Below are 46,694 nucleotides of genomic sequence, written 5' to 3' on the forward strand. Positions count from 1 at the left end.
AAAACGGCTCAAACATGAAGAAATGAAATGACTGAGTCAGCCGAGAAGAATTTCCCCGCTTATTCGCACCTTCCCTAGTAGACTCACGTCGAACACTCCTGCGATGATGGTATCATATATCATATCTGACATTCGTGGCCGACATCATATCGATGTTGTGAATGCGTATTTAAGTACGTTTGTTAAGCCCGGATTGGGAATCGGATGGCCACAGTCCTTTACCTTTCCGGGTTTTGCAATTTAAGGCTTACATGATGAACTCAGAAAATAAATGGTTTCGGAGTCGTGGCTACTTACATTTTGATTCTCCAGTAAAATTACGGAAAGCATGTAAAATAGTCAGATCTCCCCTTAATGTCGCCCAGCATGCTTTCTTCCCACTAATCAAGTACGATATACAAAGTCTTAAAATATCAATAGACAAAGATGGCAATGTTCTAAAAAAAATTAAAACAAGACCAATCTCATACGCATCACATATCGACTCTCACATTTATTCTTACTATGCAGAGTTATTATCTGATTTATATGAAAAAGCTCTCGATAAATCGCAACTGCAAGACTCCGTGCTTGCTTTTAGAGCTCTTGGAAAAAGTAATATTGATTTTGCTAACATAGCCTTTGAAAAAATAAAGGCTCATAGCGATTGCACTGCAATCGCTATGGATATCTCTGGTTTTTTTGATAATTTAGATCATGAGATACTCAAATCAATGTGGTGCAAACTACTCCAAAAAAATTCATTACCCAATGACCATTTTAATATATATAGGTCTCTAACTAAATCTTCTGTGGTCAATAGAGACCTATTGTATACAGCACTTAAAATATCGAAAAACAACCCCAAAGCTGCAGGATTAAGGCTTTGCGATATAAAAACATTCAGAGAGAAAGTACGAGGCCTTGGGTTAATAAAAACCAACTCGACTGGGAGAGGCATACCACAAGGAACATCTATAAGCGCCCTTCTTTCTAATATATATATGCTGGATTTTGACAAGAAAATAAAAGACATAGTTAAATCTATTTCAGGAGAATACTATCGCTACTGTGACGATATGCTTTTTATCATCGACAGTGATAATACTAGCGAGTTAATGTCTCTAGTGACACAAAGTATCTCCGAACTAAAAATAGAAATAAATGATAAAAAAACAGAAATTAGAACTTTCCATACATACCGTGGAGTTCAAAAATGCGACAAGCCACTACAGTACTTAGGCTTTATTTATGATGGCGAAAGAAAATTAATTAGATCAGCAGCCCTAGCTAGGTTTTCAGGCAGAATGAAAGCTGGGGTAAGGTTAGCTAAAAAGACACACCAAAAAGCCAACCTCAATGAAGAAAAAGATGGCGTGGCTAAAACACCACTATTTAAAAAGAAAATTTATGAGCGTTACTCGCATTTAAGCAAGAGAAATTTCATCACCTATGGCCATAAGGCAGCGAATATAATGGGTTCTAATGCAATCAGAAAACAATTAAAGCCTCTTTGGGGACGCCTTATTAATGAAATAAATGAAAAATAATATTTCATTCCTAAAAAATTATACGTTGACGGCAGCGAATCCCTTTACCGCCGTCCCATCGTTCACTCCCCCAACCTCTCCGCCAATCCGGAATAACGCTCGGTCTTTTTACGCACCGCTTGTGCCAGCAGGGCGCGATCGCCGTAGAGATCGAGGCGGGCCTTGGCGCGGGTGATGCCGGTATAGACCAGTTCGCGGGTCAGCAGCGGACTTGGGCTGTCGGGCAGCACCAGCACGGTATGGGCAAACTCCGAGCCCTGGGATTTGTGGATGGTCATGGCGTAGACGGTCTCGTGGGGGGGCAGCCGGCTCGGCAGAAGTGCGCGCAGGGAGCCGTCCGGCTGCTCGAACCAGACCTTCAAGCGGCCAGTTTCATCCGGCAGGCAGAGCCCCATGTCGCCGTTGTAGAGGCCGATGCCGTGATCGTTGCGCACCACCATCACAGGGCGACCCGCATACCAGTCACCGTCGCGGGCAATCAGCCCGGCCCGAGACAGGGCCAGTTCGAGGCGCTCGTTGAGCCCCTCGACGCCGAACGGGCCGTCCCGCAGGGCGCAGAGGATCTGGAAGCCGTTGAACGCCTTGAACACGGCGGACGCCTCTTCCCCCGCGCGGGCCGCCTTCAGATAGTTGCCGTAACCGGCGACCCCCTCTGCAATCAGCTCGTCATAGGCCTCCCCCGCCCAGGGGTGCAGGCTGATGTCCTTGAATCCCGCACTCCAGACAGCTTCCACCGCCGCGGCATCGCCGCCGTTGCAGGCCCGTGCCAGCTGACCGATGCCGGAGTGCTGATCGAAGCGCCAGCTCTTGGCCAGCAGACAGAGGCTGTCGCGCACCGGGGCGCCTGCGGGCGAGCCCTGCAAGCGGTAGCCGGTCTGGCGGGAGAGCCACTGCGCCTGCGCCGGGCTGATGCCCTGTTCGATAAAGCTGCAGATATCGCCGAGCACGGCCCCCGCCTCCACAGAAGCGAGCTGATCCTTGTCGCCGAGCAGGATGAGGCGGGCGTGGCTTGGCAGCGCATCGAGCAGGCGCGCCATCATGGGCAGGTCCACCATGGAGGCCTCGTCCACCACCAGCAAGTCGAGGTGCAGCGGGTTGCCTGCGTGGTGGCGGAACTGGCTGCGCCCGGGGATCACCCCGAGCAGCCGGTGCAATGTACCCGCCTCGGTGGGGATGGCCTGGGCCCACTCGGGGGGCAGATCGAGGGCCTGCAGGGCAGAGCCGATACTCTCGGTGAGGCGCGCCGCCGCCTTGCCGGTGGGGGCCACCAGCCGGATCGCCGGGGCCTTGCCCCCTTGCAGGCCGGTCTCCACCAGGATGGCCAGGAGCTTGGCGACCGTGGTGGTCTTGCCGGTGCCGGGGCCGCCTGAGATGACCGCGAAGGGGCGCGCCGCCGCCGTGGCCGCCGCCAGTTTCTGGCCGTTGCAGCAGAGCGCCTCGGGCACCAACGCATCCAGCTTGCTCAGCTCGCTTGCCGCCTGGGCGCTGGCCAGCAGGGCCTCGATGGCGGGCCAATCCACCTCACTCGGGAACACCAGATCGAGATACTTCTCGACGAAGTGGCGGGCGGAGAAGTCGGGAGCGAGGCGGGCCTTGAGCAGCGCCGAGAACACCAGGCCGTAGTCGCGGGCAAATAGCCGCGACAGGGCCGGGGCAATCTCCGGCCATTCGGCTCTTTCACTCAAGGCGCGCAGATGGCGGGCCACCCCCAGCTCAAAGTCGTGGTAGCGGGTGAGGTAGAGGCGATCGCGCCAGAGCCGCAACGGCCAGCGCGGGGCAAGCCCCTCATCCTGTTCCGTACCCACGAGCGGATTTGCCGCAAACAGGGCGGGCCAGCGGGCAGGATCAGCCAGATCCCCCAGCAGATCCCGGCTCTGATCCGGATCCAGCCCGAAGGGGCGCAGGGAACCGGCCGTTAGCATTTCAAGGGGCAGGCAGACGTGGCCGCGCCCCAGCTCGAAGCAGGCGAGCGCGGCCCCCAGCACCAGCTCGGGGCCGCCGCCCAGATCGGCCACCAGCTTGGCAAATTGCAGATCCAGCTGGCGGATACGCCCCGCCAGCGCCAGGGCTTTCAGCCGTTCGATCATCCCGTCGCTCTTCATCTCGCCCCTCATGCCTCTGCCTTGTTTGATTTTTCTAAACGATGATCGTCAGGCTCCACACCTTCACTAAACAACTTGTCGAGCCCCAGCACCAGTTCACGGCTCGGGCGAGTATGGAATACCCCCCCCTGCGGCATGCCGCGCAGGAACAGATAGAAGATCCCGCCAAAGTGCCGGTCGAAGTCGTAGCCCGGCAGCCGCAAGCCGAGCAGCCGGTGCAGCGCCAGGGAGTAGAGCTGGTATTGCAGGTCGTAGCGGTGTTCCGCCATCGCCCGCTCCAGCGCCGGACGGCTGTAGTCGGCGGGGCTCATGCCGAGGTGGTTGGATTTGTAGTCGAGCAGATACCAGCGCCCCTGCCACTCGAACACCAGGTCGATAAAGCCCTTGAGCATCCCCTGCACTGTGGCGAAGCCGAGCGGCTTGTTGCCCCGCGACAGGGGGTCGTGCTGCTGGCAGAGGGCTGTCAGCGCCGGGGCCGTCACCCGCCCCATGGGCAGGAAGAATTCCAGCTCCACCTGCTTGCGCCCGGGCGCCAGATCCCGCAGCCGCACCGGATCGCCAAGGCCCGTTTCCAGCGGGGTATCCAGCACAGCCTCCACCTGCTGTTGCAGCACGGGGGCCCAGTTTTCGTCGAAGCCATCTTGCGCCAGCAGGCCAGCGATATGCTGCGCCAGCGGCTCGCCCGCCGCGCTCTCGAAGTCTATGGTCTCGAACAGGCTGTGCAGCAAGGTGCCGGGGCGCGCCCCTTTCGGGAAGGTGAAGATGGAGGGCTGGGGCGCCTCCTCCGGTTGCTCGGAAGCCAGCGCGGCCGCCTCGGTGACCACCTCGTCATCGAAGCCGGGATTGGCCAGGACCCCCTTGCCGTGGCCGTTCCCCTGAGCCGCCAGCCCGGAGTAGGAGCTGATCCACCAGTCCCGCTCCAGCCGACCGCTAAAGTGGCGCACCTGGGGCTCCCCCAGCAGCTCCTCTTCTTGCGGCAGCGGGGCTGGACGGGTGAGCGAGGGCTCACCGACCGCCACCCCGGGCAGCGCCTGGGCAAGCTCGGTGAGGGCGGTCGCCAGGGTAGTGGCGTCCCCCTCTTCCCCCTTTTGCAGCAGGTAGCCGATGGCGGTCTGGTGCAGCTCTGTCTTCTCCGACTTGCCGTTGCCCGAGCGCACCGGGGCCAGCCCCAGCCAGGTGGCGTAGACACCCCGGGTCAGGGCCACATAGAGCAGCCGCAAGTCTTCGGCGAGGCGCTCCCTGTCCGCTTCCGCCAAGGAATCCTCGGCGCCGGTGAGATCGAGAATGGTGCGATTGCCCGCCTCATCCGTCTCGTGATAGAGCGGGGTCTCGGCGGTTCTGTGGCTGCAGATGAAGGGCAGGAACACCAGGGGGTACTCCAGCCCCTTGGATTTGTGGATGGTGACGATCTGCACCAGCTTGCGCTCGGATTCGAGGCGCAGTACCTGCTCCGCATCCTGGCCATTGGGGCGGCTCACCGCCTCCCCCAGCCAGCGCAGCAGGGCATATTCCCCGTCCAGCTCGCTGCTCACCTGTTGCAGCAACTCGCCGAGATGGAGGAAATTGGTCAGCCGCCGCTCGCCGTAGGGGCTCGCCAGCAGGGAGGAGGCGAGATTGCGCCTGTGCAGCAGTGCCCGCAACATGGCCAGCACGCCGCGGCGATGCCAGATCGATCGGTACTCCATAAACTCCTGCACCGCGCTCTCCCAGGCCCGCTCATCTGAAGCCAGCGCATCGAGCGCCCTGGCATCCAGATCAAACAGGCCGGTGGCGAGCGCCGCCCTAAGGCTGCGCTCCTCGCTCGGGTTCTGGCAGGCGTGCAGGATCAGCAAGATCTCCCGCGCCTCCACCTGCTCCAGCACGCTCTCGCGGTTCGACAGATAGACGGAGGCGATGGCGAGGCGCGCCAGCTCCTGCTGCACCAGCTTGCCCTCGGCGCCGGTACGCACCAGCACGGCGATATCCCCGGCCTTCACCGCCTTGTCGCCGATCTGCGCCTTGCCCTCGTGGGCCAGGGTCAGCAGGCGGTGGATCTCGGCGGCGGTGGCGCGGGCCATCTTGCTCTGGTAATCCCCCCGGTTGAAGGTGGGCTGGCCGGTCAGCTGCCAGCAGTGGAGCACGGGGGCGGTGACGCCATCGATCTGCAGCGCCTTGCTCTTGCCCTGGGCCTCCACCGGCAGGAAGGGGATATCCGCCTCGTAGATAAAGGGATCCTTGGCTCGCTCGAACAGGCCGTTGACCGCCCCCACCAGGGCGCCGCTGGAGCGCCAGTTGCGCCCCAGGGTGTAGTGGGCGCTCACATTTCGCCTGGCCTGGATGTAGGTGAAGATGTCGGCGCCGCGAAAGCCGTAGATGGCCTGCTTGGGGTCACCGATCATCAAGAGCGCCGTGTCCTGGTGGCCGCCGTAAAGCCGGTGGAAGATGCGGTACTGCTGGGGGTCGGTATCCTGAAATTCGTCGATCATCGCGACCCTATAGGTGGCGCGAATGCGCTCGCACAGCCGCTCGCCCAGGCTGGAGCCGAGCGCCCCGTCGAGGTCTTTGAGCAGGTCATCGAACGAGAGCTGATGGGCCTGCCGCTTGCTGGCCTGCATCCGGCTGCGCACCACCTTGGCCGCCCGTTGCAGGATCAGATCCCGGATACCGGGGCGGCTCGCCAGCAGCTGGTCGATCTGGCTGAACAGCGGCAGGGTCGGTAACGCCTTCCCCTTGCTCAGCTTGGCCTCCAGGGTTTCCTGGCCGAAGCGCTCGAGATCCTTGGGCAGGGTATAACCGCTGGTCGGATCCTGTGCCCAGTCGCCTATCTTGGCGAGCCAGCCTTCGTAGTTCTTGCCGGTATAGAGCTTGATTTGCCCCTCGGTCTGGCGGCGGATCTCGTCCGTCTGCGCCAGCCAGGCATCTTTCACCGCCCCGATGCGGGCCATGGCGGCCTGATGGCGGGCGGCCAGGGTTTCGTCACCCAGCGCGGGGTGGATCTCCAGCTCGCTGTTGTCGAGCCAGCCGTTCATCTCCCGCAGCAGGGCGGCGGGGCTCGGCCAGAGCGCGCGCACCGAGCTGGCCAGGGTCTTGTCCACCGGATAGAACTCGGCGCGCCAGTAGTCGCTCACCGCCTGCAGCCTGAGCTGGCTGTCGTCGGTAAGAAATTCGGTTTCAAAGAGGGCGCCCGACTCGAAGGCGTTCTGCTTGAGCATCCGCTGGCAGAAGCCGTGGATGGTGAAGACAGCCGCCTCGTCCATCTGCCGCTCGGCAGCCAGCAGGCGGCGGGCCGCCAGTTCGTGATCCCCCACCTCTGCCAGCAACTGGGCCAGCAGGGTGTCACTGCTGTGGCCGCGCATAAAGGCGAGCCGCGCCTCGTGGATGCGACCGCGGATCCGCCCCCGCAGCTCGGCGGTGGCCGCTTCGGTAAAGGTCACCACCAGGATCTCGGTCACCGAGAGCGGCCGCTCGTGGGCGCTGGGCTGACCGGCGTCTTCCCCCTCTTCGATGAGCGGGCCGTGCCCCAGCAGCAGGCGCAGGTAGAGACCGGCGATGGTGTAGGTCTTGCCGGTACCGGCGGAGGCTTCGATCAGTCGTTCACCATGGAGGGGAAAACGCAATGTATTGAGCGGGTTAGCCATTATTTCAGCTCCTCCAGGGTCTTGAGCAGCGGGGTCAGGTGTTCGCGGGCCAGGGCCTGCAACTGGTCCAGCACGGCGTCATCCAGCTCGGGGAAGCAGCGGGCGACATAAGGGTCTTGCCCCTCCCCCGTCACCATGTAGCCGCCGTTGAAGCGGGTGAGGGCAGCCTTGTCGGCCGCCTCCGGCTTGTCCGGATCCTTCTCGATCGCCTTGAGCCACTCCCAGGCGGTGCTCGGGAAAAACGGCAGCGGTCGCTTCATCCCCTGGGCCCAGAGCGCCACCAGGGCCGCCAGCCTGGGGCGCGCCTCGTCGGCAGAGAGCCTGGGCAACCGCAGACTCTGTTTGGCATCGAACAGCAGGGTGTCGCCGGGGGCGCAGCTCAATGAGAGACAGAGGTGCTGAACCCAGCCCAGCAGCAGATCCTTGCCGTTGAAGCTGCCGGGTTTGACCACCAGCGCTCGCCCCTTCTGGGTGTCGATCCACCCTTGCAGCTGGCCCTGGGTCAGGGAGATATCGATCTCCACCGCCTGTTTTTCAGCCTCATCAGCCGCAACCCAGGGGCGCAGCCGATCCGCCAGCTTGCCCATCTCGGCATCCAGATCGTCCAGCAGCAGGCTGCCGAACCACCCTTGGGGCAGCAGGCCGGTCAGCTGCAACCGCGCGCGACGCACTGTACTGTCCCCTTCCGCCAGATGGGCATCGAGCAGCAGATCTTTCAGCTGATAATGTTGCAGGCCGTCCAGCTCGAACGGCTCGCTATCCTCGATGTTGGCCTCGTTCAGTTCAAACCACACCTTGAGGCGGCGGTTGAGGAAATATTTGGTGGGCTGCCGATAGAAGCGCAGCAGCTCCGCCAGCTCCAGCCCCTGCTCCTTGCCCCATTCGGGGGGTAAAGGCAGCTCGCCGCTCTGGAAGTTGGCGGCGCCGCGCACCGGATTGAGGGCGGGCAGCCAGTCGGCGGCATAGGTGAAGAGCCGCGACCCCGCCTCCGGGTAGAAGTAGTTGCGGCTGTAGGGGGTGAGCGGGTGCGCCACCATCAGGTGCTGAAGCAGCCGCTTGCCTGAGGTCTCGTCATCGAGGCTCTCATCCCCCGCCAGCACGAAGCCCTGCCGCACATAGTCGATCAGCTCCGCCAGCAGCACCGAGGGCACCTTGTCGCTGTTGTCCTGGGCGCTGAAGCCCTGATAGCTGATATAGAGCCCCTGCTGGGCGCTCAAGAGCGCCTCGAGGAAGAGGTAGCGGTCATCGTCCCGGCGGGAGCGATCCCCGCGCCGCCCGGCCACCGCCATCAGATCGAACCCCATGGGGGCCAGGGTGCGCGGGTAGACGCCGTCGTTCATGCCGAGCAGGCAGACCTGCTTGAAGGGGATGGAGCGCATCGGCATCAGGGTGCAGAAGTTGACCTGACCGGCGAGGAAGCGCTGGCTGGAGCGGGACTCCCCCAGCACGCTGCCGAGGTAGTCCTGCAGCAGGGAGGCCGAGATGGGCTGCTCGAAGCGGGCCTCGCCGAGCCGGGTCTGCCAGTCGGCCAGCTGGCTGCGAATGAGCTGGAGCTGACGCTCTTCCTCCTCGTCGGCCAGATAGAAGCGCTCCAGCAGCGCCAGCAGGCAGGCGTGCCACTCCGTCAGCGGCTGCGCCTGTTGCAGCCGGGGCAGGAATTCGGCCAGGGAGTCGACAAACCAGGCGAGCTTGCCGAGCGCCAACCCCTGTTGGCCTTCGATATCGGCGTAAGGCAGGATGCCCGCCACCGGCTCCCCATCCCCCATGGCAAAGCCGAGCAGCATGCGGCGCAGGCCGAACAGCCAGCTGTTGCCGGACATGGGAGGCAGATCGAAGCGCTCAGGGTAGCCGTCGTCCAGCCCCCAGCGGATGCCGGTCTCCTGCACCCAGACCCGCAGCTGGTTGAACTCGTCGTCATCCAGCTCGAAGCGGCGCAGCACGGCGGGCACCTCGAGGATGGCGAGCAGCTCCCCCGCCCCGAAGCGGGCGTTGGGCAACCTGAGCAGGGCGAGGAAGCTTTGCAGCAGCGGGCTCTCCTGACTCGCCGCCCGATCCGAGACCGCAAACGGGATCTGGCCACGGGCGCCAAACACCGCCTGAATGTAGGGGCCGTAGCTGTTCACGTCCGGCATCATCACCACCACGTCTTTCGGGGTGAGGGACGGGTCCTGCTCGAACAGCGCCAGCAGCCGGTCGTGCAGCACTTCCAGCTCCCGCATCGGGCCGTGACAGGCGTGGATCTGCAGGGATCCATCCGCCGGGCTGATGGGGCTCTTGTGGTGGCTGCTGTCGAGATCAAATTGGCCCTCGCCCCGTGAACCTAGCTCCAGCACATCCTTCTGGATGGCGCGCAGCAGGCTGACATTGCCCTGCTCGTCCACCTCGTCGATGTCGACGAAGGCCTCGATTTGCGGCACCTCCAGCTCCATCAGCTGATGCAGGTAGTCGCGCCCCAGCTTGCCCATGGAGGCGAGCAGCGGGTTGGCGGGGCCTTGCAGGGTCTCGATATCGGTGCCGGGTTTGAGCCTGGTTTCGAGGCGTGCCAGGGTCTTTCTGTCCAGCAGATCCCCCCAGTAGTAGCGGCATGGGTTGGTGACAAACAGGTGCACCTCCACCTCGTCCCGGCTGCCGAGGGCCAGCAGGGCCTCCACATAGCGCGGCGGCAGCGCCGAGATGCCGAACACGAAGACCCGCTGCGGCAGCTTGCCCGGCAGCTCCCGGGTGCGCGCCAGCTCGTGGATAAACTCCTCGTAGAGGTTGGCTCTGTGGTAACCGCTGGGGGAGAGCGCCAGCGTGCGGGCCACCAGCTCGCGCCACAGCTCCGGCTGCCAATCCTGACCGCTCACCCCGGCCAGTTCGAGCCCCAACCCCTCCCCCTCTTCCCAGCGGGCGATCCAGTCAGGCCGGTAGACCAGATACTGGTCAAACAGATCCGCCACCTTCTGGCAGAGCTGCCAGAGCCGCACCTGCTCGGGATCCTGGGCAGGATCCTCCTCATCCCCACCGCCCAGATAGGCGGCGAGTGGCGCGAAGGCGGGCCTGCCGAGCAAGGCAGGCAAGATGGTCATCAGCTGCCAGCTCATGGAGCCCTTGTTGTAGGGGCTCTGGCGGGGCACGTCCGCCAGCACTTGGGTGAACATCTCCCAGATAAAGCTGGCGGGCAGCGGGAAGTCGATATTGGCGGCGATGCCGAAGGCCTTGGCCAGCTCCAGCTTGAGCCACTGGGCCATGCCGGGACTCTGCACCAGGATCTGCTCGTGCTCGAAGGGGTGAGAGAGGGGCGCCTGCCGGATGCGGCTCACCAGCAGCTCCTTGAGCAGATCCAGCTGATTGGAGTGGTAGAGGGTAAACATGGACGACTCCCGCCAATTTCATGAAGAGGGGTGCGCGCCGGAAAAGGCGAGCCATTTCCGTCACTTCACACGAAATGGGATTGTCGGGGATCGGGGGATAAGATGCAAAAGGCGCTTGCCGCCGCCAGGGGCCTCGTCACAGTACCGGCATTCGCCCCCTGGCGGGCATAAAAAAGCCGGTGCAGCTGCACCGGCCAAAAGGCGTTGGAAAACTTGAACTATCAGGGTATTACCAGCACTTGCCGAGGCGGGCATCCAGGCTGAAGGCCCCAGGACCGGCTGCCGCCAGGGCCAGGAAACCACCGGCCACCGAGAGGTTCTTCATGAACATCAGCATCTGCATCTGTTCGGCAGGCTGATAGTGGAAGATGAAGGCGGCCATCAGGGTGAAGCCGGCCAGCAGCACCGAGAGGCTGCGGGTAAAGAGGCCCAGCACTATGGCGAGACCGCCACCCAGCTCCAGCAGGATCACCAGGGGCAGCATGAACCCGGGTACGCCCATGGCTTCCATGTAACCCTGGGTACCGGCGTAACCGCCGATCTTGCCCCAGCCTGCCATCACGAACATCAGCGCCAGCAAAATACGACCCGCCAGCAGTGCCACATCTTTCATCTTGTCCATCGTCAGATTCCTTTGATTACCCATCTTGGTAATAAACAGTGTAAGAGCTAATTGTTAACTCATTCATTTCGCCGTGATTTATCTATCAGGGCAGATCAAACAGCAGGGCTTCACTCCCCTCGGAGGCGGTGAGCGTCCAGGACGCCTCATCGCGACTGAGCAGGCCGTCGCCGGGTCGGGCAGCCAGACCGTTGCCAGTCAGCTCCCCTGAAATCATATGCAGGTAACCATGACGCCCTTGCAATGCCCATTCGAGGGTTTCCCCTTCGGCAAGTTGCAGCCGCCAGATGCGGGCCTGCTGGCGGATCCTGAAGGATCCATCCTCCCCATCCGGTGACGCGACCAGCGTCAGCCCGGGCTGGGTGGCTATCTTCTTCTGCTGATAACCCGGGGTAGTGCCGACTTCGTTCGGCTCTATCCAGATCTGCAACAGGGAGAGGGGCTCGGTCTGCGAGGGGTTGTACTCGCTGTGCCGGATACCGGACCCTGCGCTCATCAGCTGGAAATCCCCCGCCGGGATCTGCTCGGCATGGCCGAGGCTGTCCCTGTGCTCTATGGTGCCGCTCAGCACGCAGGTGAGGATCTCCATGTTGGCATGAGGGTGGGTAGCGAAACCGCCACCCGGCGACACCAGATCCTGGTTGATGACCCGCAGGACGGAGTGCCCCATCCAGTCCGGGTCATAGTAGTGACCGAACGAGAAGCTGTGGCGTGCATCCAGCCAGCCGAAGTTGGCATGACCCCGTTCTGCTGCGGCTCTCAATTTCATCATGGTGTGCTCCTCCAATACCTTGAAACGGTTGATTAGCGCTGGCGACCGTCACCCAGACCGAACGGGATGCGGTAGCTGCTGCTCTCGCTGCCCAGGCTGACCGTCAGGTTGCCCTGGGTGCGGCTCGGGATCTTGACCTGCTGGGTGCCCATCAGGCTGGCGTGAACCGATGCCAGCAGATCGCCAGACTCATCGCGCACCTCCAGCATGGGGTTGGCCTTGCCAGCCATGGCGGCGGTCGCGTTCCAGTTCACGAACAGCACGCCAGGGGCGGCATTGATGTCGGCCGGTACGGCAGCCTGGGCGAAACCTGCGGTCATCAGGCCTGCAACGGCCAGCATCTTGATTACGTTTTTCATGTTCATTCACTCTCTTGGTTTTTATGTCATTGCCAAGGCCGGTCTGGCCCGAATCAATGCATCCATGCAAGAGGTTATTCAAATAGTGTGTTGTTCTTTCACCTACAGCAGACATCGTTCTGTGTGATGTCTCAGCCTGGAACTACCTTTTATTTGGCCGCTTGGCCTTCCTGCCTAAGCGTTGATTGAATATTAAAGTCACTTGCCCTAAGTTGTTAGCGAGATAATCTGGCAAACATGTTCAAAAAAATTGAAGGTTAGATATGGCCAAGGAATCGAACAAGGAGCGGGCGCTGACCCTGGAGGCGATCCGGGTGCTGGACGCCATAGACCGCCGTGGCAGCTTCGCGGCGGCCGCCGACGAGCTGGGCAAGGTGCCCTCGGCGCTGAGCTACACGGTGCAGAAGCTGGAAGACGAGCTGGACGCCATGCTGTTTGATCGCAGCGGCCACAGAACCAAATTCACCCCCGCCGGACGCATGCTGCTGGAGCAGGGTCGCCTGCTGCTGGAGGCGGCCGAGCATCTGGTGGGAGAGACCCGGGCCCTGGCCCGAGGCTGGGAGACCGACATCACCATAGCCGTCGATGCCCTGGTGCCGCTGCAGGCGCTCTACCCCCTGGTGGAGCGGCTGGCCGAGCTGACGGATACCCGGCTGCGGCTGCGGGCCGAGGTGCTGGCGGGCAGTTGGGAGTGTCTGGAGGATGGCCGCGCCGACCTGCTCATCTCCTCCCTCAACCCCGACATCACCCTGACCGGCATCAAGCACCAGCCCTTGCAGGAGGAGGTGATGCTCTATGTCGCCCACCCGGATCACCCCCTGCACCTGGAGCCCGAGCCCCTGGCGGACGAGACCCTGCGCCGCTACCGCGCCATCGCCATTGCCGACACGGCGCGGCGCAAGCCCGCCCTCACCTATCGCCTGCTGGACAAGCAGCCGCGCCTGACCGTCAGCACCATGGGGGAGAAGCGCGATGCCCTGCTGGCGGGCATTGGTGTCGGCACCATGCCCCTGAGCTGGATAGAAGAGGACATCAAGGCGGGCCGCCTCAAGGTGATCGGCCCCGAATATCGCCATCAGGTGCAGGTCGTGCTGGCGTGGCGGCGCGATACCATGGGCAAGGCCAAGAGCTGGCTGGTGCGGGAGATCCCCAAGCTGTTCCCCTGCAAGGGGGAATAGCCCTCGGGAGGACGGCGCAGGAGGTGCCAAAAGATGCGCCCCTTCCTTGACGGCGGGCTCAAATTCGGAGAAAAGAAAAAAAGCGGACCTCTTGCGAGTTCCGCTCAATGCCAGGAAAGAATAAAACCTTGCGGTTAAAAAAACCCTTAAATTGGAAGCAAACAATCGTTTTCTCAACCAGGAAGGTATTGAATCCGATTCGTGTTGGATTATGTGCGATGTAATATGCATCACCAGCAAAATGTTGGAAGGTTGAAGGATATGCACCACCGAGTGTCATTATCTGCCACCTTGCACCACAACTGGTCAGGCCATTTCAGCCGTTATCACCGGATTACTCTCCTCTGGTTTTTCTAGGTGTCAAAAATTGAGCCCGATACAGATAAATGACTCACTTTCTGGCACGACTAAGAATGCAGATAAAGGAATAGTTGCATGACCTACAGCCAGACCCTGGCCAACCACATTCTCGACACCCTGAAGAAGACCCTGACCGACAAGGGGATCCGCTATCAGACCCTGGCGGAAGCCATGGGGGTCTCCATCGCCACCGTGAAGCGGATGATGAACAAGCCCTCTCTACCGTTCGACACCCTGCTGGAGATCTGCCATCTGGTGGGACTCTCGTTCGAGGAGCTGCTGGATCGCACCCAGGACGCCCAGAGCCGCCGCGCCGTCTTCACCCAGGAGCAGGACGAGGCGTTTCACAAGGAGCCGGGGCTCTACGCCTTCCTCGCCAACATCTTCTGGCGCGACAAGACCCTGATCGATCTCAAGCGGGAATACGGCCTGACCGATGCCTCCTGCTACCTCTATCTGCGCAAGCTGGAGAAGCTCGGCATCTTGCAGCTCGGCATCGACAACAGCTACCACTTCCTCATCAGCGAGCGGATCAGCTTCGAGCAGCACAGCCGCTTCGCCCGCCAGCAGGCACGCCAGGCCATGTCGGTGCTGGGGGACTATCTGGTGGAGAACATGCACAAGTCGAACAACTACATGGCGCTGTGCCAGCTCCACCTGGACGAGAGCGAGGCCATGGCCCTGATCGATCGCATGAAGGAGTACTGGCATCAGGAGCTCAAGCTAAACCGCCCCGCCATAGGCCAGCGGGAGGGCAGCAAGACCTACACAATGTCGCTGCAACTGGCGGACTGCGGCTACCAGAGCTTCGACGACCTTATCCCCAATATCGACAACTGATCCCGGCGGATCCTGCGGGATCCGTCCGTTTTCGCTGGCGCGGCCGTTAGCCTGACATCGGCCATTCAGACCCTCTTGCCGCCTTCGGATGCAGCGCCCCTTAATCCGCGGGCTGCTGAACCTTCTGCGATCTGCCTGTGGCCGGTTGCAGCGCCCGGGTATCCAGACAGATACGGATCGCCACTGTGCCCGACAGTGCTCTGGATAGTCCCTAATCGGCGAGCCGGGTTTGTTGCAGCTTGCCTGCAGCTGATTGCAACGCCCGGGTATCCAGACAGATACGGATCGCATCCGGCCGCCAGTGCTCGATATCGCAATCCACCAGCGCCCCCCGCTCGTCATAGTTGACCCGCACCAGCCGCAGCACGGCGCTCCCCTGGGCCAGATTGAGGGCGCGGGCTATCTCTCCCCGGGCCGCCGAGGGAGTGATCTCGAGACTCGCCCCGCCCTGGCCTATGCCATAACGCTGCTGATAGAGCTCGGTGAGGGAGCTGGCCAGCGGCGCGCTGGCAATATCGGGAAAGCGGCTCGCCAGCAGGTGGTGGCTGACGTGGAGCACAGGTCGTCCGTCGATCAGCCGCAGGCGGCGGATTTCATAAAGTGGAGTGAAGGGTGCCAGCCCCATCCGGCTGCACAACTCGCTGCTGGCAAGCTCGCTGCCGTGGGCCAGCACCCGGGTTTCGGCGGTGCGCTGCTGCTCGCCGATCCACTGGTGAAAGTGGGTGTGGATGGCGGGATCGTAGGTGAGTCTTGGCGGCGCCACGAACCAGCCGCGCCGCTCGGCCCGGTAGATAAGGCCGTCTGCCTCGAGGTTGGAGAGCGCCTCCTTGATGGTGATGCGGGTGGTGGTGAAGCGCTCGCTCAGGGCCCGTTCGGCGGGCAACTGCTGCCCGGCCCCCAGCTGGCCGCTGCCGATATAGCGGCGCAGGGTCCGGCAAATCTGTTCGCACTTGGAGGGGTTGCGGCCATCGGTCAGCCCCTGTTCACTCAATCGCTCTGTCACTGTCACATCCCTGTCGGTCATTCCGGTGTGCGCCCCCTGGAGTAGACCAGCGGCTGTCGGTCCCGAGTTGTAACCGCTATGGATGACAGCGCCATGACAGGGCGATTGTCACGAAAACGCCATCAAAGCGCCCCGCCACCGTCATATTTCCCCTCTAGCATCCCTCTCGAACCTTAACTGACCTAGTCCAGAGGGATGGGATGATGAAAAGCGTGATCGCAAGTGCACTGGCCCTGGTGGCCATCAGTCAGCCACTGTTTGCCGCCGAGAATATCGCGGATCTCGAAAAGGCCGCTCGCGGCGAAGGGCAACTCAGCAGTATCGGCATGCCCGACAGCTGGGCCAACTGGAAGGATACCTGGCAGCAGCTCGGCAGCATCTACGGCATCAAGCATCAGGATACCGACATGAGCTCCGCGCAGGAGATCGCCAAGTTCGCCGCCGAGAAGGCCAACGCCACTGCCGACATCGGCGACGTGGGCGGCGCCTTCGGCCCGGTCGCGGTCAAGCAGGGGGTCACCCAGCCCTACAAGCCCTCCACCTGGGCCGATATTCCGAACTGGGCCAAGGATGCGGACGGTCACTGGATGCTGGCCTATACCGGCACCATCGCCTTCCTGATCAACAAGGATCTGGTCAAGGCTGCCCCCACCAGCTGGCAGTCCCTGCTGGGTGGCGACTACAAGGTGACCCTGGGTGACGTGGGCGTTGCCTCCCAGGCCAACAACGGCGTGCTGGCGGCGGCCTATGCTACCGGCGGCAGCGAGAAGAACCTCAAGCCTGCGCTGGAGCTGTTCGGCCAGCTGGCCAAGCAGGGTCGTCTCTCCCTGAACGACCCCACCATCGCCAATATCGAGAAGGGCGAAGTGGAAGTGGGGGTGCTGTGGGACTTCAACGCCCTGAACTACCGCGACCAGATCGACCCCAAGAAGTTTGACGTGGTGATCCCGAGCGACGGCTCCGTCATCGCCGGTTACACCACCATCATCAACAAGTGGGCCAAGAACCCCAACGCCGCCAAGCTGGCGCGGGAATACATCCTCTCCGATGCCGGTCAAATCAACCTGGCGCGCGGCTATGCCCGCCCCATCCGCAGCAATGTGACCCTGCCGGATGATGTGAAGGCCAAGCTGCTGCCAGCCGAGCAGTATGCCAATGCCAAGCCGGTTCAGGATCACGCCGCCTGGGAGCAGAGCTCCAAGGCCCTGCCGCGCCAGTGGCAGGAAACCGTCATGATCAACATGCAGTAAGGGAACCCAGTGCAACACAAGGTGATAGTGGTACTTGTGGATGGTCTGGCAGCCGAGGTAGCCCATTGCATGGGCTACCTTTTCGGCATGGTGGAGGCGGGGCGGGGCCTGCATACGACCCTGAATGCTGCCCTGCCCTCTCTCTCCCGGCCCCTCTACGAGTGCATCCTGACCGGCGTACCGCCAGTAACCAGCGGCATCACCCACAACGGAGTGAGTCGCCTGAGCCAGCACGAATCCATCTTCCATCTCGCCCGGGCCGCGGGCAAAAGCACCGCCGCCGCTGCCTATCACTGGGTAAGCGAACTCTACAACCAGAGCCCCTGGCTGGCGGCCCGTGATCGCTATACCCATGACGAGCAGCTGCCGATCCAGCACGGCTGCTTCTACTGGGATGACAACTACCCCGACAGCCATCTGCTGATGGATGGCGAGTGGCTGCGAACCCAATATGATCCCGATTTTCTGCTGATCCACCCCATGGGAGTGGACGATGCGGGCCACAAGTTTGGCCTGAATTCCCGCCAGTACCGCAACCAGGCGCGCCGCATGGACAGCCTGCTGGCCGATCTGCTGCCCCAGTGGCTGGCGGAAGGGTATCAGCTGGTGATCACCTCGGATCACGGCATGAACGAGGATCTCAGCCACGGCGGCACCCTGGCCGAGGAGCGCACAGTGCCGCTCTGGCTGTTTGGCGATGCCTTTGTGGCCCAGTGGCCGGAGGGCGCGACGATCGCCCAGACCCAGCTCTGCGCCCTGATGGCTGACTTGCTGGGCATTCCCCACGACAAGCCAGCCGCACCACAGCTGCTCAAGGCGGCCTTTATGCGTGAGGTGCACTGATGATGCCTGCAACCACCGAGATCCTGGTGGATCAACCCGTGGCCACCAAGCTCCGGGTGCGCCGCCATTGGCTGCCCGCACTGGTATTGCTGCCGTTTATCCTCTTGATGATCCTGTTCCAGCTCGCCCCCATGGTGTGGGTGCTGGTGGGCAGCTTTCAGACCCCGGATGGCTGGGGCCTCGACTACTACCGGGAGATTTTGAGCTCCCCCTTCTACCTGCAATCGTTCGGCAACTCGTTGCGTATCGCCGGTATCGCCAGTCTGGCGGGGCTTGCCATCGGCACCCTCGGGGCGGCGGCGCTGCGTCACAGCGGTGAGCGGATCAAGCGGCTGCTGCTGGCCTTTGTCACCATGACCGGCAACTTCAGCGGGGTGCCGCTGGCGTTCGCCTTTATCATCATTCTCGGCATCAACGGCGCGGTGACCCTGCTGCTGAAATCATGGGGGCTGATCGACGGCTTCAACCTCTACTCGGGGTCGGGTCTCATCCTCATCTATACCTACTTCCAGATCCCGCTCGCCCTGCTGCTGCTCTACCCGGCGTTCGATGCGCTGCAGGATGAGTGGCCGCAAGCGGCCGCGCTGCTCGGCGCGAGCAAGGGGCAATATGTGTGGCACGTGGCGCTGCCGGTGCTGACGCCTGCGCTGCTTGGCACCCTGATCATCCTGTTTGCCAATGCGGTGGGGGCCTATGCCTCTGCCTACGCCCTCACCACCGGCAACTTCAATCTGGTGACCATCCGGGTGGCCAGTCTGGTCTCTGGCGACATCTTCCTCGAACCCAATATGGCGGCGGCGCTGGCGGTGATCCTGATGGTGTTGCTGGGGGTAGTGACGGCCGCCAACCAGTGGCTGCTGAAAAAGAGCTATGTGAACAAGGGGCAATCCCATGCATGATTTGACGCCGCGCTGGCCCAAGTGGGTGCTGGGTGGGCTGGTTGCCACCCTGCTGCTGCCGCTGTTGGCCACGTTTCTCTACTCCATCTCCACCCGCTGGGGTGCGACCCTGCTGCCGGATGGCTTTACCCTCGACTGGTATCTCAAGCTGTGGGGCGACCCGCGCTTTCTGGCGGCGTTTGGCCGCAGCCTTCTGGTCTGTTTCGCCACCCTGCTGCTGGGGACGCTGGTGCTGGTACCGACCGTGCTGGTGGTGGCCTACTACTTCCCCAGGCTGGATCCCTGGATGAACCTGCTGATCCTGCTCCCCTTCGCGGTGCCGCCAGTGGTCTCGTCGGTGGGGCTGCTGCAGATCTACGCCGATGGCCCGCTGCCGATTATCGGCACGCCGTGGATCCTGATTGGCACCTGGTTCACTGTGGTGCTTCCCTTTATGTACCGGGCGCTGGCCAACAGCCTGCAAGGGGTGCCGCTGAAAGATCTGATGGATGCCGCCCACCTGCTGGGGGCAAGTAGTCGGCGCGCCTTCCTGCTGGTGGTGATCCCCTGCCTGCGCAAGGGATTGCTGGCCGCGCTGTTTCTCTCCCTCTCCTTCCTGCTCGGCGAGTTCGTGTTTGCCAACATGCTGGTGGGCACCCGTTACGAGACCCTGCAGGTCTACCTCTACAACATGCGCGCCACCTCGGGCCACTTCACCAGTGCGCTGGTGATGAGCTACTTCCTGCTGACCCTGCTGCTCACCTGGGCGGCCAACAGATTTCATCGGTGACCCAAGATGTTTTATTTAGAAGTCAATCAGTTGCACAAATCCTACGGCGATACACCTGTGTTCGAGGGGATCGAATTCGGCATTCGCAAGGGGGAGCTGGTGACCCTGCTCGGCCCCTCCGGCTGCGGCAAGTCCACCCTGCTGCGGGCGCTGGCCGGGCTCACCCCGGTGGATGGCGGTCAGGTGCGGGTGGCCGGGGAAGACATCACCTGGCAGGCGCCCCAGAAGCGGGGCATCGGCATGGTGTTCCAGAGCTATGCGCTCTTCCCCAACATGACGGTGTGGGATAACGTCGCCTTCGGCCTCAAGATGAAGCCCCAGCCGGGGCGCGAGCTCGCCGCCAGCGTGCAAGAGGCGCTGGCGCTGGTGGAGCTGAGCGGCTTCGAGCGCCGCTATCCGGCCGAGCTCTCCGGCGGTCAGCGCCAGCGGGTGGCGCTGGCGCGCGCCCTGGTGGTACAGCCGCGGATCCTCTTGCTGGATGAGCCGCTCTCGGCGCTGGATGCCCGCATCCGTCGCAGCCTGCGCCAGCAGATCCGCGAGATCCAGCAACGCCTCGAACTCACCACCATCTTCGTGACCCACGATCAGGAGGAGGCGCTCACCCTGTCGGACAGGATATTCCTGATGAACAAGGGCTCCATCGTCCAGAGCGGCACGCCGGAGCAGATCTATACCCGCCCCGCCAGCGAGTTTGTGGCGGGCTTTATCGGCAACTACAACCTGCTCGGCGCAGAGCAGGGCAAGTCGCTGTTCGGCCCTCGTTTTCAGGGCAAGCTGGCGCTGCGACCGGAGTCCATCACCCTGTTGCCCGCCGGGGCGACCAGCAGCGAACCCAGCCTGCCCGGCATCGTGCGTCAGCAACAGCTGCTCGGCAACGTCATCCGCTATCAGGTGGAGTGCGAGGCGGGGTTGTTGACGGTGGATTGCCTCAACCGTTCTGTCAGCGATCTACTGGCCGTGGGAAGCGCCGTGACCCTGGCGGTGGCCCGGGATCAGCTCTGTGAGGTAGCATGACGCCTCGTTTCATTTTCGTTGTTACCGCAAGGAGCCCTCATGGCACTGGCACTGTTTGATCTGGACGAGACCCTGATTGCGGGGGATTCCGCCAGCCTCTGGCTGGAGTACATGGTGGCCGAGGAGCTGGCCCCGGCGGGCATGGTGGCCGAAGAGCAGGCCATGATGTCCCTCTACCATCAGGGCAAGATGGATATGCACCAGTACATGGCTTTCACCCTGCAGCCGCTGGCGGGCAAGTCGCGCCAGTGGCTCAGCCAGCAGTGCCACCACTTTGCCGAGCAGGAACTGCGTGAGTGCATCTACCCGGAGGGGGTGGCACGCATCGAGTGGCACCGCCAGCGCGGCGACGAGCTGGTGCTTATCTCCGCCTCCGGCGAGCATCTGGTAGCCCCCATGGCGCAGATGCTGGGGATGGATCACTGCGTGGCCATCCTGCTCGACGAGGAAGCTGGCATGCTGACCGGCCAGACCCGTGGCACCCTCAGTTTTCGCGAAGGCAAGGTGGCCCGCATCAACCAGCTCTTTGCCGGCAGGGAGAACCTCTGGCAGGGGAGCTTTGGCTACAGCGACTCCCACAACGACCTGCCGATGTTGCGGGCTGTGACCCATCCTCATGCGGTCAATCCGGCCCCCGCCCTGCGCCAGCAGGCCGAGGAGCTGGGCTGGCCGGTGTGGGCGTGGCAGTTGCTCCCTTGAGCCGCTGAATGAAGAAGAGGCCCTCAGGCCTCTTCCTTGCTCAGTACCCCATCGTCTTCCGGCGGCACTTTCTGCTGCGCCAAGGGGGCGACATCCCCCAGATAGATGCGGTTCTTGCCATCCCGCTTGGCGCGATACACCTCGGCATCGACGATATCGAGCAGCCCCTTGGCATCCAGACCGGGGGCACTCGCCACCAGGCCGCCGCTGAAGGTGATCCCGAGGCCGGGTTCACGCCAGTCCAGGGACGCAACCCCTATCCTGTACTGCTCCAGCAGCATCTGGCAGAAGTGGATGTCGGGGTTGGCGAACAGCACCACCAGCTCCTCGCCGCCGTAACGGCAGACCCAGCCGTGATCCTCCAGCAGCTGGTTGCCCAGCTTGGCCACCCGCTTGAGCACCACGTCCCCGGTCTGGTGACCATAGTTGTCGTTGACCAGCTTGAAGCCATCCAGATCGATCATGGCCAGACAGAAGCTGTGTTGCTCCAGCAGCAGCCGGTTCAGCCGTTCGTCGAAGAAGCGGCGGTTGTAGAGGCCGGTCAACTTGTCCAGATTCGCCTGCTGGCGCGCCTCGTGATAATCCTTGCTCACCTCCGCCAGCTCGGCGTAGACGTGCCTGAGCTCGTGCATGCCCCCATGGGGCACCCCATCGGGTGGCATCCTGCTGGCGCGGATCATGGTGGAGATCTCGTCCAGCATCCGCCTGAAGTAACGGGACCAGACCAGGGCCAGCAGCGCATAGAGCACGCAGGCCAGCAACACCACCCCGAGCACGTTGAGGGAGGCGCTCGCCACCACCGCCTGGATGCTCGACGCCGGCAGCACGCTGATCAGCACCCAGTTGCGATCCGGCAGGCGGCTGTAGGCCACGAACTGCCGGGAGTCCGAGTCCAGGAAGATGCCGTCCTCGGCGCTGAAGCGGGAGAGCCAGCTCGGGTGCGTCATGGGCTTGAGCAGCCGGGAAGGATCGGGATGGGCCAGCACCTTGCCGGACTGATTGACGATCATCTGATAACCGTTGTCCAGGTGCCGGTTCAGCTGGGCGGAGAAGGGGGCAAGCACGGCATCGACCGCGAACACACCGCGCACCCGGCCCTCCTGGTCGGTGAGCGCCCGTGCGAGCGCGATCACCAGATTGCCGTTGGTGTAGTCATAATAGGGCTCGGTCCAGACCATCTTGCCCACATGCTGGCTGGCCAGCCGATACCAGGGGCGCGTCCTGGGATCGAAGCCCGCATCCGCCTGCCACTCGGGGTAGATAAGCATCTGGCGCTCGGCGGTGCCGACATAGATGTAGATGAGATCCGCCATGACCCCCTTGTAGAGCTGCCACTCCTTGAGGTAGCTCTCGGCATTGTGCAGGCGGGGGCCGCTGATGTCGTCCACCTTCACCTGGTCGTAGATGAGGGTGAACTGGCGTTCCATTTCGTGCAGGTAGGGTTCGATGAAGACGTGACGCAGCTGGTGGTTGGTGGCGAGCAGACGGTGTTGCAACTCTCGTTGCAGGCTGCGCTCCATGTGCAGGTAGTAGATGGCGCCCAGCATCAGCACGGGAATGAACAACAGCAACAAGCCCAGACGCATCCGGGCAACCAGGGACCAGGTCTTTTTGGAGACTGCTCGTTTATCCAACCCTGACTCCTGCTATCCCCCGACGTCGTGTAGTGTCAGAATATCAGCCCCGCTCTATGGCGTCCAAAGGGAAGCTTGCCATGTGGCCAACGAGAAGGAACAGGCTCGGATGTTGAACCCGGAACTGCTGACCGCGCTCCATTATTGCGCCGTGATCACCCTGACCGGCGCCATCACCTCTGAGTACTTTCTGTTCCGGCGCGGCATGTCCATCGAGCAGGTGCGCAAGCTGCTGCTGGCAGACAGCCTGGCGGCGCTGGCGCTGCTGTTCATCTTCATCACAGGCGTGCTCATGGTGCTCGCCCACCCGCTGCAACCGGCGGCCCTGCTGGCCAATCCCGGCTATCGCACCAAGCTGCTGCTGTTCTTCGCCATGGCCCTCAGCTTCGGCTACCCCAGCCGGCTGTTCCATCACTGGCGCCGCTCCCTGCGTCAGGGGCGTGCCCCCATTGTCTCCATCCAGCAGCAGTTCTGGGTGATCTGGATCCTTCGGGGCAACCTGCTGCTGCTCGCCCTGCTGCCCCTGCTCGCCAGGCTGGCTGGCGGCTGGTAGCAGACTCGGACTGGCGCCCATCGGATTGCAAATCACCGGCGACAAAGCCCCCCGCTGACGGGTATCGTACTGGGAGGGGCCCGAGTGCCTCTGTCACTGCTCTCTCAGGGATGAATCCGTATGCGTTCAAACATGATGTTATTGATGGCCGCCGCCATCTGGGGGCTGGGCTTCGTCGCCCAGCGCCTGGGGATGGATCACATGGGGCCTTTCACCTTCAACGGCCTGCGCTTCCTGCTCGGGGCCGCCTCCCTGCTGCCGCTCCTGTGGTGGCTCAAGTCGCGCCAGCCCAGGCCGCAAGCCGGATCATCCGCAGGCGATCGCCGCCTGCTGCTGGTCGGGGGCCTGATCGCCGGGGGCGTGCTGTTCAGCGCCGCCTCCCTGCAGCAGGTGGGGCTGCTCTACACCACGGCCGCCAAGGCGGGCTTCATTACGGGTCTCTACATCATACTGGTGCCCGTCATCGGCCTGGCCCTGCGCCACAAGACGGGGGCCAACACCTGGATTGGCGCCCTTATCGCCATGGCCGGGCTCTACTACCTCAGCGTCACCGAGGAGTTCACCATAGGCTACGGTGATCTGCTACAGGTGATCGGTGCCCTGTTCTGGGCCGTGCACCTGCTGGTGCTGGATCACTACTCGAACCGGGTCGCCCCCATCCGCCTTGCCGGGGTGCAGTTCGTGGTGTGCGGTCTGCTCAGTCTTGGTACTGCCTTTGTCATCGAGACCCCGACCCTCGGCGGCGCCGTGGCGGGCTGGCAGGCCCTGCTCTACGCGGGGCTGGTGTCGGTCGGCATAGGCTACACCCTGCAGGTGGTCGGCCAGCGCGGTGCCCACCCGGCCCACGCCGCCATCATCTTGAGCCTGGAGACGGTGTTCGCCGCCATCGGCGGTGTGCTGCTGCTGGGGGAACATCTGGACGAACGCGCCATCGTAGGTTGCGCTCTGATGCTGGCGGGCATGCTGATCTCCCAGATCCGCTTGCGCTGGTGGTGGAAGTCCCGTCGGGACAAGGTGCCCAGCCAGCCCTGAACGAGCGAACCTTGGTGGGCTGCACCCCGATGCTGGCAGGCATGCTGATCTCCCAGATCCGCTTGCGCTGGTGGTGGAAGTCCCGGCGGGACAAGGTGCCCAGCCAGCCCTGAATCTCGTGATGAGCCTTGCTCCAAACGACAAGAGGCGCCCACAGGCGCCTCGTTTTATTGCCGTCTGCCTAGCGCACGCTGGAGAAGAAACTCACGTCGTCGCGCAGGGGATCGTAGCTCACGCTGTGATAGAGCTCGAAGCAGGGGCCGTCGCCGAACGCCAGCCCTGCGGAGACTATGTCGCCTATGTGCTCCTGCCAGCGCGGTCGGTACTGGTTGCGATCCGTGATGAGGTAGCGGGACTGGGCATAACGCCCGGCGGGGATGAGCTGGATCTCCACCTCCCCCTCGCCCCCGGTCTGGGGCGGCACTGTGATGCCGATGTCGGTGCGGCACTGGGCAGGCGGCGTCACCTCGGGGTTGTCGTGGTAGATGAAGATCCACTCCCCGTCCTCCAGCCCGCGCGCAGCAGCCCACTGGTGCAGGCGGTTGCTGACGGCGTCATAGCCCTCGCCATAGGGGCCTGTGACCCTGACATAGGCCAGGGTGCGGGCATCCATCTCGACGGTTTTCATGGTGTTGCTCCTTGCTGATGAGTGGCCTTCAGCATAAGGGGATGGACCATCCCATGCGTGTCCATCCTTGCTCTCATGGTGTCCGTTCTTGCCCTTGTCGCGGCGAAACTCCCCCGGGGTGCAGCCATAGTGACGGCGAAACGCCTTGGCAAAGGCCTGGGAGCTGGCGAGCCCCGCCCCCAGGGCGATGGCGGTGACGCTGGCATCGGTATAGCAGAGCTGCCAGGCCGCCCGCTGCATCCGCAGCCGGCGACACATCTCGCCGGGAGACTCCCCCACCACGGCGGTGAACACCCGGTGGAAGTGATAGAGGGAGAGACAGGCGCGGCTCGCCAGCTCCTCGATGGAGAGATCCGGCTCCTGCTCCAGTGCCCGCAGCACGGGAGTCAGGCGCTCGCGATAGTCGATCATGAGCGCACTCTCGCCATATAGAGGGTGTCAACCAGCACGCCGTGGCGCAGGCCGTAATCCCGGGCGACACCTTCCTGCACAAACCCGAACTTGCGGTAGAGCGCCTGCGCCGCCTCGTTGTCACTCCAGACGGTGAGCTCGAGGCGAGTCAGCCCGAGCCAGTTGTCCGCCAGATCCAGTGCGGCCGCCATCAAGTCCGAGCCCACGCCGCGCCCGGCCCAGTCATCACGCACCGCCATGCCGAGGCTCGCCACGTGGCGCCGACGCGGGTTGGGCTCCTGCCACAGGGTCAGGTTACCCACCACCAGACCATCGGATTCGGCCAGCAGCACAGTGACCCCGTCCCGCGGCTCGAGCCGCTGCTGCCAGTGGTGCAGCGAGGCGAAGGGGAGTTGCAGGGTACCGGCCTGGGCTTTGGGCATGGCGTAGAGATCGCGCAGGGGGGCGGCATCTTCCGGCCCGGCGCGGCGAATGGTGATGGACATGAGACCTCCTGATTGGCTGAGTCCCATCTTGCCGCAAGGCTGGCGTTCGTTTCCACCCCCATCAGCGAAACCAATCAAAGGGTTAGGCACACTCCATTGGAGCCGGGCGCGCCCTTCCCCTAGTCTGGCGGCTCATCACAAGGAGATGCCCCATGACTGACAAGACCCTGCACAGCGCCAACGGCGCCCCCGTCGTCGACAACAACAACAGCCTCACCGCTGGCCCCCGCGGCCCCGTGCTGATGCAAGACATCTGGTTGATGGAGAAACTCGCCCACTTCGACCGCGAGCGCATTCCCGAGCGGGTGGTTCACGCTAAGGGCTCGGGCGCCTACGGCACCTTTACCGTGACCCACGACATCAGCCAGTTCAGCAAGGCCGATCTGTTCAGCGCCATCGGCAAGCAGACCCCGGTGTTCCTGCGCTTCTCCACCGTAGCCGGTGAGAAGGGCGCCGCCGACGCCGAGCGCGACGTGCGCGGCTTCGCCCTCAAGTTCTACACCGAGCAGGGCAACTGGGATCTGGTGGGCAACAACACCCCCGTCTTCTTCATCCGGGATCCCCTGAAATTCCCCGACTTCATCCACACCCAGAAGCGGGATCCGCGCACCAACCTGCGCAGCGCCACCGCCGCCTGGGACTTCTGGTCACGCCATCCGGAATCCTTGCATCAGGTCACCATACTGTTCAGCGATCGCGGCATCCCCAGGAGCCTGCGGGAGATGAACGGCTACGGCAGCCACACCTTCAGCTTCATCAACTCGGCCAACGAGCGCTTCTGGGTCAAGTTCCACTTCAAGACCGAGCAGGGTCACAGCTTCTACACAGATGAGGAGGCGGCCAATGCCGTCGGTCAGGACAGAGAGACCAGCCAGGCGGATCTCTACAACGCCATAGAGCGGGGCGACTTCCCGCGCTGGAAGGTCTATGTGCAGGTGATGCCGGAAGCCGAGGCCCAGACTTACCAGATCCATCCGTTCGACCTCACCAAGGTGTGGCCGCACAAGGACTATCCGCTGATCCCGGTCGGCATGCTGGAGCTCAACCAGAATCCGGACAACTACTTCGCCCACGTGGAGCAGGCCGCCTTTACACCGGCCAACGTGGTGCCCGGCATCGGCTTCTCGCCGGATCGCATGCTGCAGGGGCGGCTCTTCTCCTACGGTGACACCCAGCGCTATCGCCTCGGCGTCAACCACGGCCTGCTGCCGGTCAACGCCCCGCGCTGCCCCTTCCATCACGGCGCCCACCGCGACGGCGCCATGCGGGCGGACAGCAACGGCGGCGCCAGCCCCAACTACCAGCCGAACCGCTTCGGCACCCAGCAACCGAGCGAGCAGCACGAGCCGGCCCTGAGTCTGGAGGGGGCTGCCCTGCACTACGACTTCCGTGACCATGACAGCGACTACTACAGCCAGCCGGGGGATCTGTTCCGCCTGATGGACGAGGGGCAGCGCGCGCGCCTCGCCGCCAACCTGGCGCGTTCCCTCGTCAACGTGGAGGATGACGCCATAGTCGCGGCCCAGCTCAAGCACTTCGAGCAGGCCGACCCCGAGTACGCCAAACGGGTCGAACTGGCACTGGCCGCCCTGCAGCGCTAAGTCGCAGGCAGTAAGCATCTGCAAACGCAAAACGGGGGCCTGATGGCCCCCGTTGTCGTGATGCTGACGGTGATAAATGCAAAAACGGAGCCAAAGGCTCCGTTTTTCAATGCGGTATCCATCCCGGACGCAGCGCCCTCACGCGCTTCCCGCTCCCTTGCCAACAAGGGTTTGTACCACCCGTTACGGCAACCAAGCAGTGCATTGGAAGAGCACCGCCGAGCTGGTGATAAATAAAAACGGAGCCCGAGGCTCCGTTTTTCAATGCGGTATCAATCCCGGACGGAACGCGCTTCGCGCTCTTCCCGCTCCCTTGCCAACAAGCGTTTGTACCACCAGCTACTGCGACGACGTTGTGCATTGGAAGAGCGACGAGCCATTTCTTAGGTTCCAGCCAAGAGAAGAAAGGAGCTGCATTATGCGACAGGGATCACGCCCGTGTCTGTAGCTGGATCAAGAAAAGGCTCACTGACCCACCCTGATCGTCTCCCTGTTGGCCGCCCCTTCGTCGACGGGCTCGTAGCTGGCGGGTTCGTGCCAGGCCAGGGGCCCGTTGCTCTCTTGGTCGTTTTGCGGGCCGCACTCCAGCCAGAGATCCCCCTGCTGGATACGCGATCCGAGGGAATATTTCTGATCCTGATACCAGCAGACCCGCTCGGGCAGCGAGCCCAGGGGCAACACCAGATCCGTGCCCACCGAGTGGCTGAGGGTGTTCGACGCCGGGGCCGCCTGGGCAGGGAGGAGCCCGCCGAGGGCAAACAGACAAAACGCGGTTCGGATCATGAGTGACACCTGTGACAACGAGAGAGTGATCCCCTAAAGCGACCACCAGCGTCGCCGACTTGACCAATAAGTGTCGGCTCATCTGGCATTCCGGAAGCAATATGATAGCCTGCCAGCGCCCGCCGATCCCCATGGGTGAAGGGCCGGGCCAGTTCGGGTCATGCTGTCGGGAAAAGACAGTATATAGCCTTATTAATCAAATAATTACTTGGATATGTTGTCGATGCGTATCATGCCGTTGCTCAAGGCCGCCTGCCTGAGTCTGATGTTGTCCGCCTGCGTGGCCCCCCTGCTGATGATGAGCCCCACCAGCCAGCTGATGTGGGCCCTGCTCAAACCCCTGGTCGGTTTCGATCCGAACGAGGCCAACCTGTTCGAGCAGCCGCTGATCAAGGACAGGATGACCGCCATGCTGGGGCCCAACTACGACAGCACCATGCAGCTGCTCAAGACGGCCAACGAGTTGCAGCAGGAGGGGCCGCTGTTTTACGTGGTCTCCCGCTACGCCCCTGTGCCGGATGTGGCCAAACAGGCCGGCATGGTGTGGAACGCCGACACCAACCAGCTCTCCGTCATGTTGCAGAAGGGCGATGGCGCCACCCAGGTGTTTGGCGAGAACCTGACGGCGGCGACCCCGACCTGGCCGAGCACCATGCAGGAGTGGCAAGCCGGCAACCCGACCGCCACCGCTCTCACCGACGCCGGCAAGGTGATGACGGGAACAAGCGGTTCCCTGCTTGGCAATGTGATGGGCAACCTGCAACAGAGTGCGACTCAGGCCCTGACCGACTCGACCAGCCAGATGATCGGCAGTACCACTGCCCAGGCGCAGCAGCAGGCCAGCAAGGCTGTCAGCGACTCGGCCAAACAGGCGGTCGGCAGTGCCACCGCCTCGGCGCAGCAGCAGGCCAGCAAGGCTGTCAGCGACTCGGCCAAACAGGCGGCCGGCAGTGCCACTGCCTCGGCGCAGCAGCAAGCCAGCAAGGCTGTCAGCGACTCCGCCAAACAGGCGGTCGGCAGCGTCACTGCCTCGGCGCAGCAGCAGGCCAGCAAGGCAGTGAGCGACTCCGTCAAACAGGCGGTCGGCAGCGTCACCACCTCGGCGCAGCAACAGGCCAGCAAGGCTGTCAGCGACTCTGCCAAACAGGCAGTCGACAGCGTCACTGCCTCGGCGCAGCAGCAGGTCAGCAAGGCAGTGAGCGACTCGGCCAAACAGGCGGTCGGCAGTGCCACTGCCCAGGCGCAGCAGCAGGCCAGCAAAGCGGTGAACGACTCGGCCACCCAGACGGTGAGCGATGCCACCGATATCTTGCGGCAAACCAACCAGGCCGTGACCCGCTTCGCCCAGCAAGCGGTCAGCGATACCGCCAAGCAAGCGGAAGCCAGTGCGCAGCAACAGGCAGGCAAGGCCGTCAGCGATACCGCCAAGCAGGCGGTCGGCAGTGCCACCGCCTCGGCGCAGCAGCAAGCCAGCAAGGCTGTCAGCGACTCGGCCACCCAGACGGTGAGCGATGCCACCGATATCCTGCGGCAAACCAACCAGGCCGTGAGCCGCTCCGCCCAGCAGGCCGCAGCCAGTGCGCAGCAACAGGCAGGCAAGGCCGTCAGCGACACCGCCAGGCAGGCCGCAGCCAGTGCGCAGCAGCAGGCAGGCAAGGTCGTCGGCGACACCGCCACTCAGGCCGCCAGCACGGCGCAGCAACAGCTGAACAAGGTGGTCAGCGGGGCGACCGGCACTGTGCAGGCGCAGGCCACCAAGGTGGAAACCCAGGGGATGAAGCAGAGCGATCAGGCCAGGGCGGATGCCGAGGCCGAGCTGGAGAAGCTGCTCAACTAAGTCGTGTAAGAGGGCGAACCCGTGCACCATGCAAACAGGCCATCCGAGGATGGCCTGTCGTTTATCTGCGAATGGGCAGGGGAGCCTTACAGGTGGTGGTCCTGCTCGGTGGGCTTGGCCACCTTGTCTTCGCTGTGCTCGATGGCGGTGCGAATGAGGTCGACGCCGGCCCGGATGATCAGCACTCCCATGTTGACCAGCTTGACGCAGACCCACATGAAGGTGATGAGCAGGATCAGCTTGAGCACTGTCTGGAAGGCCTCCAGGAAGTTCTGCTCCAGCTGGCTGGTGAGGCCATTGGCACTGGTCATCAGCCAGGTGTAGACCTCGCGCACGAACGGAATGCGGCTCGGCATCTCCAGCACGTCCAGTGCGGCAGGCAAGGCCTGGAAGATGACGATGCTGCCAAACAGTATCAGGATGACGCCGATGGCAATCCCCAGGAAGAAACCGAACTGTCGCATGAAAGGCCCCAAGATGTGTTGAATGAGAAGAACAATAGCCGCCAATACTAGGGACTGCCCGGGCCGACGGCAATCCTTGCGCCCCAGATTGGGCCGAGACACTCCCGCCCTGCACCGGCCATCCACCGGAAGTCATTGCCCAAGTATCTGATTTCTGTGACCCTTGTCCCCATCTATTCCCTTAGTGGCACCATCATGCCCAGACTCGCTCTCTTACTGCTTCTGCTGCTCGGCTCCCTGTCATCCTCCCTGTTCGCCGCCGAGGCGCCCCCAGGTGCGGCCGCCTGCGTGATCCGCCACCAGCAGGATCTGTTGCTGGTCCAGGACAGGATCTCCGATCGCTACAGCCTGAGTGGCGGCTACATAGACGGGGGCGAGACGCCCGCCCAGGCGGCTCTGCGGGAGCTGTTCGAGGAGACGGGGCTCCATGGCCGGATCACCGGGGAGCTGGGGCGCTGGCAGCGCGCCATGGTATTCGCCTGCCAGACGCTGACCCCCATCCGGGCCCAGCGCGGCTCGGGTTTTGTCTCCCTGCTTGAGGCCCCGAACCTCGGCGGCGAAATTCTCAACGCCAGGCTGATCGATGCCGCCAGCCTCCCCCAAGATCAGCGCCGCTTCCCGACGCAGCTCGACTGGATAACGCCAAGGCTGGCCCAGGTGCCCGAGAGCGAGGTGCAGTGGGTGCCGGACTTCAGTCCCGAAGGCAGCGCCCTGCACAGGGCAGAGCTGCCGCTGATCCAGCGCCTGCAGCAGTGGCTGGGGCCAGACGCGCGCTGGCTTGAGGTCGGCAATCTGCTGGGATCGGCGGCCTTCCAGCTGGCCCTGCTCCCCTTCTTGCTCCCCCTGCTGGGCTGGCCAAGGCTGCGCAACCTGCTGTTTGCCATGGTGCTGCTCACCCTGCTGGTGCAGCTGCTCAAGGAGGGGGTAGCCTGGCCCAGGCCCTTCCACCTCGATCCCATGCTGGGGCAAAGGAGCGCCCAGGGCTTTGGCATGCCGAGCGGCCACGCCGTCTCGACCCTGCTCTACTGGGGCCTGCTGCTCGGCGCCCTGACCTCCCTCAGAGCCTGGCAGGGCATGGGGCTGGCCCTGCTGCTGGCGGCCCTGGCCGGGCTGGCCCGCATCTGGCTCGGCGTGCACTTCCTCTCGGATGTGGCGGCCGGCCTGGGTCTCGGCGCCCTGCTGCTGGCACTGCGCGCCCCCCTGGCGGCACTGGCGCAGCGCCAAGCTCCCTGGGCTCTCCTGCTGCTGGCCTGCGCCCTGGCGGGCTGGCTGACCCAGTCCACCGCCCTGGCGGGGCTCGCCATGTTCACCCTGGGACTGGTATCGGGTAATCTGCTACAACTCGAACGACACCCAGCTCCCGCCCTCCATGCCACTCTGCTGGCCCTGGCGGGCGGTCTGCTCATTGGCGGGGGGCTGTTCGTGCTCCCTGTGCTCACCGACAGCTCTGTGCTGCTCCTGGCGGGAAAAGGGTTACTCTATGGCTGCCTGGGGTTCTGGCTGAGTGCCGCACTCTGGTGGCTGCTGTCTTTTATCAATACTGGCGCCGGATCCCGGGGCCCCACCCCTCGTTAAAGGGAACGCAATGCATATGAAAAAAGTGGATTTGGCCAAGATCACCCTGGGCCTGCTGTTTCTCAGCCTGCTCATCATCTCGTGCTTCATGGTGCTGCGCCCCTTCCTGCCCGCCCTGGTCTGGGCCACCATGATCACCATAGCCACCTGGCCGCTGATGCAGATGGCCCAGCGCCTGCTGTGGGGCAAGCGCACCCTGGCCGCCCTGCTGATGAGCGGCATCCTGCTGCTGATGTTCGTCATCCCCCTGTTCATGGCGCTGGCCAACGTGGCGGAGAAGGCCCCCATGCTGATCGATCTCGGCACCGAGCTGAGCCACTCCCCGCCCCCCGAGCTGCTCTGGCTGCAACAGGTGCCTCTGGTGGGCGACAAGCTGTTCGAGTTCTGGCAGCAGATCCTCGCGAGCGGCGGCCAGGTGCTGTTCGCCAAGCTGGCCCCCTACTTCGGCCAGACAGCCCGCTGGCTGGCGGCCCAGGCGGGCAACCTCGGCCTGCTGTTCGTCCACTTCCTGCTGACGGTGGCCATCTGCGGCCTGCTCTATCACTCCGGGGAAAAAGCCGCCGACGGCATTCGCCGCTTCGCCCACCGGCTGGCGGGCCAGCGTGGCGACAACGCCGTGGTGCTCGCCTCCCAGGCCATCCGCGCCGTCGCCATGGGGGTGGTGGTGACCGCCCTGGTGCAATCCTCGGTGGCCGGGATAGGCCTGCTCATCGCCGGCATTCCCTACACCATGATCCTGGTGGTGCTGATGTTCCTGCTGATCGTCGCCCAGATAGGCCCCTTCCCCGTGCTGCTGGCCAGCGTGGGCTACCTCTACTGGAGCGGGGATACCACCTGGGGCACCTTCCTGCTGGTCTGGTCCCTGCTGGCGGGCACCATGGACAACTTCCTGCGCCCCTTCCTCATCAAGCGCGGTGCCGACCTGCCGCTGATCCTGATCCTGGTGGGCGTCATCGGCGGCCTGCTGGCGCTGGGGATCATAGGGCTCTTTATCGGCCCCGTGGTGCTGGCGGTGGGTTACACCCTGCTGGATGCCTGGATAAAAGAGGGGGAGCAAGCACCCGCCGCAGAGGCGCCCGTGCCGCCCCCGGTGGAGTGACCCGCCCGCAAGAGAAGCAAGACGCCGCCCACTGGGCGGCGTCTTTTTTCGCACGGCTTGGGCCCGGTCGCGCCCACATAGAACCAAAGTTTGAATCGTCTCGCCAAAACACGAACCAGGGTTCGAATCCGCCCCCTCCCTCCCCTGGGATCCCCAAGCCCCAGCCGCCACAATGGCTGCTCCATTGAAGGAGGAGACAAGATGAACGAACTGAGAGCAACACGCGCCCTGATCAGCGGTGGCGCCAGTGGCATAGGGCTGGCCATCGCCGAGGCCCTGGCCAGCCAGGGGGTGGAGCTGGTGCTGGTCTCGCGCCGCCTGGGACTGCTGGAGCAGGAGGCGGTGCGGCTCAGCGCCCGCTACGGGGTGAGGGTACTGCCGCTTGCGCTGGATCTCTGCGACGGCGATCAGGTGCGCGCCCGCCACGCCGAGGCCCGGGAGCGGCTCGGTCCCATCGACCTGCTGGTCAACAACAGCGGGGTGGGCAGCGACTACCTGGTGCAGGATCTGCCGGAGTCGGAGTGGGACAGGGTCATGGACACCTGCGCCAAGGGGACCTTTCTGCTGACCCAGGCCTGCCTGTCGGACATGCTGGCGAGCCGCCATGGCACCGTCATCAACATCGCCTCCCAGGCCGCCAAGAACGGCTACGCCAGGGCCAGCGTCTACTGCGCCGCCAAGTTTGCCGTGCTGGGGTTCGCCAAGGCGCTGCGGGAGGAGGTGCAGCATCAGGGCATTCGGGTGCATACCCTCTGCCCCGGTCTGGTCCAGGTGCCGCCCCCGGCCTGCCCGGGCGATCGCAAGCCCGGCTGGCTGCAGGTGGAGGATCTGGCCGAGGCCGTGCTCTATACCCTGCGCCAGGGCGCCCATGTCCAGCTCGACGAGATCGGCATGACGGGGATCTGAGGGGCTGTTGTACCAAGGGACATGACCCGGAGCGTCGAGTCGCACCGGGTCATGAGTCGGCAGAGGAGGATCAGGCCGGTTGATGCAGGGTGATGCAGTGAATACCGCCGCCCCCTGCCGCCACCGGGTCTATGTTGACTTGCACCACCTTGCGGCCGGGGTAGAGCTTGGCCAGCAGATCGCGGCAGTAGCTGTCGGCCGCCTTGTCGCCAAACTCGGGGGCGATCACGGCGCCATTGATCGGCAGGTAGTTGATGTAACCGGCGGCAAAGTCCGGGCTGCGGCTGAACTTGTTGTCCCGCCCGCCCAGGGGCGGCGGCAGCTGATGCAGCTCCAGCTTGTTGCCGTCGGCGTCCGTCGCCTGCTGCAGTATGGCGAGATGCTGGCGGGTCACCTTGTAGTCGTAGGAGTCGGGATCCTTGTCCATGTTGATCACCACCACCCCGGGGCGCACGAAGCGGGCGTAGAAGTCCACGTGGGCGTCCGTGATGTCGCGGCCCTTGATCCCCGGCAGCCAGATGATCTTGCGCAGCCCCAGGTTGGCCTTGAGCTCTGCCTCCACCTGCGCCCTGGTGAGGCCGGGGTTGCGGTTGCTGTTGATCCAGCAGCTCTCGGTCATGATGGCGGTGCCGTTGCCATCCACCTCGATGCCGCCCCCCTCGCCGATGATCTCGCTCTGCAGGTAATGGGCATCCGCCTGGCGGCTCACCAGAGAGGCGATGCTGGCGTCATGGCTGTGCTCCTGCTTGTCCCCCCAGCCGTTGAAGTTGAAGTCCACCAGCCCGAGTTCCCCCTGCTCATCCTGCACGAAGACGCCGCCGGTATCCCGCAGCCAGATGTCGTCCATCACGGCGTGGACGAAGTGGGTGTTGCGCTCCCCGCACAGCTGGCGCGCCAGCTCCTCGTCATCCTGGTGGCAGAGCACGTTGACCCGGGTGTAGGGCGCCATGGCCTGCACCAGCCGGCCTATGGTGGCCTGCACCTCCTTGTAGTTGCGACCCCAGATCTCGCTGGTGGCACCGAAGGCCACCCAGACCAGGGCCTGGGGGGAGGACTCCTCCGGCATGTGGTAGCGGCCGGCGGCACCGGTCTCGCTGGCGGCGAAGGCCAAGCGGGCGCCGGGCAGGCTGCCGAACCCGGCAATGGCGCCGAGGGCGACCAGTTGTTTCAATACGTGGCGTCGGGAAAACATCTTTCTACTCCTGGGGTTCAGAGGCTGCTCTTGAAACGAGTCCAGGCTCGCATCCGGGCACGCATCTGGGGTTGTGCAATGTCTTTGCCCGGAATGAGCCGCTGGTAGCTGGCTTCGTCCAGGTAGATATCCGGGTTGGCCGTCATGGTGGCATCCACCATGGGTCTGGCCCTGGCACTGGCGGTCGGATAGCCGGTGCTGTTGGTGATGGCCGCCATGTTGGCCGGGCGCATCACGAAGTTGATGAAGGCGTAGGCATATTCAGGATGGAGCGCATCCACCGGGATCGCCATGGTATCCATCCAGACGGTGCTCCCCTCCTTCGGCAATCTGTACTCGAAGTCGACCTCCTTGCCCGCCTCGGCGGCGGCGCGCCTGGCCTGGGTCATGTCGCCGCTGTAACCCAGGGACAGGCAGAGATCGCCGTTCACCAGCTGGGTCACCGGCTGGGACTGGAACTTGCGGATATGGGGCTTGAGCCCCTTGAGCAGCGCCAGCGCGGCATCCAGATCCTCGGCCTTGCCGCTGTGGGGATCCCGCCCCAGGTAGTGCAGCACCACAGCCAGCACCTCGTCGGGGGAGTCGATGATGGAGATGCCGCAGTCGGCAAATTTTGCCGCCAGCTCGGGCTTGAACAGCAGATCGAGACTGTTGACCGGGGCATCCGCCATCCGCTGCCGGATCATGGCTGCGTTGTAGGTGAGCCCTATGGTGCCCCAGGTGTAGGGCACCACCGCATCCCGTGAATGGGGATAGGCTTGCTGCAGGCGCCGCAAGCCGGGCTCTATCTCCCCCAGGTGCTGCAACCTGCCCTGATCCAGCGGTTGCAGGCTGCCCGCCCGCATCAGCCGCTCCGCCACCGTATCGCCGGGGAAGATGAGGTCATAACCGCTGCGACCGGCCATCAGCTTGGCCTCCAGGGTCTCGCTGCTGTCCATGACGTCATAGATGACCCGGATCCCTGTCTCTCTGGTAAAGGCGCTGAGGGTATCGGGGGCGAAGTAGTCCGCCCAGTTGTAGAGCCGCAGCACCTTCTCCTCTCCTGTTGCCGCATCGGCCTCCCCGGCCTCGGCCGAGAGGCTCAGCAGCAGGGCCAGGCAGCCCATCCACCTTGGTGTCTTCCTGATCATGATGTGGTTACTCCCTGTGATTGGCCGCCGCCGTGCAACGCTCAGCCCCGCAGCGGCCAGGCGGGCTGCTGCTGGGTGATGCAGTGGATACCGCCGCCGCCGTGGGCCAACCGGTTGATCGAGACCGGCACCACCTCCCTTTGCGGGAAGGCGCCTTGCAACACAGCAGCCGCCTCCCGGTCGCTCGCCACCCCGTAGGCGGGCATGATGACGGCGCCGTTGGCGAGGTAGAAGTTGGTGTAGGAGGCACAGAAGACCTCGGCCTCGGTGTCTATGGCCTCACTCGCGTCGTACAGATCCTGCAACTCGAAGGTGCGCCCTCTGGCATCCGTGGCCAGGGCCAGGGCCCGTCGGTTCTCCCTGACGATACGGGCATAGGTCGAGCTGGCATCCCGGGTGGCATCCACCAGCAGCTGGCCGGGGCGACTGAAGGCGCAGACCCCGTCCACATGGCCGTCCGTCATGTCGCCGGTGACATGGTCGGGATCCCCCGGCAGCCAGATGGTCTTCTCGATGCCGAGCAGGCGGCTGAAGATCCGCTCGATCTCCCCCTTGCCGATCCCCGGATTGCGGTTGCTGTTGAGCAGCACGGATTCCGTGGTGATCAGGGTGCCTTCGCCGTCCACATGGATGGCGCCCCCCTCGTTGGCCAGAAAGCTGCCGATACACTCCAGCTCCAGGCTATTGAGGATGCGCCGCGCCAACCCCTCGTCCAGACCGTGAACCGACTTGCCGCCCCAGGCGTTGAAGCGCCAGCTCACCCCGGCGCTGCCGAGTTCGGGGTGGCAGATGAAGGTGGGGCCGGAGTCGCGGCACCAGCTGTCATCTACCGCAATGGGGACCAGGGTCACCCTGTCGTCACAGAGGGCGCGCGCCTCGGCCAGCGCGGAAGGGTCGACCACCAGCCTGACCGGTTCGAACCGGACGATGGCGTTGACCACCCGGGCGAAGTCCTGTTGCACCTCGGCCAGGGTGACGCCCCAGCCGGATTCCCACAGCGCCTTGTTGTGGGGCCAGACCATCCAGGTCGCGGCGTGCTGGCACCATTCGGCGGGCATGAACCAGCCCTTTGCCACTATTCCCTGTTCCCGCATATTCCCTCTCTGATTAGGTACTATTAAGGTTGCTGACGATGGGAATAGACTATCCCCCCATAACACGGCGAACAAACGATCGATTTTCAGTGCAAGTGATAAGTGGAGCTAATCAATGATGTTCAAGCACTGGCCCCCGCTCAACGTGCTGCGGGGCTTCGAGGCGGCGGCTCGCCTCGGCAGTTTTCATCAGGCGGCGCAGGAGCTGCACCTCACCCAGTCCGCCATCAGCCAGCAGATCCGCTCCCTGGAGGAGCTGCTCGGCCAGCCGCTGTTCCACCGGCAGGGGCGCTCGGTCGCCCTGACCGATGCGGGGCAGGATCTGCTGGAGACCACCCAGAGCGTGCTGCTGCAACTGGCGGTGGGGATCCAGCGCCTCGAGCAATACCGCAAGCCGAACCAGCTGGTGCTCAACACCAGTAGCGCCATCGCCCGCCACTGGCTGCTGCCCCGGTTGGGGACGTTTCATCGCCAGCACCCCGACATCGATCTCTGGCTCTTCACCAGCGACGAGGTGCCCGACCTGGCGGAGCAGACCATAGATCTCGCCCTGCGCTGGGATCTCGCCCCCCAGGCCCAATGCCGCCACCAGCCACTGCTGGCGGACAGGTTGCTGCCGGTGGCCGCCCCTGCCGTGCTGGCCCAACCGGCGGCAGAGCGCACCACCCTGCATGGCGAGCGGGAGCTCGATTGGCACCACTGGACCCTGAAAGGGGGGGAGGATCTGCAACTGCAGACCCGGGGGCTCAACTTCTCCGATCCCGGCCTGCTGCTGGAGGCGGCCAGCGCCGGGCTCGGCGTGGCGCTGGTGAGCGAACGGCTCTCCCAGCCGGCCAGGGAGCAGGGGCAGTTGCTGCCGCTCTCCGCGCTCAGGGTCAAGGGGCCCCAGTGGAGCCTGCTGATCCACCAGGAGAGCGAGGGGATGCCGGAGTGCCGCGCCTTCTGCCACTGGCTCGGCCAGCAGTTTGCCGAGGGGGCGGCGGGCGAGGATCGGGATGCCATTGCCGCCCTCTGAGGCAGGTCACTGAATCGGGCCGGCAAGAGTGGTTAAATGGTCGGTCTCTCTCTTGCCGGATATTGCTGTGACCATGCCATCCGACCACCAGCACCTTCAGCCCTGGCCTGACTATCTGCAGGCATCCTGGCTGCGCTGCGCCCACCAGACCAGCGCCACCCTCTGGCATCCGCCCCACAGCGCCAAGGGGCAGACCTTGCAGAGCCTGCGTCAGCGCAAGCGGGAGTTGCTCACCACTGGCGAGATGGCCCTCGAAGATCTCTACGAATTTATGGAGGGGCGCCCCTGCGCCCTGCTGCTCACCGACGAGAGCGGCTGCCTGCTGGCCCGCACCGGCCATCGCGAGACGCTGGCAGAACTCGAAGCCCTGGGGTTTGGCCCCGGCGCCTTCTTCAGCGAGGGGCGCATCGGCACCAATGCCATCAATCTGGCGGCGCTGGAGGGGATTCCGCTCTGCGTCAGTGGCCCCCAGCACTTCAACCAGACCCTGCACCCCTGGCACAGCTGCGCCAGCCCGGTCTACAACAACAATGGCCGTCAGGTCGCCATCATGGCCCTGGTCTGCCGGGTGGAGGGGGCAACGGTCGGCGATCTGGCGCTCACCGTCAGCGCCGGGCGCGAGCTGGCCCATCTGCTGCAGATGGAGACCCTGATGCAGGAGTCCCAGCACCATCTGAGCGAGCTTTACGCTTTGCTGGATGGCATGGATGACGGCGTGCTGGCCTGGGATCCGCAGGGGCGGCTGCGCTACCTCAACGCCCTGGCGGCACACCGGCTGCGGCTCGATCCGGCGCTTTGTCTCGGCCAGCCTCTGGAGCAGCACCTGCTGCTGCCCCAGCGGTTGCAGCTGGCCATCAGGGGGCAGACGCCGCTCAGTCATGTGGAGGTGACTCTGGAGCGGCTCGGCGCTCAGGAGGGGGAGTTTATCAATGCGCTGGTGAGCCTCAAGCCGCTGCCGGGGCCGGAGGGCGTCAGCTTTATCGCCCTGCTGCACCCGGTCGATCGGCTGCGGGCCATTCACCAGCTGCGTCAGACGGTGCCCGAGCTGTCGGCGCTGGTGGGCGAATCGAGCGCCATGCGCAAGCTGCTGCGCTATGCCCGGCAGGCGGCCCAGAGTCAGGGGCCGATCCTGCTGCGCGGCGAGGAGGAGGTGGGCAAGGCTCAGCTGGCGGAGGCGATCCACTTTGGCAGCGAACGGGCCGCCGGGCCGCTCATTACCCTCAACTGCAAGGCGCTGCCGAGCGAGCGGATGGCGCTGGAGTTGATGGGGTCCGACGAGGCGGGGCAGGAGCGGGCGGGCAAGTTCGAGCTGGCCCACGGCGGCACGTTAGTGCTGGAGCAGGTGGAGTGCCTCTCTGCCCCCATGCAGGCGGCGCTGCTGCAACTGCTCAAGACCGGCCGCATCCAGCGCTTCGATTCGGCCCGCATCCTGCCGCTCAAGGTGCGGATCATCGCCACCAGCAGCGCCCCGCTGGAGCAGCGGGTGCAGGAGGGGTTGTTTGGCCGCCAGCTGCTCTATGCCTTGCAGGCGTGCGAGCTCTGGCTGCCGGGATTGCGGGAGCGCGCGGCCGATCTGCCGGGCCTTATCAGCCAGCAGTTGGCGGCGCAGGGGCGCGAACCGGTGCGCCAGTTCAGTCCGGCGGCCCTCGATTGTCTGCTCGCCTATCCCTGGCCAGGCAATCTGGGGGAGCTGCGCAGTGCCGTCGAGCATGCGCTGCTCCACGCCGGTCAGGGGCCGATCCCGTCGGAGGCGCTGCCCGCCGCCATTCGTCACGGTTATCAGCGGGTGGCGGACGAGGTGGTGGGGCAACCGCTGCTCACCCTGGCGGAGCTGGAGCGCCAGGCCATCTTGCGCTGCGCCCACGCCTGCAAGGGGCAGGTGAGCCAGATGGCCCAGCATCTGGGCATCAGCCGCACCACCCTGTGGCGGCGGCTGAAGTTGCTCGAGATCGATCCCGTCGACTATCACGGCTGACGGCGAGCCGTCGCCAAGAGGCCCGTAGAAAATGAAACGGCCCCGCAGTTGCGGGGCCTTGTTATATGGCAGGGTCAGTCGTAGCGCGGTTACAGCCCCAGCTGGTGGGCGGTGACGATGGCCGCCAGCACATCCTCGGCGGTGACCTTGAATGGCATATTGTGGATGGTCTCGCCCTCGGCGGTGGAGGCTTTGGCTACCTCCATCAGGCGCGCCATATCCAGCTCCTTGACCCCCATCATATGCAGGTTGGTCGGCAGGCCCACCGAGCGGCAGAAGGCCAGCACGGTCTCGATCTCCGCCATCGGCGCGTTCTCCAGCACCAGCTGCACCAGGGTACCGAACGCCACTTTCTCACCGTGGTAGAGGTGGTGACACTCGGCCAGCTGGGTCAGGCCGTTGTGAACGGCGTGGGCGGCGGCCAGACCGCTGCTCTCGAAGCCGATACCGCTCAGATAGGTGTTGGCCTCGATGATGTTCTCCACCGCCTTGGTACAGAGCCCCTGCTCCACCGCCAGCTTGGCCTTGTAGCCATCGGCCAGCAGGGTCTTGTAGCAGAGCTCGGCGATGGCCTGCGCCGCCAGGGTAGAAGCGCCACCGGCCATGGTCTGGCAACCGGAGACCTTGTTGGCGCGCGCCTCGAAGTAGGTGGAGAGCGCATCCCCCATGCCGGAGACCAAGAGCCGCACCGGGGCGCGGGCGACCACGCCGGTGTCCATGATGACCATGTCGGGGTTGGTCGGGATCATCAGGTATTCGCTGAACTGCCCCTCCGGGGTGTAGATGACCGCCAGCGCACTGGTGGGTGCATCGGTGGAGGCGATGGTCGGCACTATGACCACAGGCACCTGCTGGTAGAAGGCGACCGCCTTGGCGGTATCCAGGGTTTTGCCGCCGCCGATGCCGATGCCGATGCCGATGATGACATCAAACGGGGTCTGGTTGCAGCGGGCCAGCAGCCGGTCGATCTCGGGGCGGGAGCACTCGCCGTTGAAGCAGTCGAACTCCGGCTTGATACCGGCGCCGTGGAAGCTGGTGGCCACGGTATCGCCCACCAGCGTGGTGACGAAGGCGTCGGCCAGGATCAGCGGCTTAGCGCCGAGCGCTTTGACGTAGTTGCCGATATTGGCGAGGGCCCCGTTGCCTTGCACGTATTTGCTGGGGCTGATGATAATGCGGTCCATATTCTATCCCTCTCTCTTTATGTATTAAGAATCGGGGCGAAGGGGCGGCGGTGCCGGGGACTCCTTCGTCTTTTACTTGCACAACTGTGGCGCGGCGGCTGGCCGATGAAGCCGCTGCCGCGCCTTGAAGCAGGCCGGTCAGTCGCCGAAGCGATCAAGGGCCAGCTGCTGGAAGCAGGCCAAGGCGGCGCTGGCATCCTCTCCACGCGCCAGCAGGGTGAGCCGGTCGCCCTGACGCACGTTGAGCATGGCGAGCCGGGTCAGGCTGCGGGGATTGGCCTCTTTGTCCCCCTTTTGCAGCTTGAGTTCAGCGGCAAAGGGTTTGAGGGCAGCCACCAGTCGGGCGGCGGGGCGCACATGCAGGCCGTGGGGGTTATCCACCACCACTTCGCAGCGCAGCCAGCAGTCGTCGGCAACAGGGACGGTCTCCGTGGCGGCCTGCGCCGCACTGGCAGGCAGCATCGCCTGTTTCGGGCCCAGTGCGCCGAGCGCCTCGGCAGCCACCTCATCCAGCGTCAGGCCGGAACCGGCCGCCACCACGGCGGCCAGGGTACCCTCGACCAGCGGGGCGGGGCAGAGCCGCACCCGGGCGCTTAACTCGGGGGGCAGCAGTTCAAGGGCGGTCTCGGCGCTGAGCAGGGCGCTGCCGAGATCCATCAGCACCAGCACGCCGCTGCCGTCATCCGCTTCTTCAATCGCACTCATCACGGCGATGGCGTCGGTGCCGATGGGGTGGTCGGGGTCATCGACCCCGGCCGCCAGCAGCAATCTGACCGGGCTGCCGAGCTGGTCGGCCAGCGCTTTCAAGCCGGCAGCCAGCTGGGCGCTGTGAGAGACCACTACGATTCCGATCATGTCACAACCTCGCTCTGTCACGCAGGGCGGTCAGCAGCAGCAGGGTCGAGGTGGCCCCGGCATCCTGATGGCCGATGCTGCGCTCGCCAAGATAGCTGGCGCGCCCCTTGCGGGCCTGCATCTGGATGGTGGCCTCGGTACCGGCAGCGGCGGCTGCCACCGCCCTGTCCAGCGCATCCTTGAGGGAGAGCTCTTGCTGCTGCGCCTGTTGCAGGGCGGCCAGTGCCGGCCACCAGGCGTCGCACATGGTCTTGTCGCCCGGCTCGGCACGGCCGCGGGAGACGATCCCCTCGACCCCGTCGCTCAGCATTTTGCACAGCTGGCTGAGGCTCAGACTCTGGCAGGCGTCGCTGCTGGCCGCCGCCCGGATAAAGAAGGTGCCGTAGAGCGGGCCGCTGGCGCCGCCGACCGAGGAGAGCAAGGTCATGCCGGTGGTTTTCAGCACCTGACCGATATCCTTGTCCGCCACCGCAGGCAGCTTCTCGGCCACCTTGGTAAAGCCGCGCTGCATGTTGAGGCCGTGGTCGCCGTCGCCGATGTCGGTATCCAGCGCGGTGAGGTAGTCACGCTGCTCGGTAAAGATGTGTTCGCAGTCGAGCAGCCAGTTGACGATCTGATGTTTGCTTAACATGGGTTCTCCTTAGCAGCCGCGACGCAGGGCGGGGGTGTGAACGGGGGCATCCCACAGGGTCATCAGTTCATCATCCACCTTGAGCAGGGTGATGGAGATGCCGGTCATGTCGAGGGAGGTGCAGTAGGGACCGATCAGGTTGCGCACCAGATGGATGCCCGCCTCTTCGCACAGGGTAGCGAGGCGACCATAGACGCCATAGAGCTCGGAAATGGGGGTGCCGCCGAGGCTGTTGACCAGCGCGATGACCCGATCGCCCCCATTCAGCGGCTCGATAAAGGTGTGCTCCTCCTGCCAGCTGCCGGAGGCTCTGTCCCAGTGGCGCAGGGTGCGGCCATAGGGGGTGTTGTCAGCCAGCTCGCTGAACATGTCATCCACCAGGGTATTGAGGTCGGTGAAGGGGCGGCGTTCGATGCCGGGCTCGCCGTGGATGCCCACGCCGAACTCCATCTCGTTGTCGGCCAGGGTGAAGGAGAGCTTGCCAGCGGCAGGCACGGTGCAGGCGTGGGTGGCAACGCCTATGGTGCGGCTCTGGTTGTTGATACGGCGGGCCAGCGCCTCGCAGCGGGTCAGGTCATAGCCCGCTTCGGCAGCGGCACCGACCAGCTTCTCGCACAGCACGGTCGTGGCAACGCCACGGCGACCTGCGGTGTAGAGGCTGTCTTTGACCGCCACGTCGTCATCGATCAGGGAGAAGCCGACCTTGACCCCGTCACCGTGCAGCAGCTCGACCGCGGTTTCGAAGTTAAGCACGTCGCCGGTGTAGTTCTTCACCAGAAACAGCACGCCCGCGCCTCCATCAACGGCCTGACCGCACTCGTACATCTGATCCGGGGTTGGGGAGGTGAAGATCTCGCCGGGGCAGGCGCCATCCAGCATCCCCTTGCCCACCAGACCGCCGTGCATCGGCTCGTGGCCGCTGCCACCGCCGGAGACCAGCGCTACCTTGCCCATCACGGGGGCGTCGGCGCGGGTGATGTAGTGGGGTTCGATACGTACCTTGAGCTCGGGGTGGGCTGCAGCCATCCCCATCAGTTGTTCACGGACCACAGCATCGACGGCATTGATCAGTTTCTTCATGGCTCACTCCTTGGCTTGCCACCACACGGGGTAGGCAGATGGTTGATGGAGCCAGTCTAACGGGATAAATCGGGAGGAAAATGACGGCAGGTTAGGTTCGGATTTGAAACAGGATTAGGTGCGTTGGCGTTTCAATCTGAAACTTGGCGGGGCAAACGGGAGAGAAACTGCTAGCGGCCTCACAGCCATGAAAAAGGGCCCCGCGGGGCCCTTCGCTATAACCGGAATATGCGGATGGGTTAGATGGCCCAGCCACCGGCATAGAAGATCACCAGCGCCAGGGCGATGATGACGGTGCCGACGTTCAGCTTCTTCCACTCGGCGGCAAACAGACGACCGACAACCAGGGCCACGAAGCCCAGCATGATGCCGGTCACGATGTTGCAGGTGAGCACGATGAAGACGGCGCACAGCATGCCTGCCAGGGCATCGACCGAGTCATTGAAGTCCAGCTTGGTGACGTTGCCCAGCATCAGCAGGCCGACGTACATCAGCGCCGGTGCGGTGGCGTAGGCAGGCACCAGGTAGCTCAGGGGCGAGAGGAAGATCATCAGCAGGAAGAGCACGCCGACCAGCGCAGCAGTCAGACCGGTCTTGCCGCCAGCCGCAGTGCCTGCGGCAGATTCGATGTAGACGGCAGCCGGAGCACCACCCACCACGCCAGCGACCATGCTGCTGACGGAGTCGGCAGTCAGGGCCTTGCCGCCGCTGATGATGTGGCCACGCTCGTTGATAAGGCCCGCCTGACCGGCCACGGCACGTATGGTGCCAGTGGCGTCAAACACGGCTGTCATCACCAGCGCCAGCACGGTCGGGATGACCACCGGATTGAGGGCGCCCAGCAGATCCATGCTGCCAACCAGTGAACCTTTCTCACCGGTCAGGCTCGGCATGGCGAAGAAGCCCTGCCAGGTCACTTTCGGATCGAAGATAAGGCCGAGGATGGAGATGGCGATGATCACCATCAGGATGCCGCCCGGCACCTTGCGACGCTCCAGACCGAAGATGGCGGCCAGACCCAGCACCGTCATGATGACCGGGAAGGAGGTCACTTCACCCAGTTGAACCGGCAGACCGGCCCCTTCGTTCTTGATCACCATGCCGACGCCGTTGGTGGCGATCAGCAGCAGGAACAGACCTATACCAATGCCAGTGCCGTGGGCGATGCCGGAGGGGAGGTTGTCCAGGATCCACTGGCGCACGCCGGTGACGCTGATCAGGGTAAACAGCACACCCATCAGGAAGATGGCGCCCAGGGCGACCGGAATGCTCAGTCCCTGACCCAGTACCAGACTGAAGGCGGTAAAGGCGGTGAGGGAGATGGCGCAACCTATGGCCATCGGCAGCTTGGCCCACAGGCCCATCAGCAGGGAGCCAAAGGCGGCGATCAAGCAGGTTGCCACGAAGACGGGGCCCTGCTCGAAGCCGGCGGCACCCAGCATGTTCGGCACCACTATGATGCTGTAGACCATCGCCAGGAAGGTGGTCAAACCGGCCAGCAACTCCTGGCGGACAGTGCTGCCACGCTGGGTGATGGAGAAATAGGAGTCCAGAAACCCGCTATTGCCGGTGCGGGCCGTCATTTCTTGCGTTGCCATAACTCATCCTGAATGTGTGAAGGAAATCGTTTGCGTAATGGCGCGCAAAATAGCAAGAATTTGGCGAGATTGCAGCGGATCAGGCACCATTTTCCCGAACTTTTCCATTTTAAGCCTCATTGGAAGCCTCAACTTCCACATGGGGAGCTCCCCTCCAGCTTCTACACTCTTAGCTAGCCCCACATCAGCCGGAGACAAGCCCATGCACACAGGCAACCTGCTTGGCCAGATCCCCTCCCCCCTGCCCAACGAGGTGTTCACCGACCTGGTCAGCACCAATCACTTCCGCATCGAGCGCATCCTCTCCCAGGGGCAGCAGACCCCCACGGGAGAGTGGTTCGATCAGGATGAACACGAGTGGGTGGCGCTGATACAGGGCGAAGCCATCCTGGTCTTCATCACACCGGATACCGGGGTCCAGGAGCGCGTCCACCTTGGGCCAGGGGATTACATCAACATCCCGGCGCACCTTCAGCACAGGGTGGAATGGACCCACCCTACCGAGACGACCGTCTGGCTCTGCATCTACTACTAGAGCAATCCCTCGCCGCAGTGACAAGGCACAACGAAAGAAGCCCAATCGACAGATTGGGCTTCCTGGAAACTGATGCTGAAAGTGCATAGCAAAAAGGCCTTCCCGTGAGAGAAGGCCTTTCAAATTAGTGGCGGAGCGGACGGGACTCGAACCCGCGACCCCCGGCGTGACAGGCCGGTATTCTAACC

Annotated in this window: 38 protein-coding genes and 1 pseudogene; 19 read left to right on the forward strand and 20 right to left on the reverse strand. The window is 63.7% G+C overall.

Annotation, left to right across the window (positions count from 1 at the left end):
* Positions 1-254 precede the first annotated feature (254 nt).
* Entirely contained in the window at positions 255-1,529 is a 1,275-nt protein-coding gene (drt2, locus tag HB860_RS17595; RefSeq protein WP_247627472.1) for an antiviral reverse transcriptase Drt2, read from the forward strand.
* 62 nt (positions 1,530-1,591) lie between these two features.
* Here the strand turns inward: drt2 and recD are convergent, their stop codons facing one another.
* The 6 genes from recD to HB860_RS17625 all read right to left on the reverse strand — a co-directional run bounded on the left by recD (position 1,592) and on the right by HB860_RS17625 (position 12,360).
* Positions 1,592-3,631, reverse strand: a complete 2,040-nt coding sequence (gene recD, locus HB860_RS17600; RefSeq protein ID WP_247627473.1) for an exodeoxyribonuclease V subunit alpha — start codon at positions 3,629-3,631, stop codon at positions 1,592-1,594.
* A gap of 8 nt (positions 3,632-3,639) precedes the next feature.
* A complete protein-coding gene (gene recB / locus HB860_RS17605) occupies positions 3,640-7,248 on the reverse strand; it encodes an exodeoxyribonuclease V subunit beta (protein WP_247627474.1) in 3,609 nt (1,202 codons plus the stop codon).
* On the reverse strand, positions 7,248-10,601 hold the full coding sequence (gene recC / locus HB860_RS17610) for an exodeoxyribonuclease V subunit gamma (RefSeq protein WP_247627475.1): 3,354 nt from the start codon (positions 10,599-10,601) through the stop codon (positions 7,248-7,250). Before recC ends, recB begins: the two co-directional genes overlap by 1 nt.
* 229 nt (positions 10,602-10,830) lie before the next feature.
* A complete protein-coding gene (locus tag HB860_RS17615; protein ID WP_106885601.1) occupies positions 10,831-11,223 on the reverse strand; it encodes a DoxX family protein in 393 nt (130 codons plus the stop codon).
* Between the two features lie 85 nt (positions 11,224-11,308).
* Entirely contained in the window at positions 11,309-11,995 is a 687-nt protein-coding gene (locus HB860_RS17620) for a pirin family protein (RefSeq protein WP_247627476.1), read from the reverse strand.
* Between the two features lie 32 nt (positions 11,996-12,027).
* A complete protein-coding gene (locus tag HB860_RS17625) occupies positions 12,028-12,360 on the reverse strand; it encodes a hypothetical protein (protein ID WP_139436234.1) in 333 nt (110 codons plus the stop codon).
* A 257-nt stretch (positions 12,361-12,617) separates the two neighbouring features.
* On the opposite strand from HB860_RS17625, the gene HB860_RS17630 reads away from it, so the two are divergent.
* Both HB860_RS17630 and HB860_RS17635 read left to right on the forward strand, forming a co-directional pair.
* A complete protein-coding gene (locus HB860_RS17630) occupies positions 12,618-13,532 on the forward strand; it encodes a LysR family transcriptional regulator (protein ID WP_139436232.1) in 915 nt (304 codons plus the stop codon).
* A 435-nt stretch (positions 13,533-13,967) separates the two neighbouring features.
* On the forward strand, positions 13,968-14,732 hold the full coding sequence (locus tag HB860_RS17635; protein WP_005330085.1) for a helix-turn-helix domain-containing protein: 765 nt from the start codon (positions 13,968-13,970) through the stop codon (positions 14,730-14,732).
* 211 nt (positions 14,733-14,943) lie between these two features.
* On the opposite strand, the gene HB860_RS17640 is transcribed toward HB860_RS17635, so the two are convergent.
* Positions 14,944-15,756 carry a UTRA domain-containing protein gene (locus tag HB860_RS17640; protein WP_247627477.1) on the reverse strand — a complete coding sequence of 271 codons (813 nt, stop codon included), beginning with the start codon at positions 15,754-15,756 and terminating at the stop codon, positions 14,944-14,946.
* 182 nt (positions 15,757-15,938) lie between these two features.
* On the opposite strand from HB860_RS17640, the gene HB860_RS17645 reads away from it, so the two are divergent.
* Genes HB860_RS17645 through HB860_RS17670 form a run of 6 tightly spaced genes read left to right on the forward strand, consistent with a single transcriptional unit; the run spans position 15,939 to position 21,209 of the window.
* Positions 15,939-16,985: an ABC transporter substrate-binding protein gene (locus HB860_RS17645; RefSeq protein ID WP_139406501.1), complete on the forward strand. Its 1,047-nt coding sequence runs from the start codon at positions 15,939-15,941 to the stop codon at positions 16,983-16,985.
* A 9-nt stretch (positions 16,986-16,994) separates the two neighbouring features.
* Positions 16,995-17,828: an alkaline phosphatase family protein gene (locus HB860_RS17650; RefSeq protein ID WP_247627478.1), complete on the forward strand. Its 834-nt coding sequence runs from the start codon at positions 16,995-16,997 to the stop codon at positions 17,826-17,828.
* Positions 17,828-18,727, forward strand: coding sequence for an ABC transporter permease (locus tag HB860_RS17655; protein ID WP_247627479.1), 900 nt, complete (start codon positions 17,828-17,830; stop codon positions 18,725-18,727). Before HB860_RS17650 ends, HB860_RS17655 begins: the two co-directional genes overlap by 1 nt.
* Positions 18,720-19,496, forward strand: coding sequence for an ABC transporter permease (locus HB860_RS17660; protein ID WP_247627480.1), 777 nt, complete (start codon positions 18,720-18,722; stop codon positions 19,494-19,496). The genes HB860_RS17655 and HB860_RS17660 overlap by 8 nt, the downstream gene beginning before the upstream one ends.
* A 6-nt stretch (positions 19,497-19,502) precedes the next feature.
* Complete coding sequence (locus tag HB860_RS17665) at positions 19,503-20,510, forward strand: ABC transporter ATP-binding protein (RefSeq protein WP_247627481.1); 1,008 nt, start codon at positions 19,503-19,505, stop codon at positions 20,508-20,510.
* Between the two features lie 39 nt (positions 20,511-20,549).
* Positions 20,550-21,209 carry an HAD family hydrolase gene (locus HB860_RS17670; RefSeq protein ID WP_247627482.1) on the forward strand — a complete coding sequence of 220 codons (660 nt, stop codon included), beginning with the start codon at positions 20,550-20,552 and terminating at the stop codon, positions 21,207-21,209.
* A 23-nt stretch (positions 21,210-21,232) separates the two neighbouring features.
* On the opposite strand, the gene HB860_RS17675 is transcribed toward HB860_RS17670, so the two are convergent.
* Positions 21,233-22,843, reverse strand: coding sequence for a sensor domain-containing diguanylate cyclase (locus HB860_RS17675; RefSeq protein ID WP_247627483.1), 1,611 nt, complete (start codon positions 22,841-22,843; stop codon positions 21,233-21,235).
* A gap of 109 nt (positions 22,844-22,952) precedes the next feature.
* Here HB860_RS17675 and HB860_RS17680 point away from each other — a divergent pair, with 109 nt between their 5' ends.
* Positions 22,953-23,396, forward strand: a complete 444-nt coding sequence (locus tag HB860_RS17680; protein ID WP_139436217.1) for a DUF2214 family protein — start codon at positions 22,953-22,955, stop codon at positions 23,394-23,396.
* Between the two features lie 120 nt (positions 23,397-23,516).
* Positions 23,517-24,428, forward strand: a complete 912-nt coding sequence (locus HB860_RS17685; RefSeq protein ID WP_247627484.1) for a DMT family transporter — start codon at positions 23,517-23,519, stop codon at positions 24,426-24,428.
* A 181-nt stretch (positions 24,429-24,609) separates the two neighbouring features.
* On the opposite strand, the gene HB860_RS17695 is transcribed toward HB860_RS17685, so the two are convergent.
* Positions 24,610-25,467: an AraC family transcriptional regulator gene (locus tag HB860_RS17695; RefSeq protein ID WP_247627485.1), complete on the reverse strand. Its 858-nt coding sequence runs from the start codon at positions 25,465-25,467 to the stop codon at positions 24,610-24,612.
* Positions 25,464-25,952: a GNAT family N-acetyltransferase gene (locus HB860_RS17700; protein ID WP_139436211.1), complete on the reverse strand. Its 489-nt coding sequence runs from the start codon at positions 25,950-25,952 to the stop codon at positions 25,464-25,466. The genes HB860_RS17695 and HB860_RS17700 overlap by 4 nt, the downstream gene beginning before the upstream one ends.
* 152 nt (positions 25,953-26,104) lie before the next feature.
* Here HB860_RS17700 and HB860_RS17705 point away from each other — a divergent pair, with 152 nt between their 5' ends.
* Complete coding sequence (locus tag HB860_RS17705) at positions 26,105-27,553, forward strand: catalase (RefSeq protein ID WP_247627486.1); 1,449 nt, start codon at positions 26,105-26,107, stop codon at positions 27,551-27,553.
* Between the two features lie 465 nt (positions 27,554-28,018).
* Here HB860_RS17705 and HB860_RS17710 read toward each other — a convergent pair whose 3' ends face one another.
* Positions 28,019-28,336, reverse strand: coding sequence for a YnjH family protein (locus tag HB860_RS17710; protein ID WP_247627487.1), 318 nt, complete (start codon positions 28,334-28,336; stop codon positions 28,019-28,021).
* A gap of 223 nt (positions 28,337-28,559) precedes the next feature.
* Between HB860_RS17710 and HB860_RS17715 the strand changes: the two are divergent.
* A pseudogene (locus HB860_RS17715) lies at positions 28,560-29,639 on the forward strand (hypothetical protein); the annotation flags it as partial.
* Between the two features lie 620 nt (positions 29,640-30,259).
* On the opposite strand, the gene HB860_RS17720 reads toward HB860_RS17715, so the two are convergent.
* Positions 30,260-30,637, reverse strand: a complete 378-nt coding sequence (locus HB860_RS17720) for a hypothetical protein (RefSeq protein WP_247627488.1) — start codon at positions 30,635-30,637, stop codon at positions 30,260-30,262.
* A 195-nt stretch (positions 30,638-30,832) separates the two neighbouring features.
* Between HB860_RS17720 and HB860_RS17725 the strand changes: the two genes are divergently transcribed.
* From HB860_RS17725 to HB860_RS17735, 3 genes are all read left to right on the forward strand, one after another.
* Positions 30,833-32,212, forward strand: a complete 1,380-nt coding sequence (locus tag HB860_RS17725; RefSeq protein WP_247627489.1) for a bifunctional NUDIX hydrolase/phosphatase PAP2 family protein — start codon at positions 30,833-30,835, stop codon at positions 32,210-32,212.
* Positions 32,213-32,222: 10 nt separating this feature from the next.
* Positions 32,223-33,311 carry an AI-2E family transporter YdiK gene (gene ydiK / locus HB860_RS17730; protein ID WP_247627490.1) on the forward strand — a complete coding sequence of 363 codons (1,089 nt, stop codon included), beginning with the start codon at positions 32,223-32,225 and terminating at the stop codon, positions 33,309-33,311.
* Between the two features lie 201 nt (positions 33,312-33,512).
* The gene (locus HB860_RS17735) at positions 33,513-34,217 is read left to right on the forward strand and encodes an SDR family oxidoreductase (RefSeq protein WP_247627491.1); all 705 of its coding nucleotides are present in this window, start codon (positions 33,513-33,515) and stop codon (positions 34,215-34,217) included.
* Between the two features lie 70 nt (positions 34,218-34,287).
* Here the strand turns inward: HB860_RS17735 and HB860_RS17740 are convergent, their stop codons facing one another.
* From HB860_RS17740 to HB860_RS17750, 3 genes are read right to left on the reverse strand one after another with little or no spacing between them, the layout of a single operon-like run.
* Positions 34,288-35,409, reverse strand: a complete 1,122-nt coding sequence (locus HB860_RS17740) for an agmatine deiminase family protein (RefSeq protein WP_247627492.1) — start codon at positions 35,407-35,409, stop codon at positions 34,288-34,290.
* A gap of 17 nt (positions 35,410-35,426) precedes the next feature.
* Positions 35,427-36,539 (reverse strand): extracellular solute-binding protein, encoded by a 1,113-nt coding sequence (locus HB860_RS17745; protein WP_247627493.1) that lies wholly within the window; start codon positions 36,537-36,539, stop codon positions 35,427-35,429.
* 41 nt (positions 36,540-36,580) lie between these two features.
* Positions 36,581-37,633 (reverse strand): agmatine deiminase family protein, encoded by a 1,053-nt coding sequence (locus HB860_RS17750; RefSeq protein WP_247627494.1) that lies wholly within the window; start codon positions 37,631-37,633, stop codon positions 36,581-36,583.
* Between the two features lie 115 nt (positions 37,634-37,748).
* On the opposite strand from HB860_RS17750, the gene HB860_RS17755 reads away from it, so the two are divergent.
* Positions 37,749-38,648, forward strand: a complete 900-nt coding sequence (locus HB860_RS17755; protein ID WP_247627495.1) for a LysR substrate-binding domain-containing protein — start codon at positions 37,749-37,751, stop codon at positions 38,646-38,648.
* Positions 38,649-38,721: 73 nt separating this feature from the next.
* Entirely contained in the window at positions 38,722-40,623 is a 1,902-nt protein-coding gene (gene dhaR / locus HB860_RS17760; RefSeq protein WP_247627500.1) for a dihydroxyacetone kinase operon transcriptional regulator DhaR, read from the forward strand.
* A gap of 89 nt (positions 40,624-40,712) precedes the next feature.
* Here the strand turns inward: dhaR and HB860_RS17765 are convergent, their stop codons facing one another.
* The 5 genes from HB860_RS17765 to HB860_RS17785 form a co-directional block, all read right to left on the reverse strand.
* Positions 40,713-41,807 carry a glycerol dehydrogenase gene (locus tag HB860_RS17765; protein WP_247627496.1) on the reverse strand — a complete coding sequence of 365 codons (1,095 nt, stop codon included), beginning with the start codon at positions 41,805-41,807 and terminating at the stop codon, positions 40,713-40,715.
* Positions 41,808-41,945: 138 nt separating this feature from the next.
* On the reverse strand, positions 41,946-42,662 hold the full coding sequence (gene dhaM / locus HB860_RS17770; protein ID WP_247627497.1) for a dihydroxyacetone kinase phosphoryl donor subunit DhaM: 717 nt from the start codon (positions 42,660-42,662) through the stop codon (positions 41,946-41,948).
* Between the two features lies 1 nt (position 42,663).
* On the reverse strand, positions 42,664-43,293 hold the full coding sequence (gene dhaL, locus HB860_RS17775) for a dihydroxyacetone kinase subunit DhaL (RefSeq protein ID WP_247627498.1): 630 nt from the start codon (positions 43,291-43,293) through the stop codon (positions 42,664-42,666).
* 9 nt (positions 43,294-43,302) lie between these two features.
* Complete coding sequence (gene dhaK, locus HB860_RS17780; protein WP_247627499.1) at positions 43,303-44,373, reverse strand: dihydroxyacetone kinase subunit DhaK; 1,071 nt, start codon at positions 44,371-44,373, stop codon at positions 43,303-43,305.
* Positions 44,374-44,612: 239 nt separating this feature from the next.
* Complete coding sequence (locus HB860_RS17785; RefSeq protein ID WP_162519284.1) at positions 44,613-45,971, reverse strand: NCS2 family permease; 1,359 nt, start codon at positions 45,969-45,971, stop codon at positions 44,613-44,615.
* Positions 45,972-46,173: 202 nt separating this feature from the next.
* Here HB860_RS17785 and HB860_RS17790 point away from each other — a divergent pair, with 202 nt between their 5' ends.
* Positions 46,174-46,506 carry a cupin domain-containing protein gene (locus tag HB860_RS17790; RefSeq protein ID WP_042001328.1) on the forward strand — a complete coding sequence of 111 codons (333 nt, stop codon included), beginning with the start codon at positions 46,174-46,176 and terminating at the stop codon, positions 46,504-46,506.
* The last annotated feature ends 188 nt before the right edge of the window (positions 46,507-46,694 follow it).

Origin of the sequence: Aeromonas genomosp. paramedia, from assembly GCF_023093515.1 — a bacterium.
In the GTDB taxonomy this organism is placed as follows: Bacteria; Pseudomonadota; Gammaproteobacteria; order Enterobacterales; family Aeromonadaceae; genus Aeromonas.

Bases quoted from the DNA above. Each gene is read 5' to 3' on its own strand.
- drt2 (WP_247627472.1), top strand. From the start codon at position 255: ATGAACTCAGAAAATAAATGGTTTCGGAGTCGTGGCTACTTACATTTT.
- recD (WP_247627473.1), bottom strand. From the start codon at position 3,631: ATGAAGAGCGACGGGATGATCGAACGGCTGAAAGCCCTGGCGCTGGCG.
- recB (WP_247627474.1), bottom strand. From the start codon at position 7,248: ATGGCTAACCCGCTCAATACATTGCGTTTTCCCCTCCATGGTGAACGA.
- recC (WP_247627475.1), bottom strand. From the start codon at position 10,601: ATGTTTACCCTCTACCACTCCAATCAGCTGGATCTGCTCAAGGAGCTG.
- HB860_RS17615 (WP_106885601.1), bottom strand. From the start codon at position 11,223: ATGGACAAGATGAAAGATGTGGCACTGCTGGCGGGTCGTATTTTGCTG.
- HB860_RS17620 (WP_247627476.1), bottom strand. From the start codon at position 11,995: ATGATGAAATTGAGAGCCGCAGCAGAACGGGGTCATGCCAACTTCGGC.
- HB860_RS17625 (WP_139436234.1), bottom strand. From the start codon at position 12,360: ATGAACATGAAAAACGTAATCAAGATGCTGGCCGTTGCAGGCCTGATG.
- HB860_RS17630 (WP_139436232.1), top strand. From the start codon at position 12,618: ATGGCCAAGGAATCGAACAAGGAGCGGGCGCTGACCCTGGAGGCGATC.
- HB860_RS17635 (WP_005330085.1), top strand. From the start codon at position 13,968: ATGACCTACAGCCAGACCCTGGCCAACCACATTCTCGACACCCTGAAG.
- HB860_RS17640 (WP_247627477.1), bottom strand. From the start codon at position 15,756: ATGACCGACAGGGATGTGACAGTGACAGAGCGATTGAGTGAACAGGGG.
- HB860_RS17645 (WP_139406501.1), top strand. From the start codon at position 15,939: ATGAAAAGCGTGATCGCAAGTGCACTGGCCCTGGTGGCCATCAGTCAG.
- HB860_RS17655 (WP_247627479.1), top strand. From the start codon at position 17,828: ATGATGCCTGCAACCACCGAGATCCTGGTGGATCAACCCGTGGCCACC.
- HB860_RS17660 (WP_247627480.1), top strand. From the start codon at position 18,720: ATGCATGATTTGACGCCGCGCTGGCCCAAGTGGGTGCTGGGTGGGCTG.
- HB860_RS17665 (WP_247627481.1), top strand. From the start codon at position 19,503: ATGTTTTATTTAGAAGTCAATCAGTTGCACAAATCCTACGGCGATACA.
- HB860_RS17670 (WP_247627482.1), top strand. From the start codon at position 20,550: ATGGCACTGGCACTGTTTGATCTGGACGAGACCCTGATTGCGGGGGAT.
- HB860_RS17680 (WP_139436217.1), top strand. From the start codon at position 22,953: ATGTTGAACCCGGAACTGCTGACCGCGCTCCATTATTGCGCCGTGATC.
- HB860_RS17685 (WP_247627484.1), top strand. From the start codon at position 23,517: ATGCGTTCAAACATGATGTTATTGATGGCCGCCGCCATCTGGGGGCTG.
- HB860_RS17695 (WP_247627485.1), bottom strand. From the start codon at position 25,467: ATGATCGACTATCGCGAGCGCCTGACTCCCGTGCTGCGGGCACTGGAG.
- HB860_RS17700 (WP_139436211.1), bottom strand. From the start codon at position 25,952: ATGTCCATCACCATTCGCCGCGCCGGGCCGGAAGATGCCGCCCCCCTG.
- HB860_RS17705 (WP_247627486.1), top strand. From the start codon at position 26,105: ATGACTGACAAGACCCTGCACAGCGCCAACGGCGCCCCCGTCGTCGAC.
- HB860_RS17710 (WP_247627487.1), bottom strand. From the start codon at position 28,336: ATGATCCGAACCGCGTTTTGTCTGTTTGCCCTCGGCGGGCTCCTCCCT.
- HB860_RS17720 (WP_247627488.1), bottom strand. From the start codon at position 30,637: ATGCGACAGTTCGGTTTCTTCCTGGGGATTGCCATCGGCGTCATCCTG.
- HB860_RS17725 (WP_247627489.1), top strand. From the start codon at position 30,833: ATGCCCAGACTCGCTCTCTTACTGCTTCTGCTGCTCGGCTCCCTGTCA.
- ydiK (WP_247627490.1), top strand. From the start codon at position 32,223: ATGCATATGAAAAAAGTGGATTTGGCCAAGATCACCCTGGGCCTGCTG.
- HB860_RS17735 (WP_247627491.1), top strand. From the start codon at position 33,513: ATGAACGAACTGAGAGCAACACGCGCCCTGATCAGCGGTGGCGCCAGT.
- HB860_RS17740 (WP_247627492.1), bottom strand. From the start codon at position 35,409: ATGTTTTCCCGACGCCACGTATTGAAACAACTGGTCGCCCTCGGCGCC.
- HB860_RS17745 (WP_247627493.1), bottom strand. From the start codon at position 36,539: ATGATCAGGAAGACACCAAGGTGGATGGGCTGCCTGGCCCTGCTGCTG.
- HB860_RS17750 (WP_247627494.1), bottom strand. From the start codon at position 37,633: ATGCGGGAACAGGGAATAGTGGCAAAGGGCTGGTTCATGCCCGCCGAA.
- HB860_RS17755 (WP_247627495.1), top strand. From the start codon at position 37,749: ATGATGTTCAAGCACTGGCCCCCGCTCAACGTGCTGCGGGGCTTCGAG.
- dhaR (WP_247627500.1), top strand. From the start codon at position 38,722: ATGCCATCCGACCACCAGCACCTTCAGCCCTGGCCTGACTATCTGCAG.
- HB860_RS17765 (WP_247627496.1), bottom strand. From the start codon at position 41,807: ATGGACCGCATTATCATCAGCCCCAGCAAATACGTGCAAGGCAACGGG.
- dhaM (WP_247627497.1), bottom strand. From the start codon at position 42,662: ATGATCGGAATCGTAGTGGTCTCTCACAGCGCCCAGCTGGCTGCCGGC.
- dhaL (WP_247627498.1), bottom strand. From the start codon at position 43,293: ATGTTAAGCAAACATCAGATCGTCAACTGGCTGCTCGACTGCGAACAC.
- dhaK (WP_247627499.1), bottom strand. From the start codon at position 44,373: ATGAAGAAACTGATCAATGCCGTCGATGCTGTGGTCCGTGAACAACTG.
- HB860_RS17785 (WP_162519284.1), bottom strand. From the start codon at position 45,971: ATGGCAACGCAAGAAATGACGGCCCGCACCGGCAATAGCGGGTTTCTG.
- HB860_RS17790 (WP_042001328.1), top strand. From the start codon at position 46,174: ATGCACACAGGCAACCTGCTTGGCCAGATCCCCTCCCCCCTGCCCAAC.